Annotated in this window: 50 protein-coding genes and 7 tRNA genes (1 of these 57 running past the window's edge); 46 read left to right on the top strand and 11 right to left on the bottom strand. The window is 70.7% G+C overall.

The window, feature by feature from the left end; all coding sequences use genetic code 11:
• From HHL10_RS11255 to HHL10_RS11240, 4 genes are all read left to right on the top strand, one after another.
• A protein-coding gene (locus tag HHL10_RS11255) for a PAS domain-containing sensor histidine kinase (protein ID WP_169160442.1) crosses the window boundary here: on the top strand, window positions 1–1,427 show its 3' portion. Its footprint begins 691 nt before the window's first position; 1,427 of the gene's 2,118 nt are visible here — the last part of the coding sequence; its start codon lies off the left edge, out of view; its stop codon occupies window positions 1,425–1,427.
• Between the two features lie 89 nt (window positions 1,428–1,516).
• On the top strand, window positions 1,517–3,229 hold the full coding sequence (locus HHL10_RS11250) for a histidine kinase famiy protein (protein WP_169160441.1): 1,713 nt from the start codon (window positions 1,517–1,519) through the stop codon (window positions 3,227–3,229).
• Window positions 3,230–3,244: 15 nt separating this feature from the next.
• A complete protein-coding gene (locus HHL10_RS11245; RefSeq protein ID WP_169160440.1) occupies window positions 3,245–3,640 on the top strand; it encodes a response regulator transcription factor in 396 nt (131 codons plus the stop codon).
• A gap of 295 nt (window positions 3,641–3,935) precedes the next feature.
• Complete coding sequence (locus tag HHL10_RS11240; protein ID WP_169160439.1) at window positions 3,936–4,292, top strand: hypothetical protein; 357 nt, start codon at window positions 3,936–3,938, stop codon at window positions 4,290–4,292.
• A 269-nt stretch (window positions 4,293–4,561) separates the two neighbouring features.
• Here HHL10_RS11240 and HHL10_RS11235 read toward each other — a convergent pair whose 3' ends face one another.
• The gene (locus tag HHL10_RS11235) at window positions 4,562–6,319 is read right to left on the bottom strand and encodes a pseudouridine synthase (protein ID WP_235971332.1); all 1,758 of its coding nucleotides are present in this window, start codon (window positions 6,317–6,319) and stop codon (window positions 4,562–4,564) included.
• Window positions 6,320–6,511: 192 nt separating this feature from the next.
• Between HHL10_RS11235 and HHL10_RS11230 the strand changes: the two genes are divergently transcribed.
• Window positions 6,512–7,402 (top strand): DNA ligase, encoded by an 891-nt coding sequence (locus HHL10_RS11230; RefSeq protein WP_169160437.1) that lies wholly within the window; start codon window positions 6,512–6,514, stop codon window positions 7,400–7,402.
• Between the two features lie 59 nt (window positions 7,403–7,461).
• Entirely contained in the window at window positions 7,462–8,886 is a 1,425-nt protein-coding gene (gene sbcB / locus HHL10_RS11225; protein WP_169160436.1) for an exodeoxyribonuclease I, read from the top strand.
• Window positions 8,887–9,078: 192 nt separating this feature from the next.
• Here the strand turns inward: sbcB and HHL10_RS11220 are convergent, their stop codons facing one another.
• Window positions 9,079–9,432 carry a four-helix bundle copper-binding protein gene (locus tag HHL10_RS11220; protein ID WP_169160435.1) on the bottom strand — a complete coding sequence of 118 codons (354 nt, stop codon included), beginning with the start codon at window positions 9,430–9,432 and terminating at the stop codon, window positions 9,079–9,081.
• Window positions 9,433–9,586: 154 nt separating this feature from the next.
• Here HHL10_RS11220 and HHL10_RS11215 point away from each other — a divergent pair, with 154 nt between their 5' ends.
• From HHL10_RS11215 to HHL10_RS11205, 3 genes are all read left to right on the top strand, one after another.
• Window positions 9,587–10,252, top strand: a complete 666-nt coding sequence (locus HHL10_RS11215; protein WP_169160434.1) for a hypothetical protein — start codon at window positions 9,587–9,589, stop codon at window positions 10,250–10,252.
• 205 nt (window positions 10,253–10,457) lie between these two features.
• Window positions 10,458–11,345 carry a PRC-barrel domain-containing protein gene (locus HHL10_RS11210; RefSeq protein ID WP_169160433.1) on the top strand — a complete coding sequence of 296 codons (888 nt, stop codon included), beginning with the start codon at window positions 10,458–10,460 and terminating at the stop codon, window positions 11,343–11,345.
• Window positions 11,346–11,519: 174 nt separating this feature from the next.
• Complete coding sequence (locus tag HHL10_RS11205) at window positions 11,520–12,083, top strand: isochorismatase family protein (RefSeq protein ID WP_169160432.1); 564 nt, start codon at window positions 11,520–11,522, stop codon at window positions 12,081–12,083.
• A gap of 25 nt (window positions 12,084–12,108) precedes the next feature.
• Here HHL10_RS11205 and HHL10_RS11200 read toward each other — a convergent pair whose 3' ends face one another.
• A complete protein-coding gene (locus HHL10_RS11200) occupies window positions 12,109–12,984 on the bottom strand; it encodes a helix-turn-helix domain-containing protein (RefSeq protein WP_169160431.1) in 876 nt (291 codons plus the stop codon).
• Between the two features lie 114 nt (window positions 12,985–13,098).
• On the opposite strand from HHL10_RS11200, the gene HHL10_RS11195 reads away from it, so the two are divergent.
• Complete coding sequence (locus tag HHL10_RS11195; protein WP_235971330.1) at window positions 13,099–14,562, top strand: cytochrome P450; 1,464 nt, start codon at window positions 13,099–13,101, stop codon at window positions 14,560–14,562.
• Between the two features lie 95 nt (window positions 14,563–14,657).
• Here the strand turns inward: HHL10_RS11195 and acnB are convergent, their stop codons facing one another.
• The 4 genes from acnB to HHL10_RS11175 all read right to left on the bottom strand — a co-directional run bounded on the left by acnB (window position 14,658) and on the right by HHL10_RS11175 (window position 20,548).
• Window positions 14,658–17,249: a bifunctional aconitate hydratase 2/2-methylisocitrate dehydratase gene (gene acnB / locus HHL10_RS11190; RefSeq protein WP_169160430.1), complete on the bottom strand. Its 2,592-nt coding sequence runs from the start codon at window positions 17,247–17,249 to the stop codon at window positions 14,658–14,660.
• A gap of 299 nt (window positions 17,250–17,548) precedes the next feature.
• On the bottom strand, window positions 17,549–18,292 hold the full coding sequence (locus HHL10_RS11185; protein ID WP_169160429.1) for a hypothetical protein: 744 nt from the start codon (window positions 18,290–18,292) through the stop codon (window positions 17,549–17,551).
• 132 nt (window positions 18,293–18,424) lie between these two features.
• Window positions 18,425–19,456: an HpcH/HpaI aldolase/citrate lyase family protein gene (locus HHL10_RS11180; protein WP_169160428.1), complete on the bottom strand. Its 1,032-nt coding sequence runs from the start codon at window positions 19,454–19,456 to the stop codon at window positions 18,425–18,427.
• 105 nt (window positions 19,457–19,561) lie between these two features.
• On the bottom strand, window positions 19,562–20,548 hold the full coding sequence (locus tag HHL10_RS11175) for a malate dehydrogenase (RefSeq protein ID WP_169160427.1): 987 nt from the start codon (window positions 20,546–20,548) through the stop codon (window positions 19,562–19,564).
• Window positions 20,549–20,718: 170 nt separating this feature from the next.
• Between HHL10_RS11175 and HHL10_RS11170 the strand changes: the two genes are divergently transcribed.
• The 8 genes from HHL10_RS11170 to HHL10_RS11135 all read left to right on the top strand — a co-directional run bounded on the left by HHL10_RS11170 (window position 20,719) and on the right by HHL10_RS11135 (window position 27,770).
• Window positions 20,719–21,483 carry a GntR family transcriptional regulator gene (locus HHL10_RS11170; protein ID WP_169160426.1) on the top strand — a complete coding sequence of 255 codons (765 nt, stop codon included), beginning with the start codon at window positions 20,719–20,721 and terminating at the stop codon, window positions 21,481–21,483.
• A 139-nt stretch (window positions 21,484–21,622) separates the two neighbouring features.
• On the top strand, window positions 21,623–22,051 hold the full coding sequence (gene sdhC, locus HHL10_RS11165) for a succinate dehydrogenase, cytochrome b556 subunit (RefSeq protein ID WP_169160425.1): 429 nt from the start codon (window positions 21,623–21,625) through the stop codon (window positions 22,049–22,051).
• A gap of 25 nt (window positions 22,052–22,076) precedes the next feature.
• Window positions 22,077–22,439 carry a succinate dehydrogenase, hydrophobic membrane anchor protein gene (gene sdhD, locus HHL10_RS11160; RefSeq protein ID WP_169160424.1) on the top strand — a complete coding sequence of 121 codons (363 nt, stop codon included), beginning with the start codon at window positions 22,077–22,079 and terminating at the stop codon, window positions 22,437–22,439.
• 86 nt (window positions 22,440–22,525) lie between these two features.
• Window positions 22,526–24,253 (top strand): succinate dehydrogenase flavoprotein subunit, encoded by a 1,728-nt coding sequence (gene sdhA, locus HHL10_RS11155; RefSeq protein ID WP_235971360.1) that lies wholly within the window; start codon window positions 22,526–22,528, stop codon window positions 24,251–24,253.
• 13 nt (window positions 24,254–24,266) lie between these two features.
• On the top strand, window positions 24,267–24,971 hold the full coding sequence (locus HHL10_RS11150) for a succinate dehydrogenase iron-sulfur subunit (RefSeq protein ID WP_169160422.1): 705 nt from the start codon (window positions 24,267–24,269) through the stop codon (window positions 24,969–24,971).
• A 31-nt stretch (window positions 24,972–25,002) separates the two neighbouring features.
• Window positions 25,003–25,281 (top strand): FAD assembly factor SdhE, encoded by a 279-nt coding sequence (locus HHL10_RS11145; RefSeq protein WP_029000307.1) that lies wholly within the window; start codon window positions 25,003–25,005, stop codon window positions 25,279–25,281.
• Window positions 25,282–25,300: 19 nt separating this feature from the next.
• On the top strand, window positions 25,301–26,611 hold the full coding sequence (gene gltA, locus HHL10_RS11140) for a citrate synthase (protein ID WP_169160421.1): 1,311 nt from the start codon (window positions 25,301–25,303) through the stop codon (window positions 26,609–26,611).
• A 175-nt stretch (window positions 26,612–26,786) separates the two neighbouring features.
• A complete protein-coding gene (locus tag HHL10_RS11135) occupies window positions 26,787–27,770 on the top strand; it encodes a Bug family tripartite tricarboxylate transporter substrate binding protein (protein WP_169160420.1) in 984 nt (327 codons plus the stop codon).
• Between the two features lie 300 nt (window positions 27,771–28,070).
• Here HHL10_RS11135 and phnE read toward each other — a convergent pair whose 3' ends face one another.
• The 4 genes from phnE to HHL10_RS11115 all read right to left on the bottom strand — a co-directional run bounded on the left by phnE (window position 28,071) and on the right by HHL10_RS11115 (window position 31,544).
• The gene (phnE, locus tag HHL10_RS11130; protein ID WP_169160419.1) at window positions 28,071–28,904 is read right to left on the bottom strand and encodes a phosphonate ABC transporter, permease protein PhnE; all 834 of its coding nucleotides are present in this window, start codon (window positions 28,902–28,904) and stop codon (window positions 28,071–28,073) included.
• 4 nt (window positions 28,905–28,908) lie between these two features.
• Complete coding sequence (locus HHL10_RS11125) at window positions 28,909–29,739, bottom strand: PhnE/PtxC family ABC transporter permease (RefSeq protein WP_169160418.1); 831 nt, start codon at window positions 29,737–29,739, stop codon at window positions 28,909–28,911.
• A complete protein-coding gene (locus HHL10_RS11120; RefSeq protein WP_169160417.1) occupies window positions 29,736–30,563 on the bottom strand; it encodes a phosphonate ABC transporter ATP-binding protein in 828 nt (275 codons plus the stop codon). Before HHL10_RS11120 ends, HHL10_RS11125 begins: the two co-directional genes overlap by 4 nt.
• 120 nt (window positions 30,564–30,683) lie before the next feature.
• The gene (locus HHL10_RS11115) at window positions 30,684–31,544 is read right to left on the bottom strand and encodes a putative selenate ABC transporter substrate-binding protein (RefSeq protein ID WP_169160416.1); all 861 of its coding nucleotides are present in this window, start codon (window positions 31,542–31,544) and stop codon (window positions 30,684–30,686) included.
• A 90-nt stretch (window positions 31,545–31,634) separates the two neighbouring features.
• Here HHL10_RS11115 and egtD point away from each other — a divergent pair, with 90 nt between their 5' ends.
• From egtD to HHL10_RS10975, 28 genes are all read left to right on the top strand, one after another.
• Window positions 31,635–32,591 carry an L-histidine N(alpha)-methyltransferase gene (gene egtD / locus HHL10_RS11110; RefSeq protein ID WP_169160415.1) on the top strand — a complete coding sequence of 319 codons (957 nt, stop codon included), beginning with the start codon at window positions 31,635–31,637 and terminating at the stop codon, window positions 32,589–32,591.
• A gap of 61 nt (window positions 32,592–32,652) precedes the next feature.
• The gene (gene senB / locus HHL10_RS11105) at window positions 32,653–33,639 is read left to right on the top strand and encodes a selenoneine biosynthesis selenosugar synthase SenB (protein ID WP_169160414.1); all 987 of its coding nucleotides are present in this window, start codon (window positions 32,653–32,655) and stop codon (window positions 33,637–33,639) included.
• Window positions 33,636–34,697 carry a selenide, water dikinase SelD gene (selD, locus tag HHL10_RS11100; protein WP_169160413.1) on the top strand — a complete coding sequence of 354 codons (1,062 nt, stop codon included), beginning with the start codon at window positions 33,636–33,638 and terminating at the stop codon, window positions 34,695–34,697. Before senB ends, selD begins: the two co-directional genes overlap by 4 nt.
• A 211-nt stretch (window positions 34,698–34,908) precedes the next feature.
• A complete protein-coding gene (locus tag HHL10_RS11095; protein ID WP_169160412.1) occupies window positions 34,909–35,835 on the top strand; it encodes a LysR family transcriptional regulator in 927 nt (308 codons plus the stop codon).
• Window positions 35,832–37,262, top strand: coding sequence for a 3-isopropylmalate dehydratase large subunit (leuC, locus tag HHL10_RS11090; protein WP_169160411.1), 1,431 nt, complete (start codon window positions 35,832–35,834; stop codon window positions 37,260–37,262). Before HHL10_RS11095 ends, leuC begins: the two co-directional genes overlap by 4 nt.
• Window positions 37,263–37,287: 25 nt before the next feature.
• Window positions 37,288–37,413, top strand: coding sequence for an entericidin A/B family lipoprotein (locus HHL10_RS11085; RefSeq protein ID WP_169160410.1), 126 nt, complete (start codon window positions 37,288–37,290; stop codon window positions 37,411–37,413).
• Between the two features lies 1 nt (window position 37,414).
• Window positions 37,415–38,062, top strand: a complete 648-nt coding sequence (gene leuD, locus HHL10_RS11080; protein WP_169160409.1) for a 3-isopropylmalate dehydratase small subunit — start codon at window positions 37,415–37,417, stop codon at window positions 38,060–38,062.
• A 32-nt stretch (window positions 38,063–38,094) separates the two neighbouring features.
• Window positions 38,095–39,183, top strand: coding sequence for a 3-isopropylmalate dehydrogenase (gene leuB / locus HHL10_RS11075; RefSeq protein ID WP_169160408.1), 1,089 nt, complete (start codon window positions 38,095–38,097; stop codon window positions 39,181–39,183).
• A 95-nt stretch (window positions 39,184–39,278) separates the two neighbouring features.
• Window positions 39,279–40,409: an aspartate-semialdehyde dehydrogenase gene (gene asd / locus HHL10_RS11070; RefSeq protein WP_169160407.1), complete on the top strand. Its 1,131-nt coding sequence runs from the start codon at window positions 39,279–39,281 to the stop codon at window positions 40,407–40,409.
• Window positions 40,410–40,523: 114 nt separating this feature from the next.
• Window positions 40,524–42,971 (top strand): motility hub landmark protein FimV, encoded by a 2,448-nt coding sequence (locus HHL10_RS11065; RefSeq protein ID WP_235971329.1) that lies wholly within the window; start codon window positions 40,524–40,526, stop codon window positions 42,969–42,971.
• Window positions 42,972–43,014: 43 nt separating this feature from the next.
• Window positions 43,015–43,800 carry a tRNA pseudouridine(38-40) synthase TruA gene (gene truA, locus HHL10_RS11060; RefSeq protein WP_169160539.1) on the top strand — a complete coding sequence of 262 codons (786 nt, stop codon included), beginning with the start codon at window positions 43,015–43,017 and terminating at the stop codon, window positions 43,798–43,800.
• Between the two features lie 27 nt (window positions 43,801–43,827).
• Complete coding sequence (locus HHL10_RS11055) at window positions 43,828–44,469, top strand: phosphoribosylanthranilate isomerase (protein ID WP_169160406.1); 642 nt, start codon at window positions 43,828–43,830, stop codon at window positions 44,467–44,469.
• Between the two features lie 38 nt (window positions 44,470–44,507).
• Entirely contained in the window at window positions 44,508–45,746 is a 1,239-nt protein-coding gene (gene trpB / locus HHL10_RS11050) for a tryptophan synthase subunit beta (protein ID WP_169160405.1), read from the top strand.
• Window positions 45,743–46,573, top strand: coding sequence for a tryptophan synthase subunit alpha (gene trpA / locus HHL10_RS11045; RefSeq protein WP_169160404.1), 831 nt, complete (start codon window positions 45,743–45,745; stop codon window positions 46,571–46,573). The genes trpB and trpA overlap by 4 nt, the downstream gene beginning before the upstream one ends.
• Window positions 46,570–47,442, top strand: coding sequence for an acetyl-CoA carboxylase, carboxyltransferase subunit beta (gene accD / locus HHL10_RS11040; protein WP_169160403.1), 873 nt, complete (start codon window positions 46,570–46,572; stop codon window positions 47,440–47,442). The genes trpA and accD overlap by 4 nt, the downstream gene beginning before the upstream one ends.
• A gap of 67 nt (window positions 47,443–47,509) precedes the next feature.
• On the top strand, window positions 47,510–48,805 hold the full coding sequence (folC, locus tag HHL10_RS11035; RefSeq protein WP_169160402.1) for a bifunctional tetrahydrofolate synthase/dihydrofolate synthase: 1,296 nt from the start codon (window positions 47,510–47,512) through the stop codon (window positions 48,803–48,805).
• 53 nt (window positions 48,806–48,858) lie between these two features.
• Window positions 48,859–49,917, top strand: a complete 1,059-nt coding sequence (locus HHL10_RS11030; RefSeq protein ID WP_235971328.1) for an SPOR domain-containing protein — start codon at window positions 48,859–48,861, stop codon at window positions 49,915–49,917.
• A gap of 38 nt (window positions 49,918–49,955) precedes the next feature.
• Entirely contained in the window at window positions 49,956–50,423 is a 468-nt protein-coding gene (locus HHL10_RS11025; RefSeq protein WP_235971326.1) for a CvpA family protein, read from the top strand.
• A gap of 30 nt (window positions 50,424–50,453) precedes the next feature.
• The gene (gene purF / locus HHL10_RS11020; protein WP_169160400.1) at window positions 50,454–51,977 is read left to right on the top strand and encodes an amidophosphoribosyltransferase; all 1,524 of its coding nucleotides are present in this window, start codon (window positions 50,454–50,456) and stop codon (window positions 51,975–51,977) included.
• Window positions 51,977–53,206 carry an O-succinylhomoserine sulfhydrylase gene (locus HHL10_RS11015; RefSeq protein WP_169160399.1) on the top strand — a complete coding sequence of 410 codons (1,230 nt, stop codon included), beginning with the start codon at window positions 51,977–51,979 and terminating at the stop codon, window positions 53,204–53,206. Before purF ends, HHL10_RS11015 begins: the two co-directional genes overlap by 1 nt.
• Before the next feature lie 4 nt (window positions 53,207–53,210).
• Window positions 53,211–54,605: a glutamate--tRNA ligase gene (gene gltX / locus HHL10_RS11010; RefSeq protein WP_169160398.1), complete on the top strand. Its 1,395-nt coding sequence runs from the start codon at window positions 53,211–53,213 to the stop codon at window positions 54,603–54,605.
• A gap of 83 nt (window positions 54,606–54,688) precedes the next feature.
• Window positions 54,689–54,764 (top strand) — tRNA-Ala (locus HHL10_RS11005).
• 54 nt (window positions 54,765–54,818) lie between these two features.
• Window positions 54,819–54,894: transfer RNA gene (locus HHL10_RS11000), tRNA-Glu, on the top strand.
• Window positions 54,895–54,941: 47 nt separating this feature from the next.
• Window positions 54,942–55,018: transfer RNA gene (locus HHL10_RS10995), tRNA-Asp, on the top strand.
• A 60-nt stretch (window positions 55,019–55,078) separates the two neighbouring features.
• Window positions 55,079–55,154: transfer RNA gene (locus tag HHL10_RS10990), tRNA-Glu, on the top strand.
• A gap of 51 nt (window positions 55,155–55,205) precedes the next feature.
• Window positions 55,206–55,282, top strand: a tRNA-Asp gene (locus HHL10_RS10985).
• A 32-nt stretch (window positions 55,283–55,314) separates the two neighbouring features.
• A tRNA-Ala gene (locus tag HHL10_RS10980) sits at window positions 55,315–55,390 on the top strand.
• A gap of 48 nt (window positions 55,391–55,438) precedes the next feature.
• Window positions 55,439–55,514, top strand: a tRNA-Glu gene (locus HHL10_RS10975).
• Window positions 55,515–55,565 lie beyond the last annotated feature (51 nt).

The raw sequence follows: 55,565 nt of genomic DNA, 5'->3' as shown, positions 1-55,565 counted from the left end.
GCGCCCGCGGCGAGGGCTGGATGGAGGCGGTGCATGCCGATGACCGGCCGGTGGCGCGCGCGCACTGGCGCCATGCCGTCAACACCGGCAGCCCCTTCGTGCACGAGATGCGCGTGTGCCGCCACGACGGCGCCGTGCGCTGGCACCTGGTGCGCGTGGAGCCGCTGCGCGAGGGCGCCGGGGCGATCCGGCGCTGGTTCTGCGTCGCCACCGACGTGCATGAGCAGCACACCGCGCGCGAGCTGCTGGAGCAGCGCATGCAGCAGCGCACGCGCGAGATGCGCACGGTGCTCGACAGCGCCGCCAGCGCCATCATCGCCACCGACCTGCACTGGCGCATCACCACGCTCAATCCCGCCGCCGAGACGCTGTTGCGGCTGAGCGCGGCGCAGGGGCTGGGGCGGCGGGTGCTGGAGTTCTTCGATGCGCGCGAGCTGCGCACGCGCGCGCGGCTGCTGCCGCCCGACATCCGGCGCATCCTGTGGCCGGCCTGGCGCCCGCAGGGGCCGCAGCGCCCGGCCGAGCGGGGCCAGGAATGGACCTGCGTGCGCGGTGACGGCTCGCGCGTGCCGGTGCTGCTGACGCTGAGCGTGCTGCGCGACGGGCGCGGCGAGCCCACGGGCTTCCTGGGCGTGCTGACGGACCTCTCCGAGCGCAAGGCGCTGGAGGAGACGCTGCGCCAGCGCACGGCGCAGGCCGAGGCCGCCAGCCGCGCCAAGAGCGCGTTCCTGGCGCACATGAGCCACGAGATCCGCACCCCGCTCAATGCCGTCATCGGGCTGAGCCAGCTCATGGCGCGCATGGCGCTGCCCGAGGACGGGCGGCGCTTCGTGGGCCACATCCAGCAGGCCGGCGAGCAGCTGCTGGCGCTGACCAACGACGTGCTCGACCTCTCGCGCATCGAAGCCGGCGAGATGCACCTGGAGCATGCGCCCTTCGAGCTCGCGCCGCTGCTGGAGGCGCTGCGCGTGATGGTGGGGCCGCAGGCCGCGGCCAAGGGGCTGCCGCTGTACCTGGAGCTGGGCCCGGGGCTGCCGGCGGTGCTCACGGGCGACCCGCTGCGCCTGAAGCAGGTGCTGCTGAACCTGCTGGGCAACGCCGTGAAGTTCACGCCCGCGGGCAGCGTCACGCTGCGCGTGGCGGTGGCGGGGCACGGGCCCGGGCGCAGCACGCTGCGCTTCGACGTGGTGGACACCGGCATCGGCGTGCGCCCCGAGCAGCGCGCGCGCATCTTCGAGCCCTTCATGCAGGCCGACAGCTCCACCACGCGGCGCTTCGGCGGCACGGGGCTGGGCCTGTCCATCGTGCGCCGCCTGGTGGACATGATGGGCGGCACGCTCGCGCTCGAAAGCACCCCGGGGCAGGGCAGCACCTTCAGCGTCACGCTGAGCCTGCCGGTGCCCGAATGGGAAAGCGGCGGCGCTTGAGCGCGGCGTGCACCCGCAGCGGGCACCACGCTTGCACCTGCAGTGCCCAGGCTGCCTGAATCCATCCTGCGGCCCACGACGGAGCGGTGATGACGATCGGCAGCAAGGGCGACGACAGCGGCAAGGTGCTGGACCGGCAGGGCGGGGGCGACAGCGCCGGCGTGCCCGCCTCCGGCGAGCTGGAAGGCAACGCCTGCCACCCGCTGGGCGACCGGCCGGGCCTGCGCCACTGGCAGGCCAGCTTCATCACCCGCCCGGGGCTGGACGAGCGCAGCGGCGTGTTCTTCGCCGCCATCGAGATGACGCGCATGCCCATGGTCATCACCGACCCCAACCAGCGCGACAACCCCGTCGTCTTCATCAACCGTGCCTTCCTGGACCTCACCAGCTACGAAGAGGCGCAGGTGCTGGGGCGCAACTGCCGCTTCCTGCAGGGCCCGCAGACCGACCCCGAGACGGTGGCGGAGATCCGCACCGCCGTGGCCGAGCGGCGGGCCGTGGCGGTGGACATCCTCAACTACAAGGCCGACGGCACGCCGTTCTGGAACGCGCTGTTCGTCGGCCCGGTCTTCGACCCGCAGGGCAAGCTGCTGTACTTCTTCTCCTCGCAGGTCGACATCACGCGGCGGCGCAACTCCGAGCAGGCCTTTCGCCAGGCGCAGAAGATGGAGGCCATCGGCCAGCTCACCGCCGGGCTGGCGCACGACTTCAACAACCTGCTGCAGGTGATCACGGGCAACCTGGAGCTGGTGGCGCAGCGCCTGGGCGGCGACGACGAGGAGGTGCTGCGCAGCGTGCAGCATGCGCAGCGCGCCGCCGAGCGCGGTGGGAAGTTGACGCAGCAACTGCTGGCCTTCGCGCGGCGCCAGCGCCTGGAGCCAAGGCAGGTGAACCTCAATGCGCTGGTGGTGGAGTTCAGCGAGATGCTGGCGCGCACGCTGGGCGCGCAGGTGGACCTGCGGCTGGACCTCAAGCCCGGCCTGCCGGCTTGCCGGCTCGACCCGACGCAGCTGGAGATGGCACTGCTCAACGTGCTGATCAACGCGCGCGACGCCATGCCCGGCGGCGGCCGGGTCACGATCGCTACCTCGCTGCTGGACGAGCGGCTGCGTGCGCGCGCGCACCAGCTGCCGCCGGGCAGCTACGTGGTGCTGTGCGTCATCGACGAGGGCGAGGGCATGACGGCCGAGGTGGCGCGCCGCGCCACGGAGCCCTTCTTCACCACCAAGCCGCCCGGCACGGGGCTGGGCCTGGCCATGGTGCACGGCTTCGCGCAGCAGTCGCACGGCCGGCTGGAACTCGACAGCGCGCCCGGCCGCGGCACCACCGTGCGCATGATCTTTCCCGTGGCGGCACCGCCGCTGCCGCGGCCCGAGGAGCCCGGGCGTGGGCCCGGGGACGCGCAGGGCACCATCCTGGTGGTCGATGACAGCGACGACGTGCGCCACACGGCCGAGCAGCTGCTGCGCGACGAGGGCTACCACGTGCTGTCGGCCTCCAGCGGCGAGGCGGCGCTGGAGCTGCTGGAGGGCCACGGCCGCGTGGAGCTGCTCTTCACCGACATCATCATGCCCGGCGGCATGAACGGGCTGATGCTGGCCGAGCGCGCACGCCAGCGGCTGCCCGGGCTGCCGGTGCTGCTGACCACGGGCTATGCCGACGAGTCCGGCGGCCCGGGCGGTGATCCCGTCCTTGTGAAACCCTACCGCCGTGCCGAGCTGCTGGAGCGCATCCGCTCGGCGCTGCATGCATCACCCGCGACGCCGGCCGGGGCGCCAGCCGGCCCATCCTCCTCCCGCTGAAAGCGCCCGACTCTCATGAGCAGCCAGCCGCACATCCTCGTCGTCGATGACCTGGGCGACATCACGACCGTGTTCCAGTACTACTTCGAAAGCATGGGCTACCGCGTCAGCGTGGCCAGCCACGGCGAGGCCGCGCTGGCGCTGGACGCGGCCGACCCGGCCGACCTGGTCATCACCGATCTCAGCATGCCGGGCATGAGCGGGCGCGAGCTGGTGATGCGCCTGCGCCAGCGCCGCGCCGAGCTGCCCATCATCATGATGTCGGGCTATGCCGGCGACGAGCCGCTGGTGCACGGCAAGGCCAGCTTCTTCGTCAAGCCGGTCAACCTGGCGCTGTTGAACCAGCGCGTGGGCGAGATGCTGGGCGGCGAGGGGGACAGCCTGGCCGACGGGGCGCGCACGGCGGCGTAGGGCGCCCGCCCATCAGGTCCTGTCGCGGTGCAGCGCGCCGCATCGGCGGGCGCCAAGGCCCCGCCGTGAAGGCGCCATGGGCGTCATGGTTTCCAGCGCAACGGTCCGGGCAGGCGCAACGTGCGCGGCGCGATTCACGTCGTCCCACCTGCTTGGGGAGGGCCCCGGCCCACTCGGCGGGCTTCCCGGGCACGGCCCTTGCCGAACAGGTGCACGACCCCGGGAGCTGCCCGGAGCCGGCACGGCGCGGCACCCGGGGGCGATTCCATGACTCATCGCTTAGAAGGAGCACGACATGACCGCCATTCGCAACAGCCTCATCGCCGCCGCCGTTTCGCTGCTGGCCCTCGGGGGCGCCGTGCAGGCTGCGGACCAGTCCAACGTGGGCAGCGGCACCTCGGCCGCGCAGCAGGAAATGAACCGCGGCGTGCCCGGCGTGGACGTGGACGTGGGCAAGAACGCCAAGGGCGCCGTCGACGTGAACGTCAACAAGAACAACGCCAACGAGCCGGCACCCAGCCGCAATGAGACCGCCCGCGGCGTGCCGGGCGTGGACGTGGACGTGGGCCGCAATGCCAACGGCGCGGTGGACGTGCACACCGACCGCGGCACGGGCTCGGGCATGCGCGCGGCGCGCGCCGACCGGGGCTGATCGGGCCTCTTCAGCAACACGGCGGCAGAGCCGTGGCGCTCTCGCCGCCGGGGTGCCGGCTTCCCCTCGCCCGCGAAGCGGGAGAGGGGCAGGGGTGAGGGTGCCGGGCTTGGCCGTGTGACGCTGCCTGCAGCAGTACCCCTGTCCTTTTCCCCCGCTGCGTGGCGGCGAGGGGATGAGCCCGGGACCAGGCGATCCCTGGGCGGCCCATCGCCCGCGCAGCGTGTCAGCCTCCCGGGCTCAAGGAGCCCGCGGCGGCCATCCCGGCCTCAGAACCTCTCGAACTCGCCCAGGTAGCGCCACTGCCCCGGCGGCAGCTTGCCCAGCACCACGGAGCCGATGCGCACGCGCTTGAGGCCCACCACCTTCAGCCCCACCGCCTCGCACATGCGGCGGATCTGGCGCTTGCGGCCCTCGCGCAGCACGAAGCGCAGCTGATCCTCGTTCTGCCAGCTCACCTGCGCGGGCTTGAGCGGCTTGCCGTCGAGCTCCAGGCCATGGCGCAGCAGCTCCAGGTCGCGGTCGGGCAGCCGGCCCGGGTGCTGGTACTCCACGCGCACCAGGTATTCCTTCTCGACGCGGGTCTCGTCGCCGATGAGCTGCTTGGCCACGCGCCCGTCCTGGGTCAGCACCAGCAGCCCGGTGGAGTCGATGTCCAGCCGTCCCGCGGGCGCCAGGCCGCGCATGTGGCCGGGATGGAAGCGGATGCGTGCCGGGTCCTCGCCCCAGTGGTTCTCGGCCGTGACCAGCACCGACGCGGGCTCGTAGCCGTCCTCGGCCTGGCCGCTGACGTAGCCGATGGGCTTGTTGAGCAGGATGGTCACACGCTTGGCCTGCGACTCGCGCGCGGCGGGGTCGATCTCCACCACCTGGCCCGGCATCAGGCGCTGGCCCAGCACGGCCATCTTCCCGTCCACCTTGACCCAGCCGGCCTCGATCCACTCGTCGGCCTCGCGCCGCGACACCAGGCCCTGTTCCGCCAGGTGCTTCGACAGGCGCACGCCCTGCGCCGCCGTGGCGGGCTCGGCGGCGCTGTCCTCGCCGGCGCGTGCGCGCGCAACCTGGTCCGCATCCTCGTCCGCGGCAGCCCTGTCCCTGGCGGGCGCGGTCTCGACAGGCTGGCCCGGCGCGGGACGGCGGCGGTCGAAGGCGGGGCCGTCGTCGCGGCGCGGACGTTCGCCATAGGCGGGACGTTCGTCGCGATGGGGCCGGTCGCCGAAGCCGCCGCGATCGTCGCGGCGCGGACGCTCGCCATAAGCAGGGCGCTCGTCGCGGCGCGGGCGGTCACCGAAGCCGCCGCGCTCATCGCGCTGCGGCCGCTCGCCGTAGGCGGGACGCTCATCCCGACGGGGGCGGTCACCGAAGCCGCCACGCTCATCGCGGCGGGGACGGTCGCCAAAGGCCGGACGCTCATCGCGGCGCGGGCGATCACCAAAGCCACCGCGCTCATCGCGCTGCGGGCGGTCGCCGTAGGCGGGGCGCTCGTCGCGACGGGGGCGGTCCCCGAAGCCGCCACGCTCATCACGGCGCGGACGGTCCCCGAAGCCGCCGCGTTCGTCGCGGGGCGGACGCTCGCCATAGGCGGGCCGCTCATCGCGGCGCGGGCGATCGCCGAAGCCGCCGCGCTGTTCGCGCTGGGGACGGTCGCCGAAGCCGCCGCGCTCATCACGGCGCGGCCGGTCACCGAAGCCACCGCGTTCGTCGCGGGGCGGGCGATCACCGTAGGCGGGCCGCTCATCGCGGCGCGGGCGATCGCCGAAATCACCACGCTGTTCGCGCTGAGGCCGGTCGCCAAAGCCGCCGCGCTCGTCGCGGCGCGGGGGGCGGTCGCCGGCGTCGCGGCGCGGGCCGCGCGCGGGGCCTTCGCCGCGGCGCTCGGCGCCTCGCTCACTGCGCTCGGCACGCGCCGCGCGCTCGGCGGCGGTGGGCGGCGGGCCGGCCTTGCGGGCGGTGGGCCGCACGCTGGCACGGCGCGGGTCGCGGGTCTTGGCGCCGGACTTCAATCCGATCTTGGGTCTTTCACTCATCCCGGGATTGGACCATGCCCGCACCGCGCGGCCGGCCTGCGGCGCTGCTGTCCACAGGGCCAGCCGGCACAAGTCCGCGCCGCGGCGCACCGCGCGCAGGGACGGGGCGCGGGCGGCTGCGGGTTCGGACCGAGCCCGGCCGCGCGGACGCGCTCCTATGCTGCGCCGCGGCATGAAGTTAGGGAGGCGGACATGGACGAGAAGGCGCTGACGAGGCGCCGGCTGCTGCAGTTGCTGCCGGCATGGGTGACGACGGGCGCGGGGCTGCCCGCATCGGCGCGGGAGCGGGGCGATGACGCGGCCGAGCCGCCGCCCGCGCTGCTGCTGGCGCGCGAGGCGCCGGACGACATCGATCCGGCCGGCTACCTAGTGAGCGAGAAGTACGACGGCGTGCGCGCGCTGTGGGACGGCCAGCGGCTGCGCTTTCGCAGCGGCGCACCGGTGCCCGCACCGCAGGCCTTCCTGAGCCGGCTGCCGCCGCAGCCGCTGGACGGCGAGCTGTGGCTGGAGCGCGGGCGCTTCAGCACCCTGGCCGGGCTGGTCAAGCGCCAGGGCGCGCAGGCGGCGGACTGGGCCGGCATCCGCTACCAGCTCTTCGAGCTGCCGGGCGCACCGGGGAGCTTCGAGGAGCGGGCCCGCGCGCTGGCCGCCCTGGTGGCGGACCTCGATGCGCCCGCGCTGCGGGCGGTGCCCCAGGAGCGGGTGAGCGACCGGGCCGCGCTGCAGCGCAAGCTTCGGGAGGTGGTCAATGCCGGCGGGGAAGGGCTGATGCTGCACCGCGCCGACGCGCCCTACGTGGCCGGCCGCAGCGGGCTGCTGCTGAAGCTCAAGCCGCAGCAGGACGCCGAGGGCGTGGTGGTGGCGCAGCGCTTCGGCGCCGAGGGGCGCATGCGCGGGCTGCTGGTGGCGCTGCGGCTGCGCCTGCCGGAAGGCCGCGAGTTCCTGCTGGGCAGCGGCTTCAGCGAGGCGCTGCGCCGCGACCCGCCGCCGCTGGGCAGCGTGGTGAGCTACCGGCACCGCGGCTGGAGTGCCAGCGGGCTGCCGCGGTTCGCCAGTTTCAGGCGCGTCGAACCGGGCTTCTGAATCCGCGCTGGGAGCGGGCCGAAAGGGCGGGCGCAGGCGCCTCGGGTATCGTCCCGCCGATGAGCGACCTGACCTTTTTCTGGCACGACTACGAGACCTTCGGCCGCGTGCCGCGCCGCGACCGCCCGGCCCAGTTCGCCGGGGTGCGTACCGATGCCGAGCTCAACGAGATCGGCGAGCCGCTGACCCTCTACTGCCACCCGCCGCTGGACATGCTGCCCGACCCGGAGAGCTGCCTGCTCACCGGCATCCTGCCCCAGCACTGCCAGGAGCACGGCGTGCCCGAGCGCGAATTCGCCGCCGCCATCGAGGCCGAGCTGGCCGTGCCGAGCACGGTGGGCGTGGGCTACAACAGCATCCGCTTCGACGACGAGGTCACGCGCTTCCTGTTCTGGCGCAACCTCATGGACCCCTACGCCCGCGAGTGGCAGAACGGCTGCGGACGCTGGGACCTGCTGGACGTGGTGCGCTGCGCCTACGCGCTGCGCCCGGAGGGGTTGCAGTGGCCGCGCCATCCCGACGGGCGCCCGTCCTTCCGCCTCGAAGACCTCACCGCCGCCAACGGCATCACCCACGACTCGGCCCACGACGCGCTCTCCGACGTGCGCGCCACCGTGGCCCTGGCGCGCAGGCTGCGCGAGGCACAACCCAAGCTCTGGGAGTTCTGTCTGAAGCTGCGGCGCAAGGACGCGGTGCTGGCCGAGATCGGCGTCGGCAAGCCCTTCCTGCATGTCTCGGGCATGTTCGCCCCCGAGCGCGGCTGCCTGGCACTGATGTGGCCGCTGGGGCCGCATCCGAGCAACCGCAACGAGCTGCTGTGCTGGGACCTGGCGGCCGACCCGCGCGAGCTGTCCGGGCTGGACGCCGACACCATCCGCCAACGCCTGTTCACCCGCGCCGACGAGCTGCCCGAGGGCGTGACGCGGCTGCCGATCAAGAGCATCCACATCAACAAGTCGCCGGTGGTGATCGGCAACCTGCGCACGCTCAGTGCCGCGCAGGCGCAGCGCTGGGGCCTGGACCTGGAGCAGCAACTGCAGCACGCGCAGCGCTTCGCGGCGGAGCCGCCGCTGCCGCCGCAGCTGTGGGCGCAGGTGTTCGAGCGCCCGGCCGTGGCCGGGCCGGTGGACGTGGACGAGGACCTCTACGGTGGTTTCGTCAGCAACGGGGACCGCCACAAGCTCAATGCGCTGCGCGCCGCGCCGCCGCACGAGCTGGCGCTGCGCGAGCCGCCCTTCGAGGACCCGCGGCTGTCGGAGCTGGTGTTCCGCTGGCGTGCGCGCAATTTCGCCAACACGCTGGACGAGGGCGAGCGCGCGCGCTGGGACAAGCACCGCACCCGGCGCCTGCATGACGGGCAGGGCGGCGTGCTGACGCTGGCCGCCTACGCCGAGCGCATCGACACGCTCAGCGAGACGGCCGACGAGCGCGGGCAGGAGATCCTGGGGGCGCTGTACGACTGGGCGGAGGAGATTGCGCCTTAGGGCACGGGGCCCGCGGCTCATCCTGGGCAGGGGCTTGGTTCGTTTGCCCGTAGCCCGTAGCCCGAAGACGTGACGCCGCCATCCCCTCTCCCGCAAGCGGGCGAGGGGATGGCGGAGGGTCAGCCTTCCGGGAGGCGGCTGGGCCGCCTGTCTCCACCGGGTGCCGCGTTCAGCGGCGCGCTCGGATAGTCCTCAAGGCGCCCCCACGCTCCCATGCAGCGCCGCGCGGCGGCAGGCCTCGGCGCAGACGCGGCAGGCCTCGGCGCATTCCTGGCAGTGGTCCATGTGGTGATGCCGGCCGCATTCGGTGCCGCAGGCTTCGCACAGCTGCGCGCACAGGGCGCAGATGGCCTGCGCGTGCTCGCTGTCGCGCGCCATCGCGCCCGAGGCCAGGCGGCACACCGCCGCGCAGTCGATGTCCAGCGCGACGCAGCGCGCCATCGGCTTGGGGTCGGCCTCCTGCAGGCAGGCGACGGCGCAGTTGTCGCAGGCCCTGGCGCATTGGTCGCAGGCCTCGATGCATTCGGCATAGGGATGGTGGTTCATGGGCGCTTCTCCACAGCCCGCTGGGTGGGCGATGCCGCGCTGCCGGCAAGCCCTGCGCCCGCGCCGCGCATGCCGCTTGCTGAGAAGACGGCACCGGCCGCTCGGCGCCTGGGCGCCGTCATCCCTACTACGTCGTTGGATCAAGGAGAAACGCATGAAGACCCGTCAGCTCGATGTGGCACGCCGCAACTTCCGCCTGGCCTGCATGGGCAGCGCCGTGCTGCTGGCGCTGGCCGCCACCACCGCCAGCCAGGCCGCCACGCGCGGCGACCGCAGCGCCGCGCAGCAGATGTACCGCTCCGACGTGCAGTACTGCAACAGCGGCCAGAGCAGCCAGCCCCGCGCCACGTGCCTGCACGAGGCCCGCCAGGCCTACAACGAGGCGCTGCGCGGCGGCCTGGACGTGCCCGTGATGGCCGCCGGCACCCGCTCCACGCAGAGCACCGCCGCCAGCCAGGGCACCGGCTCCGGCATGGACCAGGGCAACCGCACCGGCACCAGCAGCGCCATCACGGGCAGCGGCAGCTCGGGCTCCAGCTCCGGCGGTTCGTCCAGCAGCGGCTCGGGCACGGGTTCCAGCTATGGCGGCGCCACGAGCGGCGGCAGCACGGGGTCTTCCAGCAGCGGCATGACTTCGGGCAGCGGCATGAGCTCGGGCAGCAGCTCGGGCGGCGGCAGCTCGGGCATGGGCTCGCCCAACACCGGCAGCGCGTCCTCGGGCAACAGCGGCTCGACCTCCGACCGCGGCCAGTCCGGCTCGGCCGTGAGCCCCAACGGCGGCGCGCCCTCCGGCGGCACCGGCTCCGGCACCGGCCGCTGAGGCCGGGCACGGCCACCCGGCTGCCCAACGGCGGCCGGGACAGCCCCCGCACCGGGCCGCGGCACGCCGCGGCTTTTTCATGCGCCGGCCCGGCGCCTTGCCGGCCCGGCTGGGACCGGGGCTTGCCCGGCTGGAAAAGCCGCTGACCGTCTTGCCGGGCGTCTGCAAGGCGCCCGGTGCACCGCCATCCGTCCAGGAGAACAACATGAAGCCGAACTTCCGCTCCCGCCCTCGCTCCCGCGTGCTGGCCCTGCTGCTGTGCGCCGGCGCGCTGGCCGCGCCGCCACTGCTGGCCGCCGAAGGCAGCCAGGGCAGCCCCGGCAGCGCGTCGCGCAGCGCCACGGCGCCGGCCGCGCAGGGCGCGCTGGCCCGTGACGCGCGCGCCAGCCAGATCATCGGCCGCGACGTGCGCGACCCCAGCGGCGCCAAGCTCGGCCGCATCGAGGACCTGATCGTGAACCTGGGCAGCGGCCGGCTGCAGTACGCGGTGCTGTCCTTCGGCGGCGTGCTGGGCGTGGGCGACAAGCTCTTCGCCTACCCGGTCAATGCCTTCCGCACCTCGGCGGACAACGACGACCTGGTGCTGACCGTGGACCGCAACCAGCTCAACGCCGCGCCGGGCTTCGACAAGGCGCGCTGGCCGGGGCTGGACACCGACAGCTACTGGCGCGACGTGGAGCGCTACCACGGCGCCGGGCAGCGCGCCGCGGCCGGCGCGGCCAGCACGCGCCTGATGCGCATGAGCCAGCTCATCGACAAGGACGTCAACGACCGCCAGGGCGCCGATGCCGGCGAGATCGAGGACGTGGTGGTCAACATGGCGCAGCAGCGCGTGCACTACGTGGTGCTGGACTTCGACAAGAAGTGGAGCCCCGACGACAAGATGCTGGCGCTGCCGCTGAGCGCACTGAGCGCGCCCGCCAAGGCCGACGGCGACCTGGTGCTCAACGTGCCGCGCGAGCAGCTGGACATGAAGCGCGGCTTCGACGAGGACCGCTGGCCCGACCTGAACGACCCCACCTACCGGCGCGACGTCGGCGGCTGGCTGGACCACTTCCCGCCCACCAGCCGGGCGCAGGAGCAGGGGCGCTGAGGCGCCGCGACGGGCCGCCGTCACCGCATTGCCGCGGTGGCGGCCTGAGCAAGGACAGCCCGCTGCGCGCGGGCTTTTTCACGGGTCGAGGCCAGGGCCGGGCGGTGCGGCGTCGCAGCGGGCCGGCCGCCTATGCTCACGGCAACGAACTCTCAGGTGGGAAGGAGGCCCGTGATGCTGAAGATGGACGCTGCCCGCAGCGTGCTGGTGCTGGTCGATTACCAGGGGCGGCTGATGCCGGCGATCCACGAGGCCGAGGCCGTGGTCGAGGCGGCCGTGACGCTGGCCGATGCCGCGCGCGTGCTGGGCATCCGCGTCGTGGGCACGGAGCAGAACCCGGACGGGCTGGGGCCCAACGCCGAGGCCGTGCGCGGGCGCTGCAACGTGACGCTGCGCAAGATGCACTTCGACGCCTGCGGCGACGGGCTGGCCGAGCTGCTGGCCGAGGGCGCCGCGGCGGGCGAGCGTCCCGAGGTCGTGATCGCCGGCTGCGAGGCGCATGTGTGCCTGATGCAGACCGCGCTGGGGCTGCTGGAGCGCGGCTTCCGGGTCTGGGTGGTCGAGACCGCCTGCGGCTCGCGCCGGCCCTCGGACAAGCAAGCGGCGCTGCAGCGGCTGCGCCAGGCCGGCGCCACCGTCGTCAGCGACGACATGGTGCTGTTCGAGTGGGTGCGCAGCTGCCGGCATCCGCGCTTCAAGGCGGTGCTGGAGCTGGTCAAGCGGCGGGGCGGGAGCTGACGCCGCAGGTGGCCCCAGGCGCGGGCTACTGCCACACCCGGTAGCTCCAGAAGCTCTCCTCCTCCTGGATGCGCCGGTACAGCTCCATCGGGCTGAAGCCGGTGACGCGCCGCACCTCGCGGCTCAGGTGCGGCTGGTCGGCGTAGCCGCTGGCGTCGGCCACCTCGGCCAGGTTGGGCGGGCCCTGCTCGCCGGCGGCCAGGGCATTGAAGAAGGCCCGTTCCGCGCGGCCCAGGCCCAGCAGCGAGCGCATCGGCAGGCCGGCCCAGCTCTTGATGCGCCGCTCCACCTGCCGCAGGCTCTTGCCCGGGCCCGACAGCGCGGCCCGCATGGCCAGGGATTGGGCCCAGTCCAGGTAGCGGTGCCCCTGCAGCGGCAGCGCCGGGCGCACGGCCTGCCAGCGCGGCTCCAGGAAGTCCTGCATGCACGCGACCCGGGCCTCGTCGTCGGGCGCGGCCCGCACCGCCTCGCACATCGCAACCCAGTCCGGCGGCAGCACGGCGCGCGCGTCGGCATGGCGGTTGACCCACTCCGGCACCGGCAGCCCGGTGAGGCGGTACGCCGCGTCGGGGGTGAGCAGCAGCATCAGCCCGTGGCTGGGGCCCGGGTTCCAGGTGAGGGTCGGGACGGTGGCGGGGCCGCCGAAGAGGATGGGCGAGGGCAGCGGCTGGCGCGGCACGGACAAGCTGGCCGGCGCGCCGGGCGGCAGCTGCTCGGTGACGCCTTCGAGCTGCCAGAACACCCAGCACAGCGGCGCGGCGGCGAGGTGGTTGAAGCGCTGGGCGCCGTCCAGCACCGCGGCGCGCGTGTCGCGGCCGAGCACGCCGCGCATGCAGGCGCTGAGCGCAGGGCGGGGCAGCCACAGGCGGCTGACGGTATCGGGCGAGAGGTTGCCGGGCATGGCGGCAGTCTACGGATGCGCCCGCAACCGCAGCTTGCGGCGGCGCAGTACCGCTTTCGCCGATGTCGCTTTCGTTCAAGACGGCGCCGGGGGCCGGCGCGCAGCATGGCGCGCATGGACACGCACACACCGACCCTGCACGGCGCAGCGAACGCCGTTCCTTCCGCCGAGGCCGACGCGGCGATGCCCGGCGCTTGCGAGGCCGTGCCCCATGGCCCCGGCGAGCGCCCGCCCGGTCCGTCCGGGCGCTGGTGGGGCCTGGCGCAGGCGCGCGCGATGTACCGCGACTATCTCGGCGCCGTCGCGGCCCGCCATCGCGCCTATGGCGACATCTGCACCATGCGCATGGGCGTGGACCGCACCTACGACCTGTTCACGCCCGAGCTGGTGCGCGAGGCGCTGGTGGACCATGCCGAGCACCTGGTGCGCTGGGAGCGCGGCGTGGAGGTGTTCCAGCAGGCTTTCGGCGCCAGCGTGCTGACCACCGAGGGGCCGACCTGGCAGCGCCAGCGCCGCATGCTGCAGCCGGCCTTCACGCCGCGCCGGGTGGCGGGCTACGCCGGGCTGATGCGCGCCGCCGCCGCCGTGGCGCTGGACCGCGCCGTGCCCGCCGGCCAGGCCGAGGCGCGGGTGGACATGGAAGCGTTGTTCTCGCGCGTGGCCATGGACGTGATCCTGCGCACGCTGTTCGGCCATCCGGTGGAGGGCGAGGCCGAGGCGGCCATCGAGGCCACGCGCGTGCTGGGCGAGACGGCGATGCGCGAGATGTTCTTCCCCATGACGCTGCCCGACTGGCTGCCGCTGCCCGGCAAGGCCGCCAAGCGCCGCGCGCTGCGCACGCTGCGCGGCCTGGTCGGCGGGCACATTGCGCGGCGCCGCGCCCAGCCCGACCCGGAAGCCGGCGAGGACCTGCTGGCGCGGCTGCTGGCGCTGCGCGACGAGGGCAGCGGTGAGGCGCTGAGCGCGCAGGAGGTGTTCGACCAGTGCATGGTGAGCTTCCAGGCCGGGCACGACACCACGGCCACCGCGCTGCTGTGGTGGAGCCGCCTGCTGGCCGAGCATCCCGACGCGGCGCGGCGCGCGCGCGAGGAGGTCGATGCCGCGCTGCAGGGCCGCGAGCCGGGCCCGGAGGACCTGCCGCGGCTGCCCTGGCTCACGGCCACGCTGAAGGAGGCGATGCGGCTGTACCCGCCCATCCCGGCGCTGATGTCGCGGCGCACCACGCGGGAGATCACGGTGGGCGGCTGGACGCTGCCGCGCGGGGCGGTGCTCTACATCACGCCCTGGGTGCTGCAGCGCGACCCGCGCTGGTGGGACGCGCCGGCGTCGTTCCGGCCGGAGCGCTTCCTGCCCGAGGCGCCGGCGCACCCGCGCGGCGCCTACTTGCCTTTCGGCGTGGGGCCGCGGGTGTGCATCGGCCAGCACTTCGCGATGCTGGAGATGACGTTGGTGGCAGCGATGCTGCTGCAGCGCTACGAGCTGGCGCTGCCGCTGGGCACGCCGCCGGCCGAGCCGGTGCTGCGCGTGGCACTGCGGCCCAAGGGTGGGCTGCAGTTGTGGCTGCGGCGGCGCGGGTAGCGGCTGCCCGGCCGCAAAGAAAAAGGCCCGCTTGCGCGGGCCTTTCCGTTCATGCGTCAGTCGCGGCCTGCATCAGGCCGCAACCGTGAGGGTCCTCAGACCTTCACGCCCTCGGCGACTTCGGCGTACTCCTCGATCTGGTCGAAGTTCATGTACTTGTAGATCTGGTCGGCGTTCTTGGTGACGACGCCGATCTCGGCCAGGTACTCCTCGGGGGTCGGGATGCGGCCCAGCTTGGAGGCCACCGCCGACAGCTCCGCCGAGCCCAGGAACACGTTGGTGTTCTTGCCCAGGCGGTTCGGGAAGTTGCGGGTCGAGGTGGACATCGCGGTGGAGCCTTCCTTGATCTGCGCCTGGTTGCCCATGCACAGCGAGCAGCCCGGCATCTCCATGCGGGCACCGGCGCCGCCCAGGGTGGCGTAGTAGCCCTCCTTGGTCAGCTCGGCGGCGTCCATCTTGGTCGGCGGGGCCACCCACAGGCGCACCGGGATGTCCTTCTTGCCTTCGAGCAGCTTGCCCGCGGCACGGAAGTGGCCGATGTTGGTCATGCACGAGCCGATGAACACCTCGTCGATCTTGGTGCCGGCGACTTCGGAGACGAACTTGGCGTCGTCCGGGTCGTTCGGGCAGCACACGATCGGCTCCTTGATGTCGGCCAGGTCGATCTCGATCACGGCGGCGTACTCGGCGTCGGCGTCGGCCTTGAGCAGCTGCGGGTTCGCCAGCCAGGCTTCGACGGACTTGATGCGGCGCTCCAGCGTGCGGGCGTCCTGGTAGCCGTTGGCGATCATGTTCTTCATCAGAACGATGTTCGACCGCAGGTACTCGGCCACCGGCTCGGGGTTGAGCTGCACCGTGCAGCCGGCGGCGGAGCGCTCGGCGGAGGCGTCGCTCAGCTCGAACGCTTGCTCGACCTTCAGATTCGGCAGGCCCTCGATCTCCAGCACGCGGCCCGAGAAGATGTTCTTCTTGCCGGCCTTCTCGACGGTCAGCAGGCCGGCCTTGATGGCGTACAGCGGGATGGCGTGCACCAGGTCGCGCAGCGTGATGCCGGGCTGCATCTCGCCCTTGAAGCGCACCAGCACCGACTCGGGCATGTCCAGGGGCATCACGCCGGTGGCGGCGCCGAAGGCCACCAGGCCCGAACCGGCCGGGAAGCTGATGCCGATGGGGAAGCGGGTGTGCGAGTCGCCGCCGGTGCCCACGGTGTCGGGCAGCAGCAGGCGGTTGAGCCAGCTGTGGATCACGCCGTCGCCCGGGCGCAGCGCCACGCCGCCGCGGCTGCTGATGAAGGCGGGCAGCTCGCGGTGCATCTTCACGTCCACCGGCTTCGGATAGGCGGCGGTGTGGCAGAAGGACTGCATCACCAGGTCGGCCGAGAAGCCCAGGCAGGCCAGGTCCTTCAGCTCGTCGCGGGTCATCGGGCCCGTGGTGTCCTGGGAGCCGACCGTGGTCATCTTGGGCTCGCAGTAGGTGCCCGGGCGGATGCCCTGGCCTTCCGGCATGCCGCAGGCGCGGCCGACCATCTTCTGGGCCAGCGTGAAACCCTTGCCGGTGTCCACCGGGGCCTTGGGCAGGCGGAAGGCGGTGGAGGCGGGCAGGCCCAGGAACTCACGGGCCTTGGCGGTCAGCGAGCGGCCGATGATCAGGTTGATGCGGCCGCCGGCGCGCACCTCGTCCAGCAGCACTTCGCTCTTGAGCTTGAACTCGGCGACGGTCTCACCGTTCTTGAGCAGCTTGCCCTCGTAGGGCAGCACGTCGATGACGTCGCCCATCTCCAGCTTGGAGACGTCCACCTCGATGGGCAGCGAGCCCGAGTCTTCCTGCGTGTTGAAGAAGATCGGGGCGATCTTGCCGCCCAGCGTCACGCCGCCGAAGCGCTTGTTGGGCACGAAGGGGATGTCCTGGCCGGTGGCCCAGATCACGCTGTTCGTGGCCGACTTGCGGCTGGAGCCGGTGCCCACCACGTCGCCGACGTAGGCGACCAGGTTGCCCTTCTTCTTCAGCTCGTCGATGAAGGCGATCGGGCCGCGCTTGCCGTCTTCCTCGGGCTGGAACGCCGCGCCGGGACGGGCGTTCTTGAGCATGGCCAGGTAGTGCAGCGGGATGTCGGGGCGGCTCCAGGCGTCGGGAGCGGGCGACAGGTCGTCGGTGTTGGTCTCGCCGGGCACCTTGAAGACGGTGACGGTGATCTTCTGCTCGACCTCGGGGCGGCTGGTGAACCACTCGGCGTCGGCCCAGCTCTGCACCACTTCCTTGGCCACGGCGTTGCCGGCCTTGGCCTTCTCGGCCACGTCGTGGAAGTAGTCGAACATCAGCAGGGTCTTCTTCAGACCGGCGGCGGCCACCGCGGCGATCTCGGCGTCGTCGAGCAGGTCGATCAGCGGCTTGACGTTGTAGCCGCCCACCATCGTGCCCAGCAGCTCGGTGGCCTGCGCGCGCGAGATCAGGCCCACGGCCAGGTCGCCATGGGCGACGGCGGCCAGGAACGAGGCCTTGACCTTGGCCGCATCGTCAACGCCCGGGGGCACGCGGTGCGTCAGCAGCTCCAGCAGGAAGGCTTCCTCGCCGGCCGGCGGGTTCTTGATCAGCTCGATCAGCTCGGCGGTCTGCTTGGCGGACAGGGCCAGCGGCGGGATGCCGAGCGCGGCGCGCTCGGCGGCATGTTGACGATAGGCTTGCAGCATCAGGGGCTCCGGCTCCGTGGAGTGCTTGAAAAGGGGCCGCACCCGCCGCGCGGCGGGAAGGCGACTCCGACATTTTATGTCTTATATAAGACTTGGGACAGTGCCCCAGCGCGGCGCTGTGGCGCGCGCGCCGCGCGAGTGTGCACGCTCGCGCCGCCCCGGGGCGGGGCTGGAGCGTCGCGAGTGCGGAAAAGCCGGCTTGCGCCGGCCTTGCAGGGGGTCAATCCGTCGCCGCGGGGCGCGGCGGCGGGCGGCTCGTGGCGCGGCCTCCAGGGGGTCGCGCCGCCGCGCGGGCGTGCTTACTTGGCGTCCACGGCCAGCATGGGCTGGGCGGCGGGCTCGTTGCCCTGCACCGGCGCCACGGCCGGCATGGGCGCAACGGCCTGCTCCGGAGCGGCGGTCTGCACCGGGGCGACGGCCTGCACGGGCGCGGCCGGCTGCGCCGGCGCCGCGGCGGCAACGGCCGCCGCCTTGTTCGGGTCGATGCCCAGGCTGCTGACCGGCGGCGCGAGCTTGGCGGCGGCGGCGAAGTCGCGCTGCTCGGCGCTCTGGCACTCGTCCACCAGGCGCTGGCCGGCCTTGGTGTCCATCAGCATGGACTTGTTGGCGATCTGCACCATCAGCGCGCGGCCCTTGACGTCCTCCAGGCGCAGCGCGCCGGTGGGCGAGAGCACGGGCTTCATGGTGAACACGTCCTTCTTCCAGGTCACGTCCAGGTAGCCGGCGTGCTTGGCGTGGGGCGCGATCTGGACGGTCTGGTTGAACTCGCAGGCGTAGGCGCCCTGGTAGGCGCGCTGCGCGGCGGCGAGCTGGGTCTCGTCGGCGTCGGGCAGCGGCGCCTCGACAACGGGCTTGGCGGCGGCGGCCTTCGAGGCCTTGGCCGTCTTCTCAGCCTTCTCGGCCTTTTCCGCCTTCTTGGCGGGGGCCTTGGCGCTGGCCTTGGCCTTGGTCTTGGGCGCGTCTTCGGCCTGCGCGGCGGTGGCGCTCATCAGGCCGAAAGCGGCAGCGGCGGCCAGTGCCGCCAGTCGAAGGGAAGCGATCATGAAGTCTCCTGGACGCGTATCAGCCGCGCGGGAGCGTGATTGTCTCCCTGGCGCCAGCACCCAGGCAGAGCATGGTTGCGGGCCCGCTACAAATTTTCACGGGCCCGCCAAATGCTCCATCGTGCGCCGGCTTCAGGCCTGCGCCGTGCCGCTGAACCAGGCCCGCCGCACCTCTTCCGGCAACTGCGCGCCGTCGCTCCAGGAGGTGCGGTGCGCGCGCTCCAGCACATGCCAGAAGTAGCGGTAGCTGGCGCGGTCGTGCAGCTGGTCGTGCCCGCCATGCTGGTGGCGGATCGGGGCCCAGCCGGCGGCCTGCGCGGCGCTGATGATCTCCACGGCGCGATCGACCTCGGCGGCCGTGGGCGTGAAGGCATCGACGATGGGGCGGATCTGCGCCGGGTGGATGCTCCACATGCGCGTGTAGCCGAACTCGCGGCCCGCGCGCGTGGCGGCCTGCTCCAGCGCGCTGGTGTGCTTGAACTCCGTCACCACGCAGTGCGAAGGCACCTTGGCGTGGGCATGGCAGGCCGCGGCAATCTCCAGCTTGGCGCGCACCACCAGCGGGTGCTCGAACTGGCCCTGCACGCCCATGGCCGAGGCCGGCACCGCGCCGCGGTGCGCCGAGACGAAGTCCATCAGGCCGAAGGACAGCGACTCGATGCGCGGATGCGCGGCCAGCGCGAACACCTCGTGCAGCGCGCCATGCGTCTCCACCAGCGCGTGCAGCGGAATGCGGCGGGCGAGGCCGGCGCGATCCGACGCGGCGTCGATGAAGTCGATGGCGCGCTGCAGCTCCGCCAGGCCGCGCGGCTTGGGGATCATCAGGTAGGCCAGCCGAGCGCCGCACTGCCGCACCAGCAGCTCGGCCACGGCCTCGAATTTTTCATGCCCGACCTCGGGCACGCGCGCACCGACGCGGCCGAAGCGGTTCTGGGCCGAGTTCACCAGCTCGGCGATGTGCTGCGCGTGCTCGATCTCGCCGCCCACCGGGGCGCCGTCCTCGCAGTCGAGCGTGATGTCGAACACCGGCCCCATCTCGGCCTGCAGCTGCAGGCTCTTGCCCATGCGCGGCTCCACGCCGGCGTAGTGGTCGCACACGGGCAGCGAGGGCGGCAGCTCGCCGTCTTCGAACAGGGCCTGGCGGGGATGGATGGGTGAGGTCACGGCAGCGGTCCCTAAAGCAAAAAAGGCCGGTGAATGGTCACCGGCCCCGGGTTCAGCGTTCAGGCCGCCCGCGGCCGGCAAGGGCCAGGGCGGCGAGGCGCCGGATTACAGCAGGTGCTTGACGCCGTCCTGCTCGCCCTGGAGCTCGGCCAGGGTGACGTTGATGCGCTCTTGCGAGAACTCGTCGATGGGCAGGCCCTCGATGATCTTGTACTCGCCGTTCTCGCAGGTCACGGGGAAGCCGAACACGACTTCGGCCGGGATGCCGTACTCGCCCTTGGAGGGCACGCCCATCGTGGTCCAGGCGCCGTTGGTGCCCAGGGCCCAGTCGCGCATGTGGTCGATGGCGGCGTTGGCGGCCGAGGCGGCCGAGGACAGGCCGCGGGCGGCGATGATGGCGGCGCCGCGCTTGCCCACGGTGGGCAGGAACACGTCACGGTTCCAGGCCTCGTCGTTGATCAGGTCCTTGACGCCCTGGCCGTCGATGGTGGCGAAGCGGTAGTCGGCGTACATCGTGGGCGAGTGGTTGCCCCACACGCACAGCTTCTCGATCGAGCCCACGGCCTTGCCGGTCTTGGCGGCGATCTGCGAGGCGGCGCGGTTGTGGTCCAGGCGCAGCATGGCCGTGAAGTTCTTGGCCGGCAGGTCCGGGGCCGACTTCATGGCGATGTAGGCGTTGGTGTTGGCCGGGTTGCCCACCACCAGCACCTTGACGTTGCGCGAGGCCACGGCGTTCAGGGCCTTGCCCTGGGCCGTGAAGATCTGGGCGTTGGCGGCCAGCAGGTCGGCACGCTCCATGCCGGGGCCGCGGGGACGGGCGCCGACCAGCAGGGCGTAGTCGGTGTCCTTGAAGGCGGTCATCGGGTCGCTGTGGGCCTCGATGCCGGCCAGCAGCGGGAAGGCGCAGTCTTCGAGCTCCATGATCACGCCCTTGAGCGCGTTCTGGGCCTTCTCGTCCGGGATCTCCAGCAGCTGCAGGATCACGGGCTGGTCCTTGCCCAGCATCTCGCCGGAGGCAATGCGGAACAGCAGGGCATAACCGATCTGGCCGGCGGCGCCGGTGACCGCGACGCGAACGGGTGCTTTGCTCATGGAGCGTCTCCAAATGACAGGGGAGGTTGAACTGCGCCCGCGGCTCGCGGACGCGCCGGGTCGCAAGTGTAGCCATGCGCGGCGCCGAGGCACACCAATTGCTGATCTTATGTCTTATATAAGATACGTTTCAATGGACGTATTCCCCAGCTTGTGCTGCAATCGCGTCCATGCCCGCCGCCGCTCATCCCATTGACCCGTCCGCAGAAGCCGGCGCGGCACCCGCTTTCAGCCCGCTGTACCAGCAGATCAAGGCGCTGCTCACGCGCAGCCTGCAAGGCGGCGAGTGGAAGCCCGGCGAAGCCATCCCCAGCGAGCTGGAACTGGCGGCTCGCTTCAAGGTCAGCCAGGGCACGGTGCGCAAGGCCATCGACGAGCTCGCGGCCGAGGGCCTGCTGGTGCGCCGGCAGGGCAAGGGCACTTTCGTGGCCACGCATGCCGAGCAGCATGTGAAGTACCGCTTCCTGCGCCTGACGCCTGAAGAAGGCGGCGTGCCGCCGGTGGAGCGCCGCGTGCTCGACTGCCGCCGCCAGCGTGCCCCGGCCGACGTGGCGCGCGCGCTGGAGCTCAAGAGCGGCGAGGCCGCGGTGCTGGTGCGGCGGCTGCTGTCGGCGCAGGGCCAGCCCGTGGTGCTGGACGACATCTGGCTGCCCGGCGCGCTGTTCAAGGGCCTGTCGGCCGAGCGGCTGTCGGGCTGGCGCGGGCCGATGTACGAGATGTTCGAGAGCGAGTTCGGCGTGCGCATGATCCGCGCCGAGGAGCAGATTCGGGCCGTGGCGGCCGATGCGGCCACGGCCCAATGGCTGATGCTGGAGACCGGCGCGCCGCTGCTGAGCGTGGAGCGCTTGTCGCGCACCTATGGCGACAAGCCCGTGGAGCTGCGACGCGGCCTCTACAACACCGCCCACCACTATTACCGCAACGAATTGAGCTGAAAGACGCTATCGCAGCACGCTTTCACGTCCCTTTCTGGCGCAGTCCGCAGTAGGGGTGACGTGACGGCATGTATCACTGAACTAAAATCAGCGGGTTTATCCGCACCCCGGCGAACCAACTTTTAGGCAAGGCAGGACCATGGCAGACACGTTCAAGCAAAGACCCGTCTTTCGCAACATCCATATCTCGCAGATCGTTTCCTACCGTCTGCCGCCCTCGGGCATCGTGTCGATCCTGCACCGCATCAGCGGCGCGCTGATTTTCTTCCTGCTGCCGTTCATCATCTGGATGTTCGACACCAGCGTTTCCTCGGAAATCTCCTACGAGCGCTTCACCAGCGCCTTCAACGCGGGTGTGGGCATTTTCCCGGGCTGGTTCATCAAGCTCGTGGCCCTGGCGCTGATCTGGGGCTACCTGCATCACTTCTTCGCCGGCGTGCGCCATCTGTGGATGGATGCGACGCACAACACCACCAAGGCTTTCGGCCGCAGCTCGGCGCTGACCGTGCTGGTCCTGGGCGTGGTGCTGACGCTGGTGCTGGGCGCCAAGCTGTTCGGCCTGTACTGATGTCCTGCTGCGAGGGGAAACACACATGAACCAGAACTACGGATCCAAGCGCCTCGTGGTGGGCGCGCATTACGGCCTGCGCGACTGGCTGAGCCAGCGCGTCACGGGCGCGCTGATGGCGCTGTTCACCATCGTGCTGCTGGCGCAGGTGCTCATGCCCGGCGAGCTCAACTATGACCGTTGGGCCGGCATCTTTTCGGCGCAGTGGATGAAGGTGCTGACCTTCATCGTGATCGTGTCGCTGGCCTGGCATGCCTGGGTGGGCGTGCGCGACATCTGGATGGACTACGTCAAGCCGGTGGGCACGCGGCTGGCGCTGCAGGTTTTCACGCTCGCGTGGCTGGTGGGCTGCGCGGGTTGGGCGGTCCAGGTGCTGTGGCGCCTTTGAAGAACATTCGGGAGTAGCAAGTGGCATTGGGATCGATCTCTAAGCGCAAGTTCGACGTCGTCATCATCGGGGCCGGCGGCTCCGGCATGCGCGCCTCGCTGCAGCTGGCCCGCGCGGGCCTGAACGTGGCCGTGCTGTCCAAGGTGTTCCCCACGCGTTCGCACACGGTGGCTGCCCAGGGCGGCATCGGTGCCTCGCTGGGCAACATGAACGAGGACAACTGGCACTACCACTTCTTCGACACCGTCAAGGGCTCCGACTGGCTCGGCGACCAGGACGCCATCGAGTTCATGTGCCGCGAGGCGCCGAAGGTCGTGTACGAGCTCGAGCACTTCGGCATGCCCTTCGACCGCAACCCGGACGGCACCATCTACCAGCGCCCGTTCGGCGGCCACACCGCCAACTACGGCGAGAAGCCCGTGCAGCGCGCCTGCGCCGCCGCGGACCGCACCGGCCACGCGATGCTGCACACGCTGTACCAGCAGAACGTCAAGGCGCGCACGCAGTTCTTCGTCGAGTGGATGGCGCTGGACCTCATTCGCGACGCCGAGGGCGACGTGGTGGGCGTGACGGCGCTGGAGATGGAAACCGGCGAGGTGCACATCCTCGAAGGCAAGACCGTGCTGCTGGCCACCGGCGGCGCGGGCCGCATCTTCGCTGCCAGCACCAACGCCTTCATCAACACCGGCGACGGCCTCGGGATGGCCGCGCGCGCGGGCATCCCGCTGCAGGACATGGAGTTCTGGCAGTTCCACCCCACCGGCGTGGCGGGTGCTGGCGTGCTGCTGACCGAGGGCTGCCGCGGCGAGGGCGCCATCCTGCGCAACATCAACGGCGAGCGCTTCATGGAGCGCTATGCCCCGACGCTGAAGGACCTGGCCCCGCGCGACTTCGTCTCGCGCTGCATGGACCAGGAGATCAAGGAAGGTCGTGGTTGCGGTCCCAACAAGGACTACGTCGTGCTGGACATGACGCACCTGGGCGCCGAGACCATCCTCAAGCGCCTGCCCTCGGTGTTCGAGATCGGCCACAACTTCGCCAACGTCGACATCACCAAGGAGCCGATCCCCGTGGTGCCCACCATCCACTACCAGATGGGCGGCATCCCGACCAACATCCACGGCCAGGTGGTGATCCCGAACAACGGCATCCCCAACGAGGTCATCAACGGCCTGTACGCGGTGGGCGAGTGTTCCTGCGTGAGCGTGCACGGCGCCAACCGCCTGGGCACGAACTCGCTGCTGGACCTGCTGGTGTTCGGCAAGGCCGCGGGCAACCACATCGTGGACACGGCGCTCAAGACCAAGTCGCACAAGCCGCTGCCGGCCGACGCCGCCGACCGCACGCTGGCGCGCCTGGCACGCCTGGAGTCCAGCACCTCGGGCGAGTACGCGCAGGACGTGGCCAACGACATCCGCAAGACCATGCAGCAGCACGCGGGCGTGTTCCGCACGCAAAAGAGCATGGACGAGGGCGTCGTGAAGATCAACGAAGTCGCCAAGCGCGTGTCGAGCATCACGCTCAAGGACAAGAGCAAGGTCTTCAACACCGCGCGCATCGAGGCGCTGGAAGTCGATAACCTGATCGAGGCCGCGCAGGCCACGATGGTGTCGGCCGCCGCCCGCACCGAGAGCCGCGGCGCGCACACCGTCGACGACTACGCCGACAGCCCCGAGTTCCCGAACGGCCGCAACGACAAGGACTGGCTCAAGCACACGCTGTACTACAGCGAGGGCCGCCGCCTGGCCTACAAGCCGGTCAACCTGAAGCCGCTGACGACGGAGTCGATTCCGCCGAAGGTCCGTTCGTTCTGAAAGAAGTACAGCCATGGCAAAGCGCACCTTCCAGATCTACCGCTACGACCCCGACAAGGACGCCCGGCCCTACATGCAGACCATCGAGGTCGAGCTCGACGGCTCCGAGCGCATGCTGCTGGACGCCCTGATCAAGCTCAAGCAGGTGGACCCGTCCATCAGCTTCCGCCGCTCCTGCCGCGAAGGCGTGTGCGGCTCGGACGCGATGAACATCAACGGCAAGAACGGCCTGGCGTGCCTGACCAACATGCGCTCGCTGCCGGGCACCGTGGTGCTCAAGCCGCTGCCGGGGCTGCCCGTGGTCCGCGACCTGATCGTGGACATGACGCAGTTCTTCAAGCAGTACCACTCGATCAAGCCCTACCTCGTCAACGACACGCCGCCGCCCGACAAGGAGCGGCTGCAGTCGCCCGAGGAGCGCGACGAGCTCAACGGCCTGTACGAGTGCATCCTGTGCGCGAGCTGCTCCACGAGCTGCCCGAGCTTCTGGTGGAACCCCGACAAGTTCGTCGGCCCGGCCGGCCTGCTGCAGGCCTACCGCTTCATCGCCGACAGCCGCGACCAGGGCACCGCCGAGCGTCTGGACAACCTGGAAGACCCGTACCGGCTCTTCCGTTGCCACACGATCATGAACTGCGTGGACGTCTGCCCCAAGGGCCTCAATCCTGCTGGCGCGATCAGCAAGATCAAGGAACTCATGGTGCGCCGCGCGGTGTAACCACCGCCGGTCAGCCCTCCGAAAGCCTGCCATGGACAATCTTCTCGACGCCCGCGCATTGAGCAAGCTCAAGTGGCGCTGCCGCCGCGGGTTGCTGGAGAACGATCTGCTGATCGAACGCTTCTTCCAGCGCCACGAGGCCACGTTGACCGTGGCGCAGGGCGAGGCGTTGTCCGCGCTCATGGAGCTCTCGGACAACGACCTGCTGGACCTGCTGCTCCGCCGCAAGGAGCCGCAGGGCGAACTGGATCGTGAGGACGTGCGTGCGCTGCTGGCGCAGCTGCGCACGCCGCCGATGCAACCGAATTGACGTGAAAGGGAACCTCCCGATGAATGCCTCCGACGTGAAAGCCACCCTGTCGTTCTCGGACGGCAGCCCGAGCATGGAACTGCCCCTGTACAAGGGCAGCATCGGCCCGGATGTGATCGACATCCGCAAGCTCTACGGCCAGACCGGCAAGTTCACCTACGACCCCGGCTTCCTGTCCACCGCCTCGTGCCAGTCCGCCATCACCTACATCGACGGCGACAAGGGCGAGCTGCTGTACCGCGGCTACCCCATCGAGCAGCTGGCCACGAACTGCGACTTCCTGGACACCTGCTACCTGCTGCTCAAGGGCGAGCTGCCCAACGAACAGCAGCAGAAGGACTTCCACAAGCTCGTGAACAACCACACGATGGTCAACGAGCAGATGCAGTTCTTCCTGCGCGGCTTCCGCCGCGACGCGCACCCGATGGCCGTCATGACGGGCCTGGTGGGCGGTCTGTCGGCCTTCTATCACGACAGCACCGACATCAATAACCCGCAGCACCGCGAGATCGCGGCGATCCGCCTGATCGCCAAGATGCCCACGCTGGTGGCCATGGCCTACAAGTATTCGATCGGCCAGCCCTACATCTATCCGAAGAACGACCTGTCCTACGCGGGCAACTTCATGCGGATGATGTTCGCCACGCCGTGCGCGGACTACGAGCCCAACGACGTGCTGGTGCGCGCGATGGACCGCATCTTCATCCTGCACGCCGACCACGAGCAGAACGCCTCGACCTCCACGGTGCGCCTGTGCGGCTCCTCCGGCACCAACCCGTTCGCGGCCATCGCCGCGGGCGTGGCCTGCCTGTGGGGCCCGGCCCACGGCGGTGCCAACGAGGCCGCGCTGAACATGCTGGAAGAGATCCAGCGCAATGGCGGCGTCGAGAAGATCGGCGAGTTCATCAACCAGGTGAAGGACAAGACCTCCTCCGTCAAGCTCATGGGCTTCGGTCACCGGGTCTACAAGAACTACGACCCGCGCGCCAAGCTGATGCGCGAGACCTGCCACGAGGTGCTGGGCGCCCTGGGCCTGGAAAACGACCCGCTGTTCAAGCTGGCCATGGCGCTGGAGAAGATCGCGCTGGAAGACGAGTACTTCGTCGCCCGCAAGCTGTACCCGAACGTGGACTTCTACTCGGGCATCGTGCAGCGCGCCATCGGCATCCCGGTGAGCCTGTTCACGGCCATCTTCGCGCTGGCCCGCACCGTGGGTTGGATCGCCCAGCTCAACGAGATGATCGCCGACCCCGAGTACAAGATCGGCCGTCCGCGCCAGCTCTACGTCGGCGCCCCGCGCCGCGACGTGCCCCCGATCCAGCAGCGCTGATCGGCAGCACCCGCACCTGGCCTCGCGGCCGGGTGCCCCGCGAGAACCCCGGCCCGGCCGGGGTTTTTTCATTGGGCGAACCATTTGTTCCGACGCTTGAGCGCGCAACGGCCCATCGCGGCGCCGGGATGTCGCGGCCTCGCTATGCTGCGCGCCGCAACCTCCGAGGACCCGCATGAAACAACTCCCCTCCCGCCGCAGCGTGCTGGCCCTGTCGCTGGCCGCCGCCGCCTTCGCCGTCGCCGGCCCCGCCGCCGCGCAGGCCAGGAAGTATCCCGACCATCCCATCACCTTCGTCGTGCCGTTCCCGGCCGGCAGCGCCACCGACCAGCTCGCGCGCGTGCTGGCCGAGCACATCGGCCGCGCCGCGGGGCAGAGCGTGATCATCGACAACAAGCCCGGCGCCAACGGCAGCATCGGCACCGCCGCGGCGGCCAAGGCGCCGGCCGACGGCCACAGCTTCCTCGTCGCCACCAGCACCACGCACGCGGCCAACGCCTCGCTGTACCGCAAGCTGCCCTACGACCCGATCAAGGACTTCACGCCGGTGGCGCGGCTGGCCGAGATCCCCTTCGTGATGCTGGTGAACCCGTCGGTGCCCGCCGACACGCCGCAGAAGTTCGTGGCCCACGTCAAGGCCAATCCCGACAAGCTGGCCTGGGGCTCGGGCTCCAGCGGCAGCCTGATCCCGGGCCATGCGCTGGTGGCGGCCAACGGCCTGCGCATGACGCACGTGCCCTACAAGGGCGTGCAGCCGGCGATGACCGACGCCATCGGCGGGCAGACGCAGCTGGTCTTCGCCGACACCGCCAGTGCCGTGCCGCAGGTCAAGGCCGGCAAGTTGCGCGCGCTGGCCGTGACCTCGGCCGCGCCGCACCCGATGCTGCCGGGCGTGCCGCCGATGTCCGTGGTGGTCCCGGGCTTCGAGATGACGGCCTGGTTCGCGATGTACGCGCCCGCGGCCACGCCGGCGGCCGTCGTGAGCCAGATGAACCAGTGGGTGCGCGCGGCGCTGGCCGACCCCGCCGTGCAGGCCAAGCTCGCTCCTTCGGGCTTCAACTTCACGCCCAGCAGCCCGCAGGAGCTGGGCCTGTTCGCCGCCAAGGAAACCATCAAGTGGGCCAAGGCGGTGCAGGCGGCGGGGATTCAGCCGGAGTGACTCGGTTTCCTGTTTGCCAGTGAAGTATTCCGTTCGCCCTGACCCTTCGATACCTCAGGGCAGGGCACGCCCTGCGGGCGCGTCGAAGGGTGAACGGCCCTCACCGTGGTGCCGCCATCTCATACCGATTCCACTTTGGTCGTGAAATGACCCGTTCGTACTGAGGTATCGAAGTACGAATCCGACAGGCTGCGATGGCGGCACCACGGTCGGGGCCGTTCATCCTTCGATACCTCAGGACGAACGGGTCACTCCACGGGTAAAGCGAAACCGGAATGAGCCGCCTCGCGACGGTGGTCATCACCTCATCCCCCGCCGCATCGCGAAACTGAGCCCGTCCACCAGCGCCACGAGCCCCAGCATCGCGATCAGCACGGTGGCGGTCTTGTTCATGTGGAACAGGCCCATGTGAAAGGCCAGCAGCTGCCCCAGCCCGCCGGCACCCACCACGCCCAGCACCGCCGCGGCGCGGATGTTGTTCTCCCAGCGGTAGAGCGTGTAGGAGAGCAGTTGCGGCAGCACCTGCGGCAGCGTCGCATAGGCCAGCACGCGCCAGCCGTGCACGCCCTGGGTGCGCAGCGCGGTGGCGGCATCGCGCGGGGCGTTCTCCATCGCCTCGGCGAAGAGCCGTCCCAGCACGCCCGAGGTGTGCAGCGCCAGCGCCAGCGTGCCGGCAAAGGGGCCCAGCCCGGCGGCGATGAGCAGCAGCGCCGCCCACACCAGCTCCGGAATGGCGCGCAGCGCATTGAGCAGCAGCCGCGCCGCGCCGCGCAGCCGGGCGCGGTCGCCCTCGTGATGGCGGCTGGCCGGCAACGCCAGCGCCAGGCCCGCCAGCGCCGCCAGCAGCGTGCCCAGGGCCGACATCGCCAGCGTCTCCACCGCCGACCACGCCACCCGGCGCACGAAGGGCAGGGAGAAATCCGGCGGGAAGAACTCGCCGATGAAGCGACCCATCCGGTCCAGCGCCTCCAGCGAGAAGAAGGCGGCCCACTGCAGGTCCAGCGACACGAAGCTGGCCACCACCAGCACGAGCGCGGCGGCCGTGGCCCAGCAGGCCTTGCAGCGCGCGTTGAACAGCGGCGGCGGCAGCTTCCAGGGCGGGTTGGCGGCGCTGGTGCCGTGTCGTTGCCTCATCGCCTCAGCCCAGTTGCCGGCGCAACGCCGCGCTCATGCGGTCGGCCAGCGCCACCAGCGCCACGAACACCAGCAGCATGGTGGCGACCTCGCCGCCGTTGAACATCTTCATCGAGCTGTCCATCTGCTGCCCCAGGCCGCCGGCGCCCACGAAGCCCAGCACCACGGAGCTGCGGATGGCGCATTCCCAGCGGTACACGGTGTAGGAGGCCAGCTCGGCCGCGTTCTGCGGCAGCAGCGCGTAGCAGAAGGCCTGCAGCCGCCCGGCGCCGTTGCGCAGCAGCGCCTGCGCCGGCGGCGCCTCGCCGCTGTCCAGGATCTCGGCGTAGACCTTGCCCAGCATGCCGCCGTAGGTCAGGGCGATGGCCAGCACGCCCGGCGTCGCCCCCAATCCCACCACGCGCACGAACACCAGCGCCCACACCAGCTCCGGCACGCTGCGCAGCACGATCAGCGCCCAGCGCACCCCCTGGCGCAGCGCGCGCGGCAGTGGCGCCATGCGTCCCGACAGCAGCGACACCGACAGCGCCTCGGTGGCCAGCAGCGCGCCGGGCACGGCGATGAGCAGCCCCAGCACGATGCCGGCCGTGGCCATGGCCACCGTGCGCCAGGTTTCGCGCGCCACCATCTGCAGGAACTCGGCCGAGTGCGCCGGCGGGAAGAAGCCGGCCAGGAAATTGAGCACCGGCGCGCGGCTCTCCGGCGCCCAGAGCTGCGCCGGCCGGAATTCGGTGAGCACGACCAGCGGCCACAGCAGCACCAGCGCCGTGACGCTCCAGGACAGGCGGGACAGCCACGCCGGATCACGGCGCGGCGGCGGCAGGACGGCGCTCATCGGCAGTGCATCACCACCGGCTTCGGCCCCGGCGCGGACGTGTCCTGCGCCGCCGGCGCGCGCAGCTCGTCCTCATGCTGCGCATAGAGCTGGCGCAGCCGCTCGGCCGTGACCTCGGCGGCGGGCAGGTCGAAGAACAGCGCACCGTCGCGCAGCCCGATGACGCGGGTGAAACGCGCCAGCGCCACGTCCACCTGGTGCAACGAGGCCAGCAGCGTGGCGCCGCGCGCGCGCGCCTCGTCCACCAGCGCGTCGATCGCCTGCTCGGCGCGGCGCGGGTCCAGCGCGGACAGCGGCTCGTCCACCAGCCACAGGTTGGCCGGCGCCAGCAGCGCGCGCGCCAGGCCCACGCGCTGGCGCTCGCCGCCGGAGAGCCGGTCCACGCGCTCGAAGAGTTTTTCCGCCAGGTCGAAGCGCTCCAGCGCCGCATGCGCGCCGGGGATGTCCACGGGGTAGAAGAGCGAGCGCAGGCTGGTCCAGAAGCCCATGGCCGGCAGCCGGGCCGCCAGCACCGAGGTGATGACGCGCTGGCGCGGCGGCAGCGGCGGCACTTGCGGTGCCAGCAGCAAGCGGCCGCGCAGGCGCTGCAGCGCGCGCACGGGCAGGGTCCAGGGATCAATGCCGTCAAGATCGACGCGGCCCGAGGCCGGGCGCAGCGCTGCGGCGGCGACCTGCAGCAGCGTGGTCTTGCCCGCGCCGGAAGGGCCGATCAGCGCCGCCTGCTCGCCGGGCCGCAGCGACAGCGTGATGCCGCGCAGCGCCGGCGCGGCGCCGCGGCGCGCCGCCGGATGCGCGGCGCTGACCTGGGACAGGGACAGATGCATGGGAATTCGGACGGGCGGCGGGCAGTCCCGATGCGGGGTCGCCGCGAAAGGGCCGGACTGTAGCGGCACGGGCCCCCGGTCCGCGCCGCGCGCCGCTCAAGCCCTTGCCGGCGTCGGCGCTTAGAGCAGCCCGGCGCTGCGCGCGGCGCCTTCGATGCTCTTGTAGTTCTCGGCCTTGGTCGGGATGAAGCGCGTGGCGCGCTGCAGCTCCAGCACCTGCTGGCCTTCGGGCGTGGACTTGTTCAGCGCCAGGAAGGCGGCGCCGAGCTTGTCGCGCAGCGCGGCGGGCATGTCGGCATGCACCGTCCAGTTGTAGTCGTAGTAGGGCGGGGTGGTGAAGAAGACGCGCACGCGGCTGGTGTCCACCTTCTTGTCGGCCACGAACTTGTCCCACACCGAGATGTTGAGCGCGCCGGCCTGGACCTTGCCGGAGGCGACGGCGGCGATGGTGGCGTCATGCGCGCCGCTGAAGGCCACGCGCTTGAGGTCGCGCTCGGGCTCGATGCCGGCGGCCAGCAGGAAATGGCGCGGCATCAGGTGGCCGCTGGTGGAGCTCTGCGAGCCGAAGCTCAGGTCGCGGCCCTTCAGGTCGGCCAGGCTCTTGATCGCCGGATCGGCGGTGATGAACACCGAGCGGAATTTTTCATCTTCCTCGCGCTGCACCAGCGGGATCACCTTGCCGCCCGAGCGCACGTGGGCCTGCACGAAGGTGAAGCCGCCGAACCAGGCCAGGTCCACCTTCTTGTTGACCAGCGCCTCCACGGCGGCGGCGTAGTCGGTGACGGGCGTGTACTCGACCTTCATGCCCAGCTTGCCCTCCAGGTACTTCATCAGCGGCGCCGCCTTGCGCGCCAGCTCGGTGGGCGACTCGTCGGGGATGGCGGTGACGCGCAGCACCTGGGTCTGGGCCTGCGCGCCGACGGCGGCGAGCAGCGAGGCGGCGAGCAGGGCGCGGCGGGCGGGCGAGAAGGGCGGTTTCATCGTGTTGGGAGTTGGATCGAAGGAGCGGAATTACACCGCAGTTGCACCCTGTCGCATCTTGTGGGGGGCAGGCTCCCTAGAGTGCGCCGGATGCATGAGCTTCTGCCGAAATTCATCGAAGCCCCGGCCAGCGTGCCGGCCGACCATGCCGCGGAACTGACGGCCGGGCTGCTGGCCCGGCCGGCCCATGTGTCCCCCAAGCACCTCTACGACGCGCTGGGCTGCCGGCTGTTCGAGGCCATCACGGCGCTGCCCGAGTACCAGGCCACGCGCACCGAGGCCGCGATCTTCGCGGCGCAGGGCCCCGAGATCGCCCGCGCCCTGGGCACAGGGCTGACGTTGGTGGACCTGGGCGCGGGCAACTGCGCCAAGGCCGCCTCGCTGTTCGGGCTGCTGCAGCCCGGCCACTACGTGGCGGTGGACATCGCGGCCGGGTTCATCCGCGACGCGCTGCAGGCACTGCAGCTGCGGCACCCGCAGCTGCCCATGACCGGCGTGGCGCTGGATTTCTCACAGTCGTTGGCGCTGCCGGCGGCGCTGGAAGCCGGGCCGCGGCTGATGTTCTATCCCGGCTCCAGCATCGGCAATTTCGAGCCGGCGCAGGCGCGGCGCTTCCTGCAGCAGGTGCGCGAGCAGTCCCAGGGCGGGGCGCTGCTCATCGGCGTGGACTTGGTCAAGCCGCTGGCACAGCTGCTGCCGGCCTACGACGACGCGCTGGGTGTCACGGCGGCCTTCAACCGCAACCTGCTGCTGCACGTGAACCGCCAGCTCGGCAGCGACTTCGACCCGGCCGACTGGGCGCACCTGGCCTGCTTCGACCCGGAGGCCTCGCGCATCGAGATGCACCTGCGTGCCACGCGCGACCTGCAGGTGCGCTGGGACGGCCACCGGCGCGACTTCGCCGCGGGCGCGACCATCCACACCGAGAACTCCTACAAGTACCGCATCGAGCAGTTCGACGAACTGCTGCACGAGGCGGGGTGGCGCTCCACGCGCTGCTGGACGGACGAGCGGCAGGGGTTCGCGGTGTTTGGGGCGAGGGCGTAGCGCGGCACTCGTGTGTCCCTGCCGGCGCCGGCCCGCCGGCAGGCCGCTATAACCGCGGCCGATGAGCAGTACCCCAGGTTCCCGTCCCCGCATCTGCCTCGTCACCCCCGCGCTGGCCGCCGCCAACAACGGCAACTGGCACACCGCCAGCCGCTGGGCGCGCCTGCTGGACGGGCCCTTCGAGGTGCTGCTGACCGACCGCTGGCGCGGCGAGGCGGCCGACGTGCTGCTGGCGCTGCACGCGCGCCGCAGCGCCGAGAGCATCGCCGCCTGGGCCCAGGCGCAGCCTCATAAACCCATCGCGCTGGCGCTGACCGGCACAGACCTCTACCGCGACATCCACCACGATGCGGATGCGCAGCGCTCGCTGGCACTGGCGCGGCGGCTGGTCGTGCTGCAGGAGCGCGCCGTGGACGACGTGCCCGCACCCTGGCGCGACAAGGCGGTGGTGTGCTTCCCCAGTGTTGAACCCGGACCGGCGGTGGCGTGTCCGCCCACACCACCGTTGCAGATCGTCATGGTCGGCCACCTGCGCGCTGAAAAAGACCCGGCCACGGCCTGGGCCGCGCTGCGCCGGCTGGCCGGACGCGGCGACTGGCGTTTTCAGCATGTGGGGGGCGCGCTCGATGAGGCGCTGGGCACACAGGCGCGCGCGCTGCAGGTCGAACTGCCCGCCTATGAATGGCTTGATGCGCTGCCGCACGCTGAAACCCGCGAGCGCATCGCCCGGGCGCATGTGCTGGTCAACGCCAGCGTGGTGGAGGGCGCGCCCACGGTGGTGGTGGAGGCGGTGGCCAGCGGCACGCCGGTGCTGGCCTCGCGCATCCCGGGTCATGTCGGGCTGCTGGGCGCGGACTACCCCGGCCTGTTCGGGCCCGGCGCCGCCGCGGCGCTCGCGACCCTGATCGAAAGGTGTCTGGACGAGCCCGCTATGCTGCCGGCCCTGTCCGCGGCCGCCGCGCTGCGCGCGCCGCTGTTCGAGCCGGCGCGCGAACGACACACCCTGCGCGCCCTGATGGCCGACCTGCTGGAGATGCCTTGTCCATGAACGCCCCCGCCCCGACCACGCCCCGCCTGACCTCGCTTTCGCACGGCGGCGGCTGCGGCTGCAAGATCGCCCCCGGCGTGCTCAGCGAGATCCTCAAGACCACTGCCGCCATGCCGGTGCCGCCGCAGCTGCTGGTGGGCATCGAGACCGCCGACGACGCCGCCGTCTACCAGCTCAACGACGAGCAGGCGCTGATCGCCACCACCGACTTCTTCATGCCGATCGTCGATGACCCCTTCGACTTCGGCCGCATCGCCGCCACCAACGCCATCTCCGACGTCTACGCCATGGGCGGCACGCCGATCATGGCGCTGGCGCTGGTGGGCATGCCCATCAACGTGCTGCCCGCCCAGACCATCGGCCGCATCCTCGAAGGCGGCCAGGCGGTGTGCCGCGAGGCCGGCATCCCCATCGCCGGCGGCCACACCATCGATTCGGTCGAGCCCATCTACGGCCTGGTCGCGCTGGGCCTGGTGCATCCCAAGCGCGTGCGCCGCAATGCCGACGCCCGCCCCGGCGACCGCCTGGTGCTGGGCAAGCCGCTGGGCGTGGGCGTGTACTCGGCCGCGCTCAAGAAGGAGCAGCTCGGTGCCGAGGGCTACGCCCAGATGATCGCCAGCACCACCCAGCTCAACACGCCGGGCCCGGCGCTGGCCGCGCTGGAGGCCGTGCACGCCATCACCGACGTCACCGGCTTCGGCTTGGCCGGCCATGCGCTGGAGCTGGCGCGCGGGTCCAACACCCGGGTGCGCCTGAACTGGAACGCGGTGCCGCTGCTGCCCGGCGTGCGCGAGCTGGCGGTGCAAGGCTTCATCACCGGCGCCTCCGGCCGAAACTGGCTGGGCTACGGTGCCGAGGTGCAACTCGGCGACAGCCTGGGCGACCTGGAGCGCTCGCTGCTGACCGATCCGCAGACCAGCGGCGGCCTGCTGGTGAGCTGCGAGGCGTCCGCCGTGCCCGACGTGCTGGCGCTGTTCCGCCGCCACGGCTTCGACTTGGCCGCCGAGGTCGGCGAGGTGCTGCCGGCGGGCGAGGGCGCGCGGCTGCTGGTGGGCTGACAGGGATTTCGCCCAGTCGCCGGACACCTCTTCACCCGTTCGCCCTGAGCCCGGTCGAAGGGCTCAGCCCGAACGGGATCTCTTGGTTCCCAAGGTTTTCTGGGCTTGTCCGAGCACCAAGCCTTCGTGCGCTGCGAAGGCTGGATTGCTGAATGCCGATGACCCTTCGTGCCGCGTCAAGGCAACATGGCGAGCCTTGACGAAAACCGGCATGCGTTTCGACCTCCTCAGCCTCAACCTCGTGCTCGCGATTGCCGAGACCGGCAGCCTCACGCGCGCCGCGGAGCGCGAGCACCTGGCGCTGGCAGCCGCAAGCAAGCGGCTGTCGGACCTGGAAGCACGCCTGGGCGTGGTGCTGTTCGAGCGCCGCGCGCGCGGCGTGGAGATCACCGATGCCGGCCGCGCCCTGGTGCGCCACATCCGCGCCCTCAATGCCTCGCTGCACGCGCTGGAAAGCGAAGTCGTCGAGTACGCGCGCGGGCTCAAGGGCCATCTGCGCCTGGCGGCCAACGCCAGCGCCATCGCCGAATGCCTGCCGCCGCCGCTGGCGGCTTTCACCCGTGCGCATCCGCTCATCCGCATCAGCCTGGAGGACATGACCAGCGCCGAGGTGCAGGCGGCGGTGGCCGAGGGGCATGCCGACGTGGGCATCTTCGTGCCGCCGGTGCTGGAGCCGCAGCTCGCCACGCGGCCCTGGCGCCGCGGCACGCTGGCCGTGATCGTGCCGGCCGGGCATGCGCTGGCGGACGAGCCGTCGGTGCGCTTCGAGGCCCTGCTGGACTACGACCTGGTCGGCCTGCACGTGGGCGCGGCGGTGCAGGAATTCATGCGCGAGCAGGCCACCGAGCGCGGCCGCACGCTCAACACCCGGCTGCAGGTGCATGGCTTTGACGCCATTGCACAGCTCGTGGGCGCCGGCCTGGGCGTGGCGATCCTGCCCGCCGTGGTGGCCGAGCGCTTCTCGCAACTCTTCGATCTCCAGGTGCTGCGCCTGGACGAGCCTTGGGCGGAGCGCGAGTACCAGATCGCGGTCCGCAAGCAGGAGCGGCTGCCCACGCTGGTGCAGCGCTTCATCGATTCCCTGGCCGCGCCGCTTCAGGCGGCCGGCGCTTCTTCCACCCTGATCCCGACGCCATGAACACCGCACGCACGCTCTACGACAAGCTGTGGGATGAGCACGTCATCCACACCGAGGAAGACGGCACCGCCATCCTCTACATCGACCGCCACCTGGTGCACGAAGTGACCAGCCCGCAGGCGTTCGAAGGCCTGCGCCTGGCGAACCGCAAGCCCTGGCGCAACAGCTCCATCGTCGCCACCGCCGACCACAACACGCCCACCACCGGCTGGGAGCGCGGCTACGACGGCATCGCCGACCCGATCAGCAAGCAGCAGATCACGACGCTGGACGCCAACATCCGCGCCTTCGGCGCCGCGGCGTACTTCCCGTTCATGGACCAGCGCCAGGGCATCGTGCACGTCATCGGCCCCGAGAACGGCGCCACGCTGCCGGGCATGACCGTGGTGTGCGGCGACAGCCACACCAGCACCCACGGCGCCTTCGGCGCGCTGGCGCACGGCATCGGCACCAGCGAGGTCGAGCACGTGATGGCCACGCAGACGCTGCTGGCCAAGAAGGCCAAGAACATGCTGGTCAAGGTCGAGGGCCAGCTGCCGCGCGGCTGCGGCGCCAAGGACATCGTGCTGGCCATCATCGGCAGGATCGGCACCGCCGGCGGCACGGGCTACACGATCGAGTTCGGCGGCTCGGCCATCCGCGCGCTGTCGATGGAAGGCCGCATGACGGTGTGCAACATGGCCATCGAGGCCGGTGCGCGCGCCGGCCTGGTCGCCGTGGACCAGACCACCCTCAACTACGTCAAGGGCCGCCCCTTCGCGCCGCAGACCGACGCCGAGTGGGAAACCGCCGTGGCCCACTGGCGCACGCTGCACTCGGACGAGGGCGCGCATTTCGACCGCGTGGTGGAGATCGACGCCAGCCAGATCAAGCCGCAGGTGACCTGGGGCACCTCGCCGGAGATGGTGCTGTCCATCGAGGACCGCGTGCCCGATCCCGACCAGGAGAAGGACGCCGTCAAGCGCGGCGCCATGGAGCGCGCGCTGAGCTACATGGGGCTGGAGCCGGGCAAGCCACTGGCGGACGTGTTCGTGGACAAGGTGTTCATCGGCTCCTGCACCAACAGCCGCATCGAGGACCTGCGCGAGGCGGCCGAGGTCGTGAAGCGCATCGGCGGCAAGGTCGCCGCCAACGTCAAGGCCGCGCTGGTGGTGCCGGGCTCGGGCCTGGTCAAGGCGCAGGCCGAGCGCGAGGGGCTGCACGAGATCTTCAAGGCCGCGGGCTTCGAATGGCGCGAGCCGGGCTGCTCGATGTGCCTGGCCATGAACGCGGACCGGCTGGAGCCGGGCGAGCGCTGCGCCAGCACCTCCAACCGCAACTTCGAAGGGCGCCAGGGCAACGGGGGCCGCACGCACCTCGTCAGCCCGGCCATGGCCGCCGCCGCCGCGATGGAAGGCCATTTCGTGGACGTGCGCCGCATCGCCTGAACCTGACTCTCCGCTCCAGACACCCATGAACCGACTCTTGGCATCCCTGCTGGTCCTGGCCGCGCTGGCCGCCTGCAACACGGTCCAGGGCGTGGGCCGCGACATCCGCGCCGTGGGCGGAGCGATCGAAAACGCCTCAAGGACGAAGTGACATGCAAGCCTTCACCGTGCACCAGGGCCTGGTGGCCCCGATGGACCGCGACAACGTCGACACCGACGCCATCATCCCGAAGCAGTTCCTGAAGTCGATCAAGCGCACGGGCTTCGGCCCGAACCTGTTCGACGAGTGGCGCTACCTGGACCACGGCGAGCCCGGCCAGGACCCGGCCAGCCGCAAGCCCAACCCCGACTTCGTGCTGAACCAGCCGCGCTACGCCGGCGCCTCGATCCTGCTGGCGCGCGCCAACTTCGGCTGCGGCTCCAGCCGCGAGCACGCGCCCTGGGCGCTGGAGCAGTACGGCTTCCGCGCGCTGATCGCGCCGAGCTTCGCCGACATCTTCTTCAACAACTGCTTCAAGAACGGCCTGCTGCCGATCGTGCTGCCCGAGCACGAGGTGGACAAGCTGTTCGATGACGTGGCGGCGTTCCCCGGCTTCCAGCTCACCATCGACCTGCCGCGCCAGCGCGTGGTGCGGCCCGACGGCAGCGAGATCGAATTCGACGTGCAGCCCTTCCGCAAGTACTGCCTGGTCAACGGCTTCGACGACATCGGCCTGACGCTGCGCCATGCCGAGAAGATCGCCCGCTTCGAGGGCGAGCGCCTGGCCCGCATGCCCTGGCTGGCCAACACCGGCCGCTGAAGCGCCGTCTCACTTTCACTGGAGAACAAGACATGAAGATTGCAGTGCTGCCGGGCGATGGCATCGGCACCGAGATCGTGGCCGAGGCCGTCAAGGTCCTGAACGTGCTGGAGCTGCCGCTGGAGCTGGAAGAGGCGGTGGTCGGTGGCGCGGCTTACGAGGCCAAGGGCCATCCGCTGCCGGACTCGACCCTGCAGCTGGCCAAGGACGCCGACGCGGTGCTGTTCGGCGCCGTGGGCGACTGGAAGTACGACAAGCTGGAGCGCGCGCTGCGCCCGGAGCAGGCGATCCTGGGCCTGCGCAAGCACCTGGGCCTGTTCGCCAACCTGCGCCCGGCGCTGTGCTACGAGCAGCTCACGCACGCGTCGAGCCTCAAGCCCGAGCTGGTGGCGGGGCTGGACATCCTGATCATCCGCGAGCTCACCGGCGACATCTATTTCGGCCAGCCGCGCGGTCGCCGCACCGCGGTGGACGGGCATTTCCCTGGCGCCGAGGAGGCTTTCGACACGATGCGCTACTCGCGCCCGGAGATCGAGCGCATCGCCCACGTGGCCTTCCAGGCCGCGCGCCGGCGCAGCAAGAAGGTCACCAGCGTGGACAAGGCCAACGTGCTGGAAACCTTCCAGTTCTGGAAGGACATCGTGACCGAGGTGCATGCCCAGTATCCCGACGTGGAGCTGGAGCACATGTACGTGGACAACGCGGCGATGCAGCTGGTGAAGGCGCCCAAGAAGTTCGACGTGGTTGTCACCGGCAACATGTTCGGCGACATCCTCTCCGACGAGGCGGCGATGCTCACGGGCTCGATCGGCATGCTGCCCTCGGCCTCGCTGGACGCCAACAACAAGGGCCTGTACGAGCCCAGCCATGGCAGCGCACCGGACATTGCTGGTAAGGGTGTTGCAAACCCGCTGGCTACAATCCTGTCCGCAGCCATGATGCTCCGCTACACCCTCGCCCAGCCCGAAGCCGCCGACCGCATCGAGTCGGCGGTGCGCGCTGTGCTGGCCGCGGGTCTGCGCACGCCCGACATCTACAGCGACGGTACCCGCAAGGTGGGCACGCGCGAGATGGGCGACGCCGTGGTGGCGGCGATTACGGGCAAAACCATTACGGGCTGATCAGCTCCGGTTCGTCTCGCCCATTCCCCTGGACCCCGGCGATACGAGCCGGCAGACCTGGGGTCCGGGAAAGCAGTTTTTTCAAAGGAATGACGATGGCACTCGTGGGATTGGTGGGCTGGCGCGGCATGGTCGGCTCGGTGCTGATGGAGCGCATGCGCGCCGAAGGCGACTTCGAGCTGATCGAGCCGCTGTTCTTCTCGACCTCCAACGCCGGTGGCAACGCCCCGGCCATGGCGAAGAACGAGACCAAGCTGCAGGACGCGTTCGACATCGACGCGCTCAAGCGCTGCGACATCATCCTCACGGCCCAGGGTGGCGACTACACCAACGAGGTGTATCCCAAGCTGCGCGCCGCGGGCTGGAACGGCCACTGGATCGACGCGGCGTCCTCGCTGCGCATGAAGGACGATGCCGTCATCGTGCTGGACCCGGTGAACCTGCCCGTGATCAAGGACGCGCTGGCCAAGGGCGGGCGCAACTGGATCGGCGGCAACTGCACCGTGAGCTGCATGCTCATGGGCGTGGGCGCGCTGTACAAGGCCGGGCTGGTCGAGTGGATGAGCACCCAGACCTACCAGGCCGCCTCCGGCGGCGGCGCGCAGCACATGCGCGAGCTGCTGACGCAGTTCGGCACGCTCAACGCCGAGGTCAAGGCCCTGCTGGACGACCCCAAGAGCGCGATCCTGGAGATCGACCGCAAGATCGTCGAGAAGCAGCGCGCGCTGACCGAGGCCGAGACGGCCAACTTCGGCGTGCCGCTGGGTGGCTCGCTGATCCCCTGGATCGACAAGGACCTCGGCAACGGCATGTCGCGCGAGGAGTGGAAGGGCATGGCCGAGACCAACAAGATCCTCGGCCAGGGCGAGGGCTTCAGCAGCCCGGCCGTGCCGGTCGATGGCTTCTGCGTGCGCATCGGCGCCATGCGCTGCCACAGCCAGGCGCTGACCTTCAAGCTTAAGAAGGACGTGCCGCTGGCCGATATCGAGGCAATGATCGCCGCCGACAACCAGTGGGTGAAGGTCGTGCCCAACACCCGCGAGGCCACCGTCCGTGACCTGACGCCGGTGGCCGTGACGGGCACGCTGACCATCCCGGTGGGGCGTCTGCGCAAGCTGGCGATGGGGCCGGAGTACCTGGGCGCCTTCACCATCGGCGACCAACTGCTGTGGGGCGCCGCCGAGCCGCTGCGCCGCATGCTGCGCCTGCTGGTCGAGTCGCGCTGAACGGCGCCTGACGACACAGCCTGCGCGCCAGCAGCGTTGCGCTAGCTCTGGGCGGACCCTGTCGGGGCGCAGGCGGTGGCTCGGCACCGCCGTGGCTTTGGAAAGGGACAGGTCTTGAGGATCAGCTCGGAGAAGGCAGGGCGGCGGGCGCTGCAAGGGGTTGCCGCGGCCGTGATGGGTGTGGCGGTCTGCGGCAGCGCCTGGGCGTTGAGCCTGGGGCGCATATCGTTGCAGTCGGGGCGCGGCGAGCCGCTGCGCGCCGAGATCGAGCTCGTCGGCGCCGAGGAAACGCAGAACCTGGCGGCGCGCATCGTGCCGCCCGAGGCCTTCGGCCGTGCCGGGGTGAACTACAGCCCCGCGCTGGCCGCGGCCCATGTGAGCCTGCAGCAGCGCGCCGACGGCCAGCCGGTGCTGCGCATCAGCAGTGACCAGCCGGTGCAGGACGCCTTCCTGGACCTGATCCTGGAAGTCGATTGGGCCAGCGGCCGCCTGACGCGCGAGTACACGCTGCTGTTCGAGGCGCCGCAGCCCGTGGCCCAGGCCGCCTCCGCGCCGGTCCCGCTCACCGCGCCGCTGCTGGGCGCCGCGCCGCCTGAAGCCCCGCTTCCCACTCCGAGCACCAGCAGCTCGGGCCCGGTGACGGGCCCGGCCACCGAGGCCGCGCCTTCTCCCGCAGCCAGTGCGCGGCCGAACCCGGCCGAGGCCAAGTCCGGGCGCTATGTGGTGCGCCGGGGCGACACGCTCTCCGGCGTGGCCGCGCGGCAGCAGGCCGCGGGCGTGTCGCTGGACCAGATGCTCGTGGCGCTGTACCGCAGCAACCCGCACGCCTTCATCGGGCAGAACATGAACCGGCTGCGCGCCGACGTGGTGCTGAACCTGCCCACGGCGCAGCAGGCGGCCCAGGTGGCGCGCGGCGAGGCGCGCCAGGTGGTGCGCATGCAGAGCGCCGACTTCAACGCCTACCGCCAACGCCTGGCCGGCTCGGTGCCACCCGCGCGCGTGGAGGACTCGGTGCGTCGCTCCGGCGGCGCCGTGGAGGCGGCGGTCGAGGACCGGCGCGCCCCCGCGAGCGTGCCGGACCGGCTGCACCTGTCGCGCGGCGACGGCGCGGGCCTGGAAGCCCGGCTGGCGCGCGAGGCCGAGCGGCGTGAGCAGGCCCAGCGCGTGGCGGAGCTGTCGCGCAACGTGGAGGAGCTGCGCCGGCTGGCCGGGGGCAGCCCCAATGCGCCGGGCGCCGCGCCGGCATCCGCCCCGGTCGCGGCCGAGGCGGCGGCGTCGGGCATGCCCGCGTCCGCGCCCGAGGCGGCAGCCTCGTCCGCGGAGGCCGTTGCTGCCGCGTCGGCGCCTGCATCCGCAGCGTCCGCGGCAACGGCCGCGGCCTCGGCGGGCTCCGCTGTGGTGGACGTGATGCCGCCGGTGGCCACCAACGCGGCCGAAGCGGAGGCGGACACGGGCCTGCTGGGCCTGCTGTCGCGCCCCTGGGTGCTGGCCGCCCTGGCGGCCGGCGGCCTGGGCGTGGCGGCCGTGCTGGCGCTGCTGGCGCGGCGCCGCCGCGCCAAGTCGCCCACCGAAACCTCGTTCATGGAAAGCCGGCTGCAGGCCGAGTCCTTCTTCGGCCACAGCGGTGGCCAGCAGGTGGACACGGGCGAGTCGAAGGTGCCGGCCTCGGCGATGCACTACACGCTGAGCCAGCTCGACGCCATCGGCGACGTCGATCCGGTGGCCGAGGCGGACGTGTACCTGGCCTATGGCCGCGACCTGCAGGCCGAGGAAATCCTCAAGGAAGCGATGCACAGCAGCCCGCAGCGGCTGCCCGTGCGCCTGAAGCTGCTGGAGGTCTACGCCAAGCGGCATGACAAGAAGGCCTTCGAGCAGCTGGCGCAGGAGGTGCAGCAGCTCACGCAGGGGCAGGGCGAGGACTGGGCCAAGGCCTGCGAGCTGGGACTGCAGATCGATCCGGACAACCCGCTCTACGCCACGGCGTCCGCGGCCGGCCCGGCCTCGCGGGCGCCGTCCGCCTGGCAACCCAGCCGGCCGCCGGCCCAGCCGGCCGGCGCGGGGCTGGACCTGGACCTGAGCCGGCTGGACGACGTGCCGGCGCCGTCCGCGGAGCAGAAGCGTCCCGACGCGGGCAAGGCCGTGACGGCCGCGGTGGCGGTCGGGGCGGGTGCGGCGGCCGCTGCAGCTGCGGCGGCTGCGGCCACGCCGGCGCAGGCCGCGAGCCCTGTGCCCGCACAGCAGGACGACCCGATGGCCGACATGGATTTCGACACCGAAGTGGTGCTGCCTTCGTCCGCGTCGGCCGCGCCCAAGCTGCCTTTCGCCCTGGATAGCCTGTCGCTGGACCTGGATGAAACCTCCACGCCCTCGGTGCTGGAGGAGATGGGGCTGTCGGGCTTCGGCACCGAGGGCGACCCGCTGGAGCGCAAGCTGGAGCTGGCCGGGGAATTCGTCCAGATCGGCGACGCCGAGGGCGCGCGCGACCTGCTGCAGGAAGTGGTGGCGCAGGCCAGCGGCGACTTGAAGACGCGTGCCGAGGGCATGCTGGCCAGCCTTGTCTGAACGCGGCATCGAAGCGCCCGGCGCCGCCGAGGCGCCGGCGGCGCTGCAGCGCATCGCGCTGGGCGTGAGCTATCGCGGCGGGGCCTACCACGGCTGGCAGAGCCAGCCCGACGGCCAGACGGTGCAGGACAAGCTGGAGCAGGCGCTGTCGGCCTTTGCCGCCATGCCGGTGAGCACGCTCTGCGCCGGGCGCACCGACGCCGGCGTGCACGGCATCAACCAGGTGGTGCACCTGGACACGCCGCTGCGGCGCGAGGAGTTCTCGTGGGTGCGCGGCGTGAACCGATACCTGCCGCCGGACATCGCGGTGCAGTGGTGCCGCCCGGTCGCGCCGGACTTCCATGCCCGCAACAGCGCGCGCGGACGCCGCTACCGCTACGTGCTGCTGGAGTCGCCGGTGCGTCCGGCGCTGGAGAGCGGCCAGGTGGGGTGGACCTTCCGGCCGCTGGCGCTGGAGCCGATGCAGGCCGCCGCGGCGCTGCTGCTGGGCGAGTATGACTTCAGCGCCTTCCGCGCCGCGGGCTGCCAGGCGCTGTCGCCGGTGAAGACGCTGCGCCACATCGGCATCGCGCGGCACGGCGCCTACTGGAGCTTCGATTTCGAGGCCAGCGCCTTCCTGCACCACATGGTGCGCAACATCATGGGCTGCCTGATCGCCGTAGGGCAGGGCACGCGGCCGGTGGCGTGGATGGCCGAGGTGCTGGCCTCGCGCCGGCGCGAGACGGCCGCGCCCACCTTTGCCCCCGATGGCTTGTACTTCGTGGGTCCGCACTACGATGCGCGCCACGCCATTCCCGACCATGTGCCGGCGCTGGACTGGTTGTCCTGACCACTCCCACGCGCCGCGCCTTTGCCGATGACCCATCGCACCCGTATCAAGATCTGCGGCCTCACCCGCGAGGCCGACCTCGACGCCGCTGTCGAAGCCGGCGCCGACGCCATCGGCTTGGTGCTCTACGAGCGCAGCCCGCGCTACGTCAGCGTCGAGCGCGCGGCCGAGCTGGCGCGGCGGCTGCCGGCCTTCGTCACGCCGGTGTGCCTGTTCGTCAACGCCGCGCCGGCACTCATCGAAGAGGCGCTGCAGGCCATTCCGAACGCGCTGCTGCAGTTCCACGGCGACGAGACGCCCGAGGCCTGCGCGCTGCCGCGCCGGCCTTTCCTGCGCGCAGCGCGGGTTTCCCCAGGGGTCGATTTGTTAGACTTCGCCCGGCAGTACCCGCACGCCCAGGGGCTGCTCCTCGACGCGCATGTCGAAGGCTACGGCGGCGGTGGCAAGGTCTTCGATTGGTCCCTCATCCCTCCCGCGCTCCCCGCTCCGGTCGTTTTGTCTGGTGGGTTGAGTGCTGCCAACGTGACCGATGGCGTGCTGCGCGTACGGCCCTGGGCCGTTGACGTGAGCTCCGGTGTGGAAGTGGCCAAGGGCATCAAGGATGCCGCGCTGATGCACCGGTTCTGCGAGGCGGTGCGCGCGGCCGACGCCCAGTTGGCCGCTCTCTGAGCACCGCCGTCGCCTGCCAGCCTGAATTGACCTCTCCGATGCTGAACTACGACCAACCCGATGCCAGCGGGCATTTCGGCCCCTACGGTGGCACCTTCGTCGCCGAGACGCTGATCCACGCGCTCGATGAGCTCAAGGCGGCCTGGGACCGCTACAAGGCCGACCCCGAGTTCCTGGCCGAATTCCAGAACGAGCTGGCGCATTTCGTCGGCCGCCCCAGCCCCGTCTACCACGCCGCGCGGCTGTCGCGCGAGATCGGCGGCGCGCAGATCCACCTCAAGCGCGAGGACCTGAACCACACCGGCGCGCACAAGGTGAACAACACCATCGGCCAGGCGCTGCTGGCCAAGCGCATGGGCAAGCCGCGCGTGATCGCCGAGACCGGCGCCGGCCAGCATGGCGTGGCCACCGCCACCATCTGCGCCCGCTACGGGCTGGAGTGCGTGGTGTACATGGGCGCGGAGGACGTGAAGCGCCAGAGCCCCAACGTCTACCGCATGCACCTGCTGGGCGCCAAGGTGGTGCCGGTGGAGTCGGGCTCGCGCACGCTCAAGGACGCGCTCAACGAGGCCCTGCGCGACTGGGTCACCAACGTTGAGAACACCTTCTACATCATCGGCACCGTGGCCGGCCCGCACCCGTACCCGGCGATGGTGCGCGACTTCCAGCGCGTCATCGGCGACGAATGCCTGGTGCAGATGCCCGAGTTGATCGGGCGCCAGCCCGACGCCGTCATCGCCTGCGTGGGCGGCGGCAGCAACGCCATGGGCATCTTCTATCCGTACATCGGCGAGGCCAACACGCGCCTCATCGGCGTGGAGGCGGCGGGCCTGGGGCTGGACAGCGGAAAGCATTCCGCCTCGCTGCAGAAGGGCTCGCCGGGCGTGCTGCACGGCAACCGCACCTACCTGCTGCAGGACGCCAACGGCCAGATCACCGAAACGCACTCGGTGTCCGCCGGCCTGGACTACCCCGGCGTCGGGCCCGAGCATGCGTACCTGAAGGACATCGGCCGCGCCGAGTACGTGGGCATCACCGACGACGAGGCGCTGGCCGCGTTCCACCGGCTGTGCCGCACCGAGGGCATCATCCCGGCGCTGGAATCCAGCCACGCCGTGGCCTACGCGATGAAGCTGGCCGCCACCATGCGCCCGGATCAGCACCTGCTGGTCAACCTCTCGGGCCGCGGCGACAAGGACATCGGCACCGTGGCCGACCTCTCCGGCGCGGCCTTCTACTGCCGTCCCTCCTGCCAGGGCCAGAAGGTGAAGCAATGAGCAAGGGCTCCGTCCGTATCGCCGCCACCTTCGAGCGGCTGAAGTCGCAGGGCCGCAAGGCGCTGATCCCCTATGTCACCGCGGGCGATCCCTTCGCCGACGTCACGCCCGCGCTGATGCAGGCGCTGGCCGAAGGCGGCGCCGACGTGATCGAGCTGGGCGTGCCCTTCTCGGACCCGATGGCCGACGGCCCGGTGATCCAGCAGGCCGCCGAGCGCGCGTTGGCCAAGGGCATCGGCATGACGCAGGTGCTGGACATGGTGCGCGAGTTCCGCCGCAGCGATGACGCCACGCCCGTGGTGCTGATGGGCTACGCCAATCCGGTGGAGCGCTACGGCGTGGAGCGCTTCGTGGCCGACGCGTCGGCGGCCGGCGTGGACGGTGTGCTGGTCGTGGACTACCCGCCCGAGGAATGCGAAGCCTTCGCGGCGCAATTGCAGGCGGCGGGCATGGACCCGATCTTCCTGCTGGCCCCCACTTCCACCGAGGCGCGCATGGTGCACGTGGGGCGCATTGCCAGCGGCTACGTCTACTACGTGTCGCTCAAGGGCGTCACCGGTGCCGGGCACCTGGACACCGCCGCCGTGGCGGCCATGGTGCCGCGCATCCGCGCGCATGTGAGCGTGCCGGTGGGCGTGGGCTTCGGCATTCGCGACGCGGCCTCGGCGCGCGCGGTGGGCGAGGTGGCCGATGCGGTGGTGATCGGCTCGCGCCTCGTGCAGCTGTTGCAGGAACAGCCGAAGGACGAAGTGGCGGCCGCGGGCCGCCGATTCATGACCGAGATTCGCGCCGCCCTGGACGAGGCGGCCCAAGGAGCGCATGCATGAGCTGGCTTGAAAAACTGCTGCCCCCGAAGATCCAGCACACCGATCCGTCGGAGCGGCGCACCGTCCCCGAGGGGCTGTGGATCAAGTGCCCCTCGTGCGAGACGGTGCTCTACAAGACCGACCTGGAGCAGAACCTCAACGTCTGCCCCAAGTGCGACCACCACCACCGCATCGGCGCGCGCGCGCGGCTGGATGCCTTCCTCGACCACGAGGGCCGCTACGAGCTCGGCCAGGAAGTCATTCCGGTCGATGCGCTGAAGTTCAAGGACAGCAGGAAGTACCCCGAGCGCCTGAAGCAGGCGCTGGACAGCACCGGCGAGACCGACGCGCTGGTCGTCATCGGCGGCTCGGTGATGAGCGTGCCGCTGGTGGCGGCGTGCTTCGAGTTCGACTTCATGGGCGGCTCCATGGGCTCGGTGGTGGGCGAGCGCTTCGTGCGCGGTGTGGAAACGGCCATCGAGCAGAAGGTGCCCTTCGTGTGCTTCACCGCCACGGGCGGCGCGCGCATGCAGGAAGGCCTGCTGAGCCTGATGCAGATGGCCAAGACCAACGCGGCGCTCACGCGCCTGGCCAAGGCCAAGCTGCCCTACGTCAGCGTGCTGACCGACCCGACCATGGGCGGCGTGTCGGCGGGCTTCGCCTTCGTGGGCGACATCGTGATCGCCGAGCCCAAGGCGCTGATCGGCTTTGCCGGCCCGCGCGTGATCGAGAACACGGTGCGCGAGAAGCTGCCCGAGGGCTTCCAGCGCTCGGAGTTCCTGCTGGGCAAGGGTGCGCTGGACATGATCGTGGACCGGCGCCAGTTGCGATCCACCATCGCCCATGCGCTGGCCATGCTGCAGCGCCAGAGCGCTGACGCCGTCGCCTGACGTCCCAACTTTTCACGCAAGGCCGGCCGCGAGCCGGCCTTTTTGCTGCCTCTTACCATCCGCGCCCATGACCTCCCCACGCACGCTCGACGACTGGCTGGCCCACTGCGAAGCCCTGCATCCCAAGAGCATCGACATGACGCTGGAGCGCGTGGCAGCGGTGCGCGACCGGCTGGGCCTGCGCTTCGACGTGCCCGTGATCAGCGTGGCCGGCACCAACGGCAAGGGATCGAGCTGCGCGATGCTGGACGCCATCGCGCGCGCGGCGGGCTACCGGGTCGGGCTCTACAGCAAGCCGCACCTGGTGCACTTCGAGGAGCGCTGCCGCATCGACGGGCAGATGATCGAGGCCGAGGCGCTGCTGCCGCACTTCGAGGCGGTGGAGGCGGCGCGCCAGGGCACGACGCTGACCTACTTCGAGTTCACCACGCTGGCCATCATGCGGGCGTTGTCGCAGACGCCGCTGGACCTGGTGATCCTGGAGGTGGGCCTGGGCGGCCGGCTGGACGCGGTCAATGCCATCGATGCCGACTGCGCCTTGATCACCAGCATCGCGCTGGACCACACCGACTACCTGGGGCCGGACCGCGAGAGCATCGGGCGCGAGAAGGCCGGCATCCTGCGCGCCGGGCGCCCGGCGGTGGTGAGCGATCCGCAGCCGCCGCAGAGCCTGCTGGACCATGCCGCGGCGCTGGGCGTGGACCTGCGCGTGGCCGGGCGCGATTTCAGCCAGGCCGGTGACCGCCAGCAGTGGCAGTGGAAGGGGCGCACGCGGCGCTTCCATGGCCTGGCCTACCCGGCGCTGCGCGGCGCCAACCAGTTGCTCAACGCCGCGGGCGTGCTGGCGGTGTTCGAGGTGCTGCAGGATCGGCTGCCCATCAGCGCGCAGGCGGTACGCCAGGGCCTGGCGACGGTGGACCTGCCCGGGCGCTTCCAGATCGTGCCGGGCCAGCCGGTGCTGGTGCTGGACGTGGCGCACAACCCGCAGTCGGTGGCGGCGCTGGCGCTGAACCTGGACCAGATGGGCTTTTATCCGCGCACGCATGCCGTGTTCGGCGCCATGCAGGACAAGGACTTGGCCGGCGCGCTGGCCCATGTGGCGCCGCTGGTGGATGCCTGGCATCTGACGGCGCTGCCCACGCCGCGCGCGGCCGAGCCTGCGGCGCTGCAGGCGCTGGTGCAGGCGGCCAGCGCGGGGCGCGAGGTCGGCATCCGCACCCATGCCGATCCGGCCGCGGCGCTGGCTGCCGCCCTGGAGACGGCGGACCCGGCTGATAGAATCGTGGTCTTTGGTTCGTTCTACACCGTTGGCGGTGTGCTCAAGAACGGGCTGCCGCGCCTGGGTGCGTCCCACGTCGGCTGAAGTCTCGGAAACCGTCTTTTCCCACCGGGCGCACGCCCACTCCCAGCTTCGGCATGCCCCTGTTTTCCTTCCTGCAGCGCAATAACTCTTCGAGCCATGAGCCCGTGGGCATGGCCACGCCGGCTGACCAGGTGCAGACCGCGCGGGCGCGGGCGCGGCGCCGTCTCATCGGCGCGGTGGTGCTGCTGGCGTTGGGCATCGTGGGTTTTCCGCTGCTGTTCGAAACCCAGCCGCGGCCGTTGCCGGTGGAGGTGACGATCGAGATTCCGCGCAAGGATGGCGGCGCGCCGCTGGTGCTGCCCTCGCGCACCGCGCCCATCACCGAGTCCGCGCAGGATGCAGGGCGCGAAGTGCAGGCGCCCACGCCGGCGGCTTCGGCACCGGCCGCGGCGGTGTTGCCGCCCGTGCCCGCTCGACCCGTAGCCCCGGCCGCGGTCACCGAAGCCCGGCCGGCCGCGCCGGTGTCGGCCAGTACCCCGCGCCCTGCGGGTGCCACGCCGCCGGCCACGACCGCGGCGCCTGGCGGCACGCGGGCTTCGGCGCCGATCCGCGTGCTGGATGAGCCGCCGCAGGCGCGCGACCTCGCCAAGGAGCGCGAAGCCCGGGAACGGGAAGCTGCCGCGCGTGAGGCCCGCGAGAAGGCGGCCCGGGAGCGCGAGATCGCGGCGCGAGAGGCCAAGGAACGCGAAGCCAAGGAGCGCGAGGCCAGGGAAGCCAGGGAGAAGGCGGCTCGCGAGGCGAAGGAGCGCGAAGTCGCGGCCCGGGAAGCCAAGGAACGCGAGGCCAAGGAGAAGGCTGCCCGTGAAGCCCGGGAACGCGAAGCCGCGCGCGAGGCGGTGGCGCGGGAAGCGCTCAGGGAGCCCGCGCGCAGCGAGACGGTCGAAAGGCGCTATGTGGTGCAAGTGGGCGCCTTCGCCGATGCCGCGGCCGCCAGCGAGGCCAGGGCCCGGGCGGAGAAGGCCGGCGTGCGCGCTTACACCCAGGTGATCGAGACCGACGCCGGGCGCCGCATCCGGGTGCGCGTGGGGCCTTTCCCCAACCGTGAAGAGGCCGACAAGGCGCTTGGCAAACTGCGCGCTGCCGGCCTGCCCACGGCACTGTTGCCGCAGTGATGGGCGGTGTCGCCGGACTGGGCTGGGTTGATGTCGCGATGCTGGGTCTGCTGCTGCTGTCGTCGCTGGCAGGCCTGTGGCGGGGACTGATTTTCGAGATGCTGTCGCTGGCGGGCTACGTGGTGGCCTGGCTGGCGGCACAGTGGTATGCCCCGGTGGTAGCCGATTGGCTGCCGTGGGAAGGCGCGCTGCCGGCGTGGCGGCTGGCGGCGGCCTATGTGATCGTGTTCGTGGCCGTGCTGCTGCTGTGCGGGCTGGCGGCGCGGCTGCTGAGGTTGCTGGTGCAAGCCTCGCCGCTGGGGCCGCTGGACCGGCTGCTGGGTGGCGGCTTCGGGCTGCTGCGCGGGCTGCTGGCGCTGCTGGTGCTGAGCATGCTGGTGGCGCTGACGCCGCTGGCGCGCACGCCGGCGTGGCAGCAATCCAGCGGCGCGGCCTGGCTGCAGGCGCTGCGCCAAGGACTCCAACCCGTGCTGCCCTCCGCGGTGGCACGGCATCTGCCGGCCTGAGACGCCGGCATCACTGAAGGACGCAAGACCATGTGTGGGATCGTCGGTGTCATTTCCCAGACGCCCGTCAACCAGCTGATCTACGACGCGCTGCTGCTGCTGCAGCACCGCGGCCAGGACGCCGCCGGCATCGTGACGATGCAGGGCACCAAGTGCTTCATGCACAAGGCGCGCGGCATGGTCCGCGACGTGTTCCGCACCCGCAACATGCGCGCGCTGCCGGGCCAGGTGGGCCTGGGCCAGGTGCGCTACCCGACCGCCGGCAATGCCTACAGCGAGGAGGAGGCCCAGCCCTTCTACGTCAACGCGCCCTTCGGCATCGTGCTGGTGCACAACGGCAACCTCACCAACGCGCATGCGTTGAAGAAGGAGCTGTTCGACATCGACCGCCGCCACATCAACACCGAGAGCGACAGCGAGGTGCTGATCAACGTGCTGGCGCACGAGCTGGAGCGCACCGCGCGCGAGCTGCCGCTGACGCCCGACAAGATCTTCGAGGCCGTGGCGGCGGTGCACAAGCGCATCAAGGGCTCCTACGCCGTGATCGCGCTCATCGCCGGCCACGGGCTGTTGGCCTTCCGCGACCCGTTCGGCATCCGCCCGCTGGTGTTCGGCGAGGCCGATCTGCCCGAGGGCAAGGAGGTGATGGTGGCCAGCGAGAGCGTCACGCTCGAAGGCACCGGCCACCGCATCACGCGCGACGTGGCGCCGGGCGAGGCCATCTTCATCGACCAGGCTGGCAACGTGCACGCGCGCCAGTGCCACGACAACCCGTCGCTGCAGCCCTGCATGTTCGAGTACGTGTACCTGGCACGGCCCGATTCGGTGATGGACGGCGTCTCGGTGTACCAGGCGCGGCTGAACATGGGCGAGACGCTGGCGCAGCGCGTGATCTCGACCATGCCGCCCAGCGAGATCGACGTGGTCATCCCGATCCCCGAGTCCAGCCGTCCCTCGGCCATGCAGCTGGCGCACAAGCTGGGCCGGCCCTACCGCGAAGGCTTCGTCAAGAACCGCTACGTGGGCCGCACCTTCATCATGCCGGGGCAGGCCAAGCGCAAGAAGTCGGTGCGCCAGAAGCTCAATGCCATCGCCAGCGAGTTCAAGGGCCGCAACGTGCTGCTGGTGGACGACTCCATCGTGCGCGGCACCACCAGCAAGGAAATCGTGCAGATGGCCCGCGAGGCCGGTGCGCGCAAGGTCTACATGGCCTCGGCGGCGCCGCCGGTGCGCTTCCCCAACGTCTACGGCATCGACATGCCGACCAAGGAGGAGCTCATCGCCCATGGCCGCAGCATCGAGGAGGTGCGCGAGTTCATCGGCGCCGATGCGCTGATCTACCAGGACGTGGAGGCGATGAAGCGCGTGGTGGGCGCGCTCAATCCGCAGCTCCAAGGCTTCGAGGCCTCCTGCTTCGACGGGCACTACATCACCGGCGACGTCTCGGTCGAGGACTTCGAGACGATGCGCGAGCAGCGCCAATCGCAGGGGGACGAGGAAGAAGGACCCGGCCGCTCGCGCCTGGCGCTGCAGAACGCGGCGGAGCAGGCCTGATGAGCGAGGGCAAGCGACTGCCTCGTGTCGAGCTGCCGGCCGATGCCCGCATCGACACCATCGCCGTGCGCGAGGGCCTGCCGGCCACGCCCTGGGGCGAGAACTCGGAAGCGCTGTTCCTGACCAGCAGCTTTGTGCACCCGGATGCCGAGACGGCGGCGCGGCGCTTCGCCAATGAGGAAGAGGCCTTCGTCTACAGCCGCTTCTCCAACCCCACCGTCATGATGATGGAGCGGCGGCTGGCGGCCATGGAGGGCACCGAGGCCTGCATCGCCACCTCCAGCGGCATGGCGGCGATCATGCTGCTGTTCATGGGGCTGCTGAAGGCGGGCGACCACGTGGTGTGCTCGCAGAGCGTGTTCGGCTCCACCATCAAGCTGCTGCAGGGCGAGTTCGGCAAGTTCGGCGTGGAGAGCACCTTCGTGTCGCAGACCGACGTGAGCGCCTGGCGCGCCGCGATGCGGCCCAACACCAAGCTGTTGTTCGCCGAGACGCCGAGCAACCCGCTCACCGAGGTCTGCGACATCGCGGCGCTGGCCGAGATCGCGCACGCGGGCGGTGCGCTGCTGGCGGTGGACAACTGCTTCTGCTCGCCGGCGCTGCAGCAGCCGGCCAAGCTGGGCGCGGATCTGATCATCCACTCGGGCACCAAGTACCTGGACGGGCAGGGCCGCGTCATCGCCGGTGCCATCTGCGCGAGTGAAGCGCTGGTCAACGACAAGTTCGTGCCGGTGATGCGCAGCGCGGGCATGAGCCTGTCGCCCTTCAACGCCTGGGTGGTGCTCAAGGGCTTGGAGACGCTGTCGATCCGCATGCGCGCGCAAAGCGACAAGGCGCTGCAACTGGCGCGCTGGCTGGAGGCGCAGCCGCAGGTGAGCACGCTGTACTACCCGGGGCTGCCCTCGCACCCGCAGCATGAGCTGGCGATGCGGCAGCAGTCGGGGCTGGGCGGCGCGGTGGTGAGCTTCATCGTCAAGGGCGACACGCCGGAGGCGGCGCGCGCCAACGCCTTCGCCGTCATCGACGCCACGCGCATCTGCTCCATCACCGCCAACCTGGGCGACACCAAGACCACCATCACGCACCCGGCCAGCACCTCGCATGGCCGGCTGACCGAGGCGCAACGCCAGGCCGCGGGCATCACGCAGGGGATGATTCGCGTGGCCGTGGGCCTGGAAGACGTCGAGGACCTCAAGGCCGACCTCGCGCGCGGCCTGCACAAGATCTGACCGCATGACCACCGTACGCACCCGCTTTGCTCCGTCGCCCACGGGCTTCATCCACCTGGGCAACATCCGCTCGGCCCTCTATCCCTGGGCCTTCGCGCGCGCCAACGACGGCGTGTTCATCCTGCGCATCGAGGACACCGACCTGGAGCGCAGCTCGCAGGCCGCGGTGGACGTGATCCTGGAAGGCATGCGCTGGCTGGGCCTGGACCACGACGAGGGGCCGTACTACCAGATGCAGCGCATGGACCGCTACAAGGAAGTCCTGGCGCAGATGCTGGAGCAGGGCCTGGCCTACCGCTGCTACATGAGCAGCGCCGAGCTCGACGCGCTGCGCGAGCGCCAGATGGCGGCCAAGCAGAAGCCCCGCTACGACGGCACTTGGCGTCCCGAGCCGGGCAAGACCTTGCCGCCGGTGCCGGAAGGCGTGCAGCCGGTGATCCGCTTCAAGAGCCCGGTGGGCGGCACGGTGGCCTGGGACGACAAGGTCAAGGGCCGCATCGAGTTCAGCAACGAGGAGCTGGACGACCTCGTCATCGCCCGCCCCGACGGCACGCCGACCTACAACTTCTGCGTGGTGGTGGACGACATCGACATGGGCATCACCCATGTCATCCGCGGTGACGACCACGTCAACAACACGCCGCGCCAGATCCATATCTTCCGTGCCCTGGGCCAGGAGCCGCCGGTGTACGCGCACCTGCCCACCGTGCTGAACGAGCAGGGCGAGAAGATGAGCAAGCGCAACGGCGCCAAGCCGGTGACGCAGTACCGCGACGAGGGCTTCCTGCCCGAGGCGATGGTGAACTACCTGGCGCGCCTGGGTTGGAGCCACGGCGACGACGAGATCTTCACGCGCGAGCAGTTCCTGCAGTGGTTCGATCTGGACCACCTGGGCAAGAGCGCAGGCCAGTACGACGAGGCCAAGCTGCGCTGGGTCAATGCCCAGCACATCAAGCGCACGGGCGACGCGGAGCTGGCGCCGCTGGTGCGCGGGCAATTGGGCCAGCGCGGCATCGAGGTGCCGGCTGGCTTCCCGCTGGAGCAGGCCGTGGCCCTGTTCAAGGACCGCTGCGCCACCACGGTGGAACTGGCGGAGTGGCTGTCCATGTACTTCGTGGACGCGCAGCCCTCGGCGGAGGATCTGGCGCAGCATGTGACGCCCGCGGTGCGTCCGGCGCTGGCCGCGCTGGCCGAGCGGCTGCTGGCGCTGCCCGGCTGGGACAAGGCTGGTATCGCCGCGGCGCTCAAGGCGACGCTGGGCGAGCAGGGGCTGAAGATGCCGCAACTGGCTATCCCGGTGCGGGTGCTGGTGTGCGGCCGCGCCCAGACCCCCTCGGTGGATGCCGTGCTGGAACTTTTTTCTAAAGAAAAAGTCGCAAAGCTCTTGCAGGGCGCGTAAGAGTCGCTATAGAATCTCGTTCTCGCTTGATGAACAGCGCGAAACACAAAGACGGCAGAGAAATCTGAAGTCTTTGCCCGAAAGGGGGTATAGCTCAGCTGGGAGAGCGCTTGCATGGCATGCAAGAGGTCAGCGGTTCGATCCCGCTTACCTCCACCACCCAACCAAAAGTTGGTGGTCGGCGCGAGGTTCATCAGGAATACGAAGGATTAAGTCCCCTTCGTCTAGAGGCCTAGGACACGACCCTTTCACGGTTGTAACAGGGGTTCGAATCCCCTAGGGGACGCCAAGTTTGACGATGCTTGCAGGGCAGCCTGAAAATATCGTTACCGACGCGGAGTGGTAGTTCAGTCGGTTAGAATACCGGCCTGTCACGCCGGGGGTCGCGGGTTCGAGTCCCGTCCACTCCGCCACAGTTTTTGGTTGTACCGAAAACGCCCACCAGCCAGTGGGCGTTTTCATGAAAGAGACAAGTCCCCTTCGTCTAGAGGCCTAGGACACGACCCTTTCACGGTTGTAACAGGGGTTCGAATCCCCTAGGGGACGCCAAGTTTGGCTGCGCTTGCGGGAAGCAATTTCCGATAATGCAGCTACCGACGCGGAGTGGTAGTTCAGTCGGTTAGAATACCGGCCTGTCACGCCGGGGGTCGCGGGTTCGAGTCCCGTCCACTCCGCCACAATTTAAGCCTGAACGGCGCGCAATTCCTTCGGGGGTATAGCTCAGCTGGGAGAGCGCTTGCATGGCATGCAAGAGGTCAGCGGTTCGATCCCGCTTACCTCCACCAATTACCGGCAACGGTGGTGGCGCGTGGTTCAGGAATTGAAAAGGTTTGGTCCCCTTCGTCTAGAGGCCTAGGACACGACCCTTTCACGGTTGTAACAGGGGTTCGAATCCCCTAGGGGACGCCAAGTTTGGCTGCGCTTGCGGGAAGCAATTTCCGATAATGCAGCTACCGACGC

Origin of the sequence: Azohydromonas caseinilytica, from assembly GCF_012927045.1 — a bacterium.
GTDB classification, from domain to species: Bacteria; Pseudomonadota; Gammaproteobacteria; order Burkholderiales; family Burkholderiaceae_C; genus Azohydromonas; species Azohydromonas caseinilytica.
The sequence above is the reverse complement of the archived record's forward strand: the minus strand, read 5'-3'. Positions and strand labels throughout refer to the sequence as shown.

Coding starts and splice junctions, on each gene's coding strand:
- HHL10_RS11250 (WP_169160441.1), top strand. CDS start 1,517: ATGACGATCGGCAGCAAGGGCGACGACAGCGGCAAGGTGCTGGACCGG.
- HHL10_RS11245 (WP_169160440.1), top strand. CDS start 3,245: ATGAGCAGCCAGCCGCACATCCTCGTCGTCGATGACCTGGGCGACATC.
- HHL10_RS11240 (WP_169160439.1), top strand. CDS start 3,936: ATGACCGCCATTCGCAACAGCCTCATCGCCGCCGCCGTTTCGCTGCTG.
- HHL10_RS11235 (WP_235971332.1), bottom strand. CDS start 6,319: ATGAGTGAAAGACCCAAGATCGGATTGAAGTCCGGCGCCAAGACCCGC.
- HHL10_RS11230 (WP_169160437.1), top strand. CDS start 6,512: ATGGACGAGAAGGCGCTGACGAGGCGCCGGCTGCTGCAGTTGCTGCCG.
- sbcB (WP_169160436.1), top strand. CDS start 7,462: ATGAGCGACCTGACCTTTTTCTGGCACGACTACGAGACCTTCGGCCGC.
- HHL10_RS11220 (WP_169160435.1), bottom strand. CDS start 9,432: ATGAACCACCATCCCTATGCCGAATGCATCGAGGCCTGCGACCAATGC.
- HHL10_RS11215 (WP_169160434.1), top strand. CDS start 9,587: ATGAAGACCCGTCAGCTCGATGTGGCACGCCGCAACTTCCGCCTGGCC.
- HHL10_RS11210 (WP_169160433.1), top strand. CDS start 10,458: ATGAAGCCGAACTTCCGCTCCCGCCCTCGCTCCCGCGTGCTGGCCCTG.
- HHL10_RS11205 (WP_169160432.1), top strand. CDS start 11,520: ATGCTGAAGATGGACGCTGCCCGCAGCGTGCTGGTGCTGGTCGATTAC.
- HHL10_RS11200 (WP_169160431.1), bottom strand. CDS start 12,984: ATGCCCGGCAACCTCTCGCCCGATACCGTCAGCCGCCTGTGGCTGCCC.
- HHL10_RS11195 (WP_235971330.1), top strand. CDS start 13,099: ATGGACACGCACACACCGACCCTGCACGGCGCAGCGAACGCCGTTCCT.
- acnB (WP_169160430.1), bottom strand. CDS start 17,249: ATGCTGCAAGCCTATCGTCAACATGCCGCCGAGCGCGCCGCGCTCGGC.
- HHL10_RS11185 (WP_169160429.1), bottom strand. CDS start 18,292: ATGATCGCTTCCCTTCGACTGGCGGCACTGGCCGCCGCTGCCGCTTTC.
- HHL10_RS11175 (WP_169160427.1), bottom strand. CDS start 20,548: ATGAGCAAAGCACCCGTTCGCGTCGCGGTCACCGGCGCCGCCGGCCAG.
- HHL10_RS11170 (WP_169160426.1), top strand. CDS start 20,719: ATGCCCGCCGCCGCTCATCCCATTGACCCGTCCGCAGAAGCCGGCGCG.
- sdhC (WP_169160425.1), top strand. CDS start 21,623: ATGGCAGACACGTTCAAGCAAAGACCCGTCTTTCGCAACATCCATATC.
- sdhD (WP_169160424.1), top strand. CDS start 22,077: ATGAACCAGAACTACGGATCCAAGCGCCTCGTGGTGGGCGCGCATTAC.
- sdhA (WP_235971360.1), top strand. CDS start 22,526: ATGCGCGCCTCGCTGCAGCTGGCCCGCGCGGGCCTGAACGTGGCCGTG.
- HHL10_RS11150 (WP_169160422.1), top strand. CDS start 24,267: ATGGCAAAGCGCACCTTCCAGATCTACCGCTACGACCCCGACAAGGAC.
- HHL10_RS11145 (WP_029000307.1), top strand. CDS start 25,003: ATGGACAATCTTCTCGACGCCCGCGCATTGAGCAAGCTCAAGTGGCGC.
- gltA (WP_169160421.1), top strand. CDS start 25,301: ATGAATGCCTCCGACGTGAAAGCCACCCTGTCGTTCTCGGACGGCAGC.
- HHL10_RS11135 (WP_169160420.1), top strand. CDS start 26,787: ATGAAACAACTCCCCTCCCGCCGCAGCGTGCTGGCCCTGTCGCTGGCC.
- phnE (WP_169160419.1), bottom strand. CDS start 28,904: ATGAGGCAACGACACGGCACCAGCGCCGCCAACCCGCCCTGGAAGCTG.
- HHL10_RS11125 (WP_169160418.1), bottom strand. CDS start 29,739: ATGAGCGCCGTCCTGCCGCCGCCGCGCCGTGATCCGGCGTGGCTGTCC.
- HHL10_RS11120 (WP_169160417.1), bottom strand. CDS start 30,563: ATGCATCTGTCCCTGTCCCAGGTCAGCGCCGCGCATCCGGCGGCGCGC.
- HHL10_RS11115 (WP_169160416.1), bottom strand. CDS start 31,544: ATGAAACCGCCCTTCTCGCCCGCCCGCCGCGCCCTGCTCGCCGCCTCG.
- egtD (WP_169160415.1), top strand. CDS start 31,635: ATGCATGAGCTTCTGCCGAAATTCATCGAAGCCCCGGCCAGCGTGCCG.
- senB (WP_169160414.1), top strand. CDS start 32,653: ATGAGCAGTACCCCAGGTTCCCGTCCCCGCATCTGCCTCGTCACCCCC.
- selD (WP_169160413.1), top strand. CDS start 33,636: ATGAACGCCCCCGCCCCGACCACGCCCCGCCTGACCTCGCTTTCGCAC.
- HHL10_RS11095 (WP_169160412.1), top strand. CDS start 34,909: ATGCGTTTCGACCTCCTCAGCCTCAACCTCGTGCTCGCGATTGCCGAG.
- leuC (WP_169160411.1), top strand. CDS start 35,832: ATGAACACCGCACGCACGCTCTACGACAAGCTGTGGGATGAGCACGTC.
- HHL10_RS11085 (WP_169160410.1), top strand. CDS start 37,288: ATGAACCGACTCTTGGCATCCCTGCTGGTCCTGGCCGCGCTGGCCGCC.
- leuD (WP_169160409.1), top strand. CDS start 37,415: ATGCAAGCCTTCACCGTGCACCAGGGCCTGGTGGCCCCGATGGACCGC.
- leuB (WP_169160408.1), top strand. CDS start 38,095: ATGAAGATTGCAGTGCTGCCGGGCGATGGCATCGGCACCGAGATCGTG.
- asd (WP_169160407.1), top strand. CDS start 39,279: ATGGCACTCGTGGGATTGGTGGGCTGGCGCGGCATGGTCGGCTCGGTG.
- HHL10_RS11055 (WP_169160406.1), top strand. CDS start 43,828: ATGACCCATCGCACCCGTATCAAGATCTGCGGCCTCACCCGCGAGGCC.
- trpB (WP_169160405.1), top strand. CDS start 44,508: ATGCTGAACTACGACCAACCCGATGCCAGCGGGCATTTCGGCCCCTAC.
- trpA (WP_169160404.1), top strand. CDS start 45,743: ATGAGCAAGGGCTCCGTCCGTATCGCCGCCACCTTCGAGCGGCTGAAG.
- accD (WP_169160403.1), top strand. CDS start 46,570: ATGAGCTGGCTTGAAAAACTGCTGCCCCCGAAGATCCAGCACACCGAT.
- folC (WP_169160402.1), top strand. CDS start 47,510: ATGACCTCCCCACGCACGCTCGACGACTGGCTGGCCCACTGCGAAGCC.
- HHL10_RS11030 (WP_235971328.1), top strand. CDS start 48,859: ATGCCCCTGTTTTCCTTCCTGCAGCGCAATAACTCTTCGAGCCATGAG.
- HHL10_RS11025 (WP_235971326.1), top strand. CDS start 49,956: ATGCTGGGTCTGCTGCTGCTGTCGTCGCTGGCAGGCCTGTGGCGGGGA.
- purF (WP_169160400.1), top strand. CDS start 50,454: ATGTGTGGGATCGTCGGTGTCATTTCCCAGACGCCCGTCAACCAGCTG.
- HHL10_RS11015 (WP_169160399.1), top strand. CDS start 51,977: ATGAGCGAGGGCAAGCGACTGCCTCGTGTCGAGCTGCCGGCCGATGCC.
- gltX (WP_169160398.1), top strand. CDS start 53,211: ATGACCACCGTACGCACCCGCTTTGCTCCGTCGCCCACGGGCTTCATC.